Genomic DNA, 50,040 nt, shown 5'->3' on the forward strand with positions numbered 1-50,040 from the left:
CCCCAGTTCCCCCTCAGTACGGCTAGATTTCTTCTTCTCGCCATTCTAGCCGTACTAACCACCAAAACCACCGCATCACCCTCTCCCCCGCCAGCTCTCACGGCCCTTCCTCCCCCGATATAAACTTCATAACAAAATACAAAATGGCAGAACTGGGACACATTTATTTCCTTTGAGAGCCGCATAAATTTTAAAAAGTTAAAATGGCTTTTCAACAGGGCTTAGATAAGTGCGCCTTTTTCTGGAATACATGCTTGTTATCAAAAAAATTAGGATAATTCCCTTGATTTTAGACTAAAAAAGGAGCTGCACACTAACGATTTTTAATCGTTAATGCGACAGCCCCTTATATATAAGAATAATAGTATTAGTTGAGTGTTAGATGTACATCGAATCCGCCGAAGCTTTCCTTGAAATAAATAAATGTCAAAACACCTTTTTCATTGTACTCGGCTGAGTCCATGTCAAATTCTATACCCTGTTCACTCAAGTGATAAACAGCTCTCTCGACTGAATTACATCCTACGGCAATATGACCCATCTTACCGCGACCCTGCATCTTCATAACCTCGATGCCCTCGCCACAGAAGAATGACTTTGGACGTTCATCTTTGGCAAATCCGAAGATATTACAGAAAGCATTAGCTGTTGTTGTTGCAGCAGCTTCATTTTCTGAGTTAATTCCTATGTGCTTGATTCTGAATCCAAGCATATTTTTTACAGCTTCTTTAGTGAGTTCTGTTATCTCATCAAATTTTCCGGCGTCAACAAGTGCTGAGCTAACCATCCAACTACCGCCACATGCGATAATCCTGTCATAGGCAAGATACTCGTTGAGATTTCCGGCGTTGATGCCTCCGGTTGGCATGAATTTCATATTTACATATGGAGCAGCCATAGACTTTATGAGTTTGAGCCCCCCGATTGCCTCGGCAGGAAATACTTTTACTACATCAAGGCCAAGTGCAATTGCCTGCTCGATATCGCTTGGATTGGCACAGCCCGGTGTTACAGGGATTCCCTTGTCAACGCAGTACTTAACAACCTCAGGATTGAGACCTGGGCTTACGATAAACTTGGCACCTGCATTTACGGCTCGATCAACCTGCTCTGTTGTCAAAACAGTTCCGGCTCCTACAAACATCTGTGGGAATTCCTGGGACATAATCCTAATTGCTTCTTCGGCACATGCTGTTCTAAATGTAACCTCTGCGCAAGGAAGCCCTCCGGCACAAAGAGCCTCTGCAAGAGGTCTTGCATCTTCAATCTTATTGAGTGCAACAACTGGTACAATACCGATTTTAGATAGTTTTACTAAAGTTTCATTCATATTAATATCCATCCTTTCGGTTTTTCAAACGAAAAACTTTTATTCAACAAATATTATTATAAACCTTTTAAAAAATAAGTCAATAATGACATTGGAGAAACTGTGTTTTTCTAGTCACTTTACAAATCCGATTTCATGAAGTATAATGAAGGATGTTCACTACCGCGTTTTTCTGCGGAATATTTTACAAAGGAAATGATAAAATGTTTAAGTATATATATAGAACAATTGTGTTGCTGGTTGTTTTTGCAGTGGCACTGTTTATCTTTGGAAGTCAGCTCAAAAGCGAGATTCACAATGAGGGGGAGAAAGTCGTTGTGGGAAGCGAGAGCTTGCCATATATGACGCTTAATTCCCAGGGACAAGAGATGAATATACTATATGGTTACAATGGTCCGCTGGACAGCGATATTGTCAGAGAGTCTATTACGCCAATCGACAACAGTAGAACGATCAAGGTCAGCTTTAAGGGCGGTGATATAGGTATCGTGAAGCTCCAGTATGATGTGATAGACAAGAATACGGAAGAGGTTCTCTATACCAATACTCTCAATTCTATGCCAAAGGAAAATGTTCCGCTGGATATTTTACTTGACTATCATTTTATGACAAGTACAGAGTACATTCTTTCCTTTACTGCGGTCACCGATCAGGGAAGAAAAGTGCACTACTTTACAAGATTGAAGTACTATCAGGAAAACTCTAATTTGGCTGGAAAGGTCAAATTTGTCATGGATTTTCATGAGAATACTTTTTCCAAGGGAAAGCAGGAGGAAATTGCCAAGTATTTGGAGACCGATGGTAGTGTGGCGGATAATAATTTAGCTCATGTGACCATCAAGTCGGGAAGCGAGATTGTGACATGGGGGAAACTTTCGCCCAACAAACTTTCCAGCGTTGTTCCTACGATAAAAGAGTACAATATGGAGACGGCATGCGTGGAGTTATCGTATTTTGTGGAGGGCAATACCAATACAGGAAAGCAGAAGTTCCGCGTAAATGAATTCTATAGAATAAGATATGCACATGGCAAGGCTTATCTTCTGAACTTCGACAGAACTATGAATGCCATGTTTGATCCGAAGATGACCAAAGCTAACAGTGGGCTGTTAAAGATTGGTATAACTCCGGAGAGTGGAGCGGGTGTCATGGCATCGCCAAATACGAAGGAAGTATACTTCGTTCATGATGCCAATTTGTATTGCTATAGCATGGACAAAAAGGTCAATAAAATAAGAAAGATTTATTCGGCATTTAGCGAGAAAGTACAGTATGAATATATGCTTGAGAGTGTGCAAAATATAAGGCTTTTGGACGTTGATGATAATGGGGATTTGACATTTGTGGCATATGGATACTTCCCTCGTGGTCAGTATGAGGGGAAGGTTGCCATTATTCTCTATAAGTATGACAGAGAAGATGGAATTCTCAATGAGCTTATATATCTGCCGATTGATACAACATATCAGCAGCTAAATCAAGACTTTATGAACTATAGTTATATAAGTGAGAAGAATATCTATTACTTTGCCATAGGAAATAATGTTTACTCATATAATATTGAGGCAAGAAGACTTGTCAAAATAGTGGAAGGTGTGACTGACAAGGGATTTAAGGTGATTGAGGCAAACCATTGCTTTGTGTGGTCTTCAGATCCAAAGGCTGGATATGGTGACAATATAACTGTATTTGATCTCGATACTGAGAAGAAGACCATCATAGAGAAGAAGGGCAGTGAAGAATATATTCGCCTAATGGGAGTGATTAATGAGGATATTGTCTATGGTTATGTGAAAAAAGATGATATCTCGACTACGAAGGCCGGAACGCCTCTGATACCTTGTTATGAGATGGATATAGCCAACAAGGATGGCAAGGTATCTAAGTGCTATAACAAGGCCGGAAGATATATAACAGAAGTTAAGTCTGAGGGAAATGTTATGACACTTTATAGTGCCAAGAAGATTGGAAAGGGAAGATTTAAGACTGTTTCAGATGACAGTATCTTGAATCAGAACAAAGAAAAAGGTTCCGCATATTATATGAAGAGCGGAGCGTCATCTATGTCCCTGACAGAGTGGTATATAGGTTTTCCTGCGGGATTTGTATTTGAAAAAACACCGGACTATGAGGTGGCTGAGGATGTTACCATTACGGTGGGCAAGGCTGTTCACTTGGGAGAATCTTCATCTGAGAAGTATTATGTCTATGCATTTGGACGTATTACAGGGGCATATGAGAGCCCTGCAGAAGCTATCAAAGTTGCGGATTCTCAGATGGGAGTTGTGATATCTAATTCGCATCGTATTGTATGGGAGAGAAGTGGAAGTTTTCTCAAGAATTCCGTTGCCGGAATAGAGATGATTAAAGTCCAGAATAGAGTGTCAAATAGTGCGGCATGTGCAGCTATGGTTTTGAAGGCGAACCATTTTAACGTCAATCCTGAGAATATGACCGAGAGAAATAATACGATGTTACAGATGTTGAAAACATATATGAGCGAGCCTGTGGACCTTACAGGTCTCACATTGGAGCAGGCGCTATACTTTGTCAGCAACAGTAAATATGTGATTGCCGTTATTAATAATAATAGGCAAGTGGTTATTAGCGGTTATGATACCAAGACGGTGACATATTATGATCCTGTTGAGGGTAAAGTTAAGACAACATCAAGGGATGGCTTTGAAAAGAGTCTCAAAAATTCGGGCAGAGTAATGGTAAGTTACCTGTGATTTTTCCGCTTTCCCAGACAAATGTAAGGGCACTCTGGAATAATATGAAAAAAGTTCTTGCATTGTTTGGGAAAGTATGATATATTAGATAATGCTGAGTGTATTGGCCCCTTGGTCAAGCGGTTAAGACATCGCCCTTTCACGGCGGTAACACGGGTTCGATTCCCGTAGGGGTCATTTAGTGTAGAAATTTTGTTTTTGCACTTGCAATTTATTTTCAATTATGTTATAATTCGATTTGCACGGCGACATAGCCAAGTGGTAAGGCGTGGGTCTGCAACACCCTGATCACCAGTTCGAATCTGGTTGTCGCCTCTTAAGCCTTAGGTATTACCTAAGGCTTTTCATTGTATATTGACAATATTCGAAGGAGTTTTGTATGAGAGTTAACAGAGGATTATATGTGGCAGTATTCTTGCTTTTTGCAGCCTTTATGCTGTGGGCTCCGAGAGTGGAAGCTGCTTCACAGTACAAGATTAAGATTAATAAGCAAAAGAATACAGTAACAGTATATGAAAAAATGGATGGAAAATACAAAGCAGTAAAAGCTTTTATATGCTCCACTGGTGATAATACCCCTATCGGAACATTTTCCCTTCAAGAAAGATATAAGTGGCATGCATTGGTACAGTCTATGTACGGGCAGTACTGTGTGAGAATCACGGGACATATTCTATTTCATTCCGTGCCATATTCTAGGATGAATCCCGCAAAGATGTATGCGGCTGAGTTTAATAAGTTGGGGAAGAAGGCTAGTCACGGCTGTATTAGATTGACTGTTAAGGATTCGAGATGGATATATAAAAATTGTCCTCGAGGAACTAAGATAGTCATATATAATGGCAAGAAAGCGGGGCCACTGGGAAAACCTGCGATGGTAAAACTTCCTGTCAAGAAGAAGTATTCCTATGATCCGACTGACAAGTGGTATCCGAAGAATCCATATAATAATAAAAAGCCAACTATAAAGGGTGCTAAGAAGAAGACAATCCAGCAGGGAGATGCTGATTATGATATTTTGTCAGGCATCAAGGTAAAGAATAGTGTTGGAAAGAATGCCAAAAAATTATTGCAGGTGACAGTTAAGTATAGGCCTGATAAGAAGACACCGTATGAAGTGACCAATGCTGTTGATACGGATATAGTTGGATATTATAAGGTTACTTATAAGATAATAGATCAGCTTGGCAAGACTGCTAAAGTTACCGTGGTCCACCGAGTTGTTAAGTCTAAGAATGATGAAGATAGCGGGAATGTGGTTAGTCCGCCGGCACTATCGAGACTTGGCACCGGTATGGATATGCATTTAATGAATTTTGATATTTATAAAGAATATATAATGGAACCGGAAAGGAGCGGACTATTTATCTAATAAATAATAGTCATGTGAGATTTATGAAGAGTTATAATCCTAAGGAAATAGAAAAGAAATGGCAGAAAATCTGGGAGGACAACAAGGCATTTGCGGCTACTGAAGATTATTCAAAGCCAAAGTATTATGCGTTGGTAGAATTCCCATATCCATCGGGACAGGGACTTCATGTGGGGCATCCAAGACCATATACTGCATTGGACATTGTGGCGAGAAAGAGAAGAATGCAGGGATATAACGTGCTTTATCCTATGGGATGGGATGCATTTGGACTTCCTACAGAGAATTATGCTATTAAGAATAAGATTCATCCAAGAGAAGTTACAAAGAACAATGTAGCTAGGTTCAAGGCACAGCTTCAGGCTTTGGGATATTCCTTTGATTGGGATAGAGAGGTCAATACAACGGATCCTGAGTACTACAAGTGGACTCAGTGGATTTTCCTCAAGTTGTTTAAGAAGGGACTTGCATATAAGTCAGAGATGCCTATTAACTGGTGTACTTCATGTAAGTGTGGACTCGCCAACGAAGAGGTTGTCAACGGTGTCTGCGAGAGATGTGGAAGCGAAGTTGTGAGAAAGGTTAAGAGCCAGTGGATGCTCAAGATCACAAAGTACGCTGACAGATTGATTGATGATTTGGCAGATGTTGATTATATCGAGCGCGTTAAAGTTTCACAGAAGAACTGGATTGGTCGCTCACATGGTGCAGAAGTTGACTTCTCAATTAAAGATAAAGAAGAGAAGCTTAGAATATATACTACAAGACCTGATACACTGTTTGGTGTTACATATATGGTTGTATCACCTGAGCATCCTTATCTTGACAAGTATAAAGATGAGATTGCCAACTGGGATGAGATAGTAGCTTATCGCGAGGCGGCTGCCAGAAAGTCTGATTTTGAGAGAACTGAGCTTGCCAAGGATAAGACTGGTGTAGAGATTCAGGGGCTTACAGCCATTAACCCTGTAAATGATCAGGAGATTCCAATCTGGGTTTCTGATTATGTACTTATGAGCTATGGAACCGGTGCGATTATGGCCGTGCCTGCTCATGACGACCGCGACTGGGAATTTGCCAAGAAGTTTGACATTCCTATCGTAGAGGTTATCGAGGGAGGAAATGTGGAAGAGGCTGCATTTACAGATGTTCAGACAGGAACACTTGTAAACTCTGGTTTTATAACCGGTTTGTCAGTAGAAGAAGCCAAGAAAAAGATTACAGAGTGGCTTCAGGAGAAGAAGATTGGAGAGGCTAAGACAAACTTCAAGTTGCGTGACTGGGTATTTTCCAGACAGCGTTACTGGGGAGAACCTATTCCAATTGTAAAATGCGAGAAATGTGGATACGTGCCTGTTCCTGAAGAGGAACTTCCACTTCAGTTGCCGGAGGTTGACAACTACGAGCCAACGGATAACGGTGAGTCTCCACTTGCAAAGATTGAGGATTGGGTAAATACTACATGTCCATGTTGTGGAGGAAAAGCAGTTAGAGAGACTGATACGATGCCACAGTGGGCCGGATCATCATGGTATTTCTTAAGATATATCGATCCTACTAATAAAGAGGCACTTGCAAGCAAGGAAGCGCTTGAGTATTGGCTTCCTGTTGATTGGTATAACGGTGGTATGGAGCATACTACACTTCACTTGTTATATTCAAGATTTTGGCATAAGTTCCTCTTTGATGAGGGCGTTGTTCCAACTAAGGAGCCATATCAGAAGAGAACTAGTCATGGAATGATTCTCGGTGAGAACGGCGAGAAGATGAGTAAGTCACGTGGAAACGTAGTTAATCCGGACGATATCGTAAATGACTACGGTGCAGATACACTTCGTACATATGAGATGTTTATCGGAACATTTGACGCGGCAGCAGCTTGGTCAGAGGACGGAGTTAAGGGATGTAGACGTTTCCTTGAGAGAGTGTGGAAGCTTCAAGAGCTTGTTGTAGACGGGGATGAGTATACAAAGGATCTTGAAACAAAGATTCATCAGACAATCAAGAAGGTCAGCAATGACTTCGAGACCCTTAAGTACAATACAGCTATTGCTGCCATGATGGCACTTATCAATGACTTCTACAAGGCTGAGAAGATTACCAAGGCTGACTTCAAGACATTGATTACACTTCTCAATCCGGTTGCGCCACATATCACAGAAGAGCTGTGGGAGATATTTGGATTTGAGGGAAGAATCTATGAGACTAGCTGGCCAGAGTATGATGAAGCTAAGACAGTTGAGAAGGTTCAGGAAATCGCAGTGCAGATTAATGGTAAGGTTCGTGCAACAGTGGGACTTGCTATTGATGCTGACAAGGATACAGCACTTGCTGCCGGTAAGGAAGCTGCGGCTAGATGGATTGAGGGCAAAGATCTTGTCAAAGAAATCTATGTGCCTGGAAGAATTATCAATATTGTTGTAAAATAATTAATATAATTATACATGGATACCTGCTGTGACTTGGTTGCAGCAGGTATTTTCGGAGGTTTATATGCGATTAAGAAGAATAGAAAAGAGTTTGGCTAGAAGAGTAGCTGCCGTTGCTCTTAGTATGATGATAGCAACCAGTGCTATGAATGGGGAATGCACGGTTGATGCCAAGAAGAAGATGACGGTGGCAGATATAAAGGCTTCATATGTAGTGGCGGATGCTACCACAGGTGAGATTTTAGCTACTCACAAAGCCGGTAAGAAGGTATATCCCGCCAGCACAACTAAAGTTCTTACTATATGTACGATACTTGAGAGGATGAAGGCCAAGGGAATAAAGAAAAATGACTATGTGAAGATTACCAAGAAGATGATAAAAAGTGTTCCTTCGGGAAGTAAGTGTGCATACATTCGCAAGGGAAAAAAGTATACTTACAGGGACCTTATCGGACTTGTTATGGTAGTTTCTGCGGCAGATGCGGTTCAAGCACTTAACAAAGCACTTTACAAGAGTAACAAGGCATTTACGAAAGATATGAACCGTGTGGCAGCTAAGATAGGTATGTCTAAATCTCATTTTGACAATGGAATCGGGCTTGATAAGGGAAATGGCTACAATAATATATATACAACAGCCGATGATATGATGAAGCTTGAGATTTATGCCAGCAACAATCATCAGTTAATCAATACTATGGCAAAGAAGAAGCGAATCAAGGTTTATGATAAGTCGAGAAAAGCATGCCATGTATTTAGGAGCACCAATCTTTTTTATCGCGGTTTTAAATACAGCAAGAAAAGATATAAAGTAGTGGGAATGAAGACCGGATATACAAGTGTAGCCAAGCACACTCTTCTTACTAAGACAGAGGCGGTCCTTGCCGATAGAAGCTTGTTAGTTGCAGTGTTCAATATCGGAAAAAAAGAAAATGTATATAAGGATACAAAGCTTTTATTAGATATGTATTCGTGAAAATTGTCTTACGAACGACGTGAGTAAGACCAGCGATATGCGATTCCGATAAAAAATAGTCCGCAGGTGATGAGTAATCTGATCCTGCGGACTATTTAGTCTGTTTGGATGATGACAAACTCCATATAAATAGTATAATTGGGTATTGTAGTGTACTATGTTTAAGTATAGAATGCTTTAAGGAGGCAAATATGATAAGAAGAAGTAGAATAATATCTATGTTGCTAGCATTTGTTATGGTTTTATCCACCGTTTTTGCAGGATATGTGCCATCGGTAAGTGCTAAAACTAATTATGCACCAATTGAGTTTGCGACAGTATCATTTGTAGAAGATGATGCTATGCAAGTATCTCGTGATGCCAACAATAATTGTTTTTTTGTTGGGCAGACTGTTGAAATTGAGAATATATTGGATGAAGCGACAAATGTTGTGGATTTCGATGATGTTAATATTAAATGGGTTACATATGGGGCTGACAGTTATCAGGTTGTAGGAGAGGGAAAAAAGATTACAATCTTACCTGAATTGGCAGGAAAGGCGTTAACGGCAATGATAACACCAAAAGATGGCACTCCATATGGATATGGTATTTGTGCTGGTCTTAGTTCTACGTCAACTATATATGGTGTTGATGAAAGAAGTATTGTTGCTGCTATTGCTAATGTAGCGACACCAGTGAGAAATCAAGATTTAATAAGTGGAGAAATGGATGTTAAAGAATTTCATGTATATAAGACTGCAAGTCTTGCTAAGATTAAGACAACGCTAGGCGAGTACAACGGCAAGGAGATTTTAGATGCAGGTTTTAAGGTTAAGTGGCAAAAGTATAATGGGCAAGCATGGAATGATGTAGAGGGAGCTAATGGTCTGAGTTACACATTTGCTCTATCAGATTGGTTTGAAGTGTATAGAGTGGTTGTTGAATCAGATACACATTATGGTACTTCACCAGAGACGACAAGAATCGGAATATGTTCAGATGGATCATTGCTTTATGTGGATGCAGAGGGTTCATATTCTGTAGGTCAGCATCCGGATAGAGGACCACTAGATACTGATGAGGGGTATAACGGCTCAACAGTTTATGGTCCGGAAATTACATCAGCTACAATAGTTCCTGGTGAGTTTAGAGCTAGGGAGACAGTTAGGATTTCTGAGATAAAGGCAGGTGATTATGAGCTTGATCTTGCTGCGCATCCAGATGCTTTCAATGTAGTATGGCAGGTTTGGGATGAGAAAAATGGCTGGAGAGATGTAGCTGTAAATCCAGATACTTATTCAACTAGGTTCATATATGGCTTTTCAAAGGATGATATTGGAAAATACTACAGAGCTTTGATTGATGTTTATTATCCGGTTAATTCAAATCAGATAATATGGGGAAGGATATATGTAGATGCTGAAGGATCGGTAGTGGCTAGTAAAAGTGACGATATGGATTCTCCACGACTTGATGAAAATAATCCGACTATTAGTACTATAGAGGGGCGTAATGGTTCTATCGTCAAGGGACCTAGAGAACTTATCATATCGGGTAAACTTGATAAGGAAAACTTCTATCCTGGCGAGACGGTCACAATAACAGAGATTAGGACAGAGTCAAAAAGTATAGAAGTAAATGATACTAATGCGGACTATCAGTGGCAGAAGTATAATCCAGAAAGTAAAAGATGGGATGATATAGATGCTGCTACAGGATATACATACACACCAAGTAATAATGATGAGGGTTCATATATTCGTGTAAGAATCATAGGTAAAGGTGACTACTATGGAGAAGTATACGTAGATGCATCAGGATCATTCAGTCGCGATGACAACGCAAATGATCCAGTAAATAGACGAGTTGTATCAATACCTCCAGAAGATCCTGATAATAGAGATGGTTTGAGAGGAACGCCGGTTGAGAAAAAATCAGAGCCAATAGCAACGCCGACAGCAGCGCCAACAGTGGCACCTACAGAAACACCGACGGCAACTCCAACGGTGGCCCCTACAGAGGATCCTAATTCTGGGGCAACAGCTACACCGGATGCTACTGCAAGTTCAAGCAGTGTGGCTACCAGTGTTCCGACAGTAGCGCCAACAGGAAATCCTAATGGTCAGTCGGCAAAGGCTACATCATCACCTACTAAGACTCCTGGAAAGACTTACGTTCCTGGAAAGCGAATTTCTGAGGATTCCATAGAGCTATATATTCCTACAATTACAGGAAAGAAGAACATGGGATTCAATAAAAAATTCCAGATAAAACTTCTCAATACCAAGGGATGTAAGGTATATTGTCAATCAAGCAATAAGAAGATTGCAACAATTAATAAAAAGGGTCTGGTTAAGTCCAAGAAGAAAAAGGGCAAGGCTAAACTTATCATAAATGTTGAGAAGGGAAGCTTAAAAGTACAGTATATTATTAATGTATATGTTAAAAAGCGAGTTCCTAAGAACTACAGCTTAATTAGATTTGTAACTTCATATAAGGGACCTAGCGTTAGCTTGTACAAGCGAATCCCTATGGGCAAATCCTTCAAAGTTACATTGAAACATATTGCCAAGGGAGCTAAGCTTTCATTTGTATCGAGCAATAAGAAAGTTGCAACAGTCAATAAGAAGGGAAAAATCAAACCTAAGAAGGTTGGTAAGAGTATAATTACAATTACTGCTGAGGAAGAGGGAGTAATCTATAAGTATTATGTTGTTGCACGAGTTACAAAAAATGGAGTGGAATCTAAGACAGATTACCTCAAGGTAATTAAGTAGTAGAAAGTTGTTAGTTTTATATGATAAATTAGATCTAAAGGACTGTCGTATTGAGATGGTCTGAATAAAATAGGTGACCAACCGACTTGAGACGCAATGTTTTTTCATTGGAGTTTCTCGCTGGTTGGTCATTATTTGCAGATTTTGGTAAGGGGAGAAGAGAAAATGAAAAAAATAGTTATAATTATATCGGTAATTATCATTATCACGTTTGGCTTATTGCTAGTTGTAAAAAATCTAGAGTCCACTGTTACGGAATGTCCTGATAAAGTGGAGATGATGCAGTGGAACAAGGGCCGGGAGTACAACGGCATTTTGGAAACAAAGCTTGACGGGAAAGTAAATTATTCAGATGATGGTGCCACAGGTCCATTGGCATATTTTAATTCGCCATTAACGCTTGAGGATATGGTTTCTGCAAATTCAAAAATATATGCAGGCAAGCTTGCGGAAGGGACAGATAGAGAAAAAGATATTTTCTTGTATGATAATAGTCTGTATGCCTTGGAGAAGAGTAAGGATGAAAAGCAGGAAAATGGAGATTATGTATTCTATAATTTGTCAGCTTCTGCGGAGTATAAAATTGACAGAGTTTGGTTTCCTATGCCTGTAAAACTTGCTTTCGATGCAGATATATATCAGTTGCATCTTGACCATAATGATTGTCTTACCAAAGATTTATTTGCATATTCTTTTGAAGAATTGTGTGATTTTTATGGAAAGTTAGATGATAAAACAGTTTCAATTGATAAAGAAAATCAGATTATAAGGTGTGATGGTTGTAGTCAGGGTGATCAAAAGATAATTAAAGATTTCTTGACTATAGATTACGGTAAAAAAACTGTAATGACATACTTTAATAAAAAACAAGCTTATGTTTGGGAAACTGATAAGTTTTACAAGAAAGATATTTAATATTAACTAGGAATTGGAGTATTTATATGATTTCTATATGTGTTTATATTTTATTTGCTGCCATTATAGTTCTAGGAGGCAAATTTGCGGGTTTTAAAAAAGATCAATTTCATGAAGATTACTTAAGTATCGACGTGACCAAATGTATTTGTGGTGCAGCGGCAATTGGTGTAATACTACATCATATTTCCTTGGTTACCTCCTTTCAAAGCAATGGAATTATGTCGTTATTCGGCGACCAGGGGCCTAAACTTGTCGGAATATTTTTCTTTTGTTCAGGGTATGGTCTCATCAAAAGTATGAAGAAAAAGGAGAATTATTTCAAAGGCTTTATAAAGAATAGATTAATTCTTACAATAACAATTCCGTTTTATATCAATGTGATTATTTACGGGATTTGTTATGCCATAGCTGGAATTGAAAAGTCAGCCATTCAATGGATTACCAACTTCTTTGGGCTGACAATGATGAATGAATACGCTTGGTTTCCAATTGTAATAAGTGTGATGTATATAAGTTTTTATGTTGTGTTTAAAAAGGCAAGAAATATTGATGTGGCCATAATTATTATGGCGATAATTGTCATATTACAGATTGTCTTGTGGAGTGTAAATGGTCACTTCGCTTGGTGGGCAGGAGAAGACAATTGGTGGATGGATGAAGGCGCATTAGACCGTGCTGAGTGGTGGAAACAGATGAATGTAATGCTATACTCGGGCCAATGGTGGACTAACTCATTGGTCGGTATGATTATAGGATTTATATATGCCCAACATGAGGCCACCTTAAGCAAGTTCTTCAAAAAAATATACTGGCTAAAATTAATAGTATTGATTGCTTTATGGAGGATAGCTCACCTCGTATACACAATTACAGTATCAAAAGGTGGATATTACACCGAGTTTAATGGAAATGGTCCGGGGATAAAAGATAAACTGGTGACAACGGGAATACAGAGCGCTGATGTGATTTGCTTTTTATTTGTTGTGGCAGTGGTCTTGATGAAAATTAAACCTGGTAATTTTGTGCTTAGATTTATGGGGAAATTTTCTCTTCATACATATCTTATGAACTTGATAATTATTCAGATGTTTACATATATGGTAGAGGGATTTGACGGATCTGGGATGGGTGTTAAAGACAGTAAATATGTGCTATTTATTGTTATTATTCTCGTTGGATCCGTGGTTGCCGGAGTGATAGAATCTTATATATGTGAGGGTGTAAAGAAATTGATAAGGAGATAAAAATGAAAAAAATAATACCAGTAATAATAGTTGTAGTTATAGCATCAGTTGTACTTATATACAATTTTGCTTCACATAGACAATCTGGATCCAAGTATGCATCTGAGGGGCCTGTGACTGAGACAAGTAGTCTTGAAAGAAAAGAATACAAGGATCCTGTAAAGATCAAGGATATTTCACAGACTAAACAAATAAAGGTCTGCTCGGTAGATATGAAAGGAGATCCGGAGTACTATTCGCCTGACAAAAGTGAAGAGGGTGTAAATTTTTTGACGGATCTTAGTTTTAAAGAAATAGCAGAGAGTAATGTAGAAGGCTATGTGGGACCCTATAAATACGTGGCAAAAGGAAATGTAGAAAGAAAAGATGGAATGGTATTCTTTGTTGACAACAACTATTACCATATTTTAAAGGTAATGGGTGGGGCATATTCATGTGAGCTATTGGCTTCTGAGTTCAAGTATAAGGATGGATTTGTCAGAATATTTACGCCTATGAGTGGAGAGTTAAATTGGGCTGGAATGTATCCATTTCTAGGGCTTAAAGTCGATGCATTGCCTTGGATTAATCTTTATTCGACGGAAGAAATTTTAGAGTTTTATGGTAGATTGTCTCCTAAAATGTGCAAGGTAAATGAAGAAGAACAGACTGTGTTGCTAAATGGCTATTATTTTTATACAGATGAAGATGCAAATAGTGTTGTGGATTTAGTAAAAGATGTTGCGTTGATTGACTGCAAGAATAAGCGCATTTACTTAGCGATGCCAAAGAATAAGATAAATGTATTCGAGAGAAGAGCACATTATACTCTTGATAATCCGGATGGAAAACCTATGAATGATGATTCTTTGAAAGTGATGAAGTCGGAGAAGAAGAGTATATGGTGTAAGGATTTTAGTATGAGTGAGGATGGAATGTGGGAATGCGAGAAGAAAAAATATGGTTTTATGACAACAATAACATACGTAGATGAGAAAGATCCGTTTAACAAAAAACCACAGTTTATTCTTCTATCCAAAAGTGATTCCATAAGTCCAACTTATGAGGAATGTGAGAATAGTTACGCTTTAGGCAAGGCGACAGATGATTATGTTGTTGTATCTAAGGATAGTACAATATACAGATAAAGAAGTCGTATTGTCAGAGGGATTATGCCCTTAAATCAAAGTTGTATCTAGAAATGTTGCCCACTGGAGCGTCTTTCTCGATAAAATCTTTGACAATATCAATTTGCTTCTCCTTATCCAAAAATTCAGAAGTGAATGCATAACCTTGGTTATTAATAGCATCTTTGAGCATTTCAATATTGCGTTCTAACAGAGCTTTTGCTGAATTGTTATCAACATAAAACTTTGTTGCAATATTGGTATGCTCTTTTGTTATATGTATATCAAGCTGCCCGAGGGAGTCCATTTCAAGGTGAAGTAAAACTTTGAGATTGTCTGGAGATTGCTTGATAGAATTCTTTTTGGTCATCACATAGAGATCTCCATGGGCGTTATTTTCAGACAGTTTTAGTGGCAATTGCAAGTAGGCAAATTGCTCGTTTAACTGTTGCATAAATTGAATATTACTTTGCATATCAGAGGTGTTTAATACAACTTTGTCGCCAGATCCTTGGGCAGCAAATAGTTTTCCAAGATTTCCCAAACTATCCAATTGGGCATTAATTCTTGTATATAGTTGCTCTATGCTACCTTCTTCCTTTAGACCGGCTGGAGATAAAGTCCAACCAGTTAGGAATTGTCCCTTTAGTATTTTTTTCAAAGCAGGTGAGTCTATAATTGCTTTTAGTTGCTCATTAGAGCTAGCATCGATAAGCCCGCGAATATTTGTCAAAACTTCTCTTGCGGTCATAGAACCATCTCGTAGCCCCTTGGTTATTTCTTGACTGAGCCCTTGAGATTCTAATGTATCGGCCAAATCTGCCCTTTCTGTTTCAGACAGAATAAAGCCCGCTTGTTCTCTTATAAAACTTGTTGTTTGCTGTTCGTCGCCTCTTAGGCTTGACATTGCCCTGTCAGTGATATCAGTAAAAAGTTGCTTCACTCGGTTAAAAGGGGAGTTGCCGGTTTCCTTGTTGGATAGAGCGACTTCATCTTCGGATCCCATGAGTGGTTCTTCGCTATCTAATAAAGCTTGTTCTAGGGTTTCTGCCTCATCTGGATTTGTGGCGGATAGAACATTTTCATCGGAGATAAGTGTTTGTGTTTCTGTTAGCGCCATAGAGTCAGTGACTTTACTTGTGGCGAGGTTGAATTCCTCAAGAGATGGGAGCGAATCTAGAGCAATATCGATTGTATCTGTTAACGCGCGTCTTGCCATATCGGGATCAGAGCTTGCAAGATCAGATATCATGGAATTGACGGAATCTGCTAGTGTGTCCATGCGATTTACGAGCTGATGAGTTTGGTTGGCATATTGGTCGAATTGAGTGACACTTGCCTTGTCCATAGGAAAACCAAGACGATTGGCAGTGATGACTGAATTGACATCTGCATCCGGATATCGGGCACATAGTTGAAGATTGTTCATGATATTCTCGCGACTGATAGATTGCTGGTTGTTAAGAAGGCTTTTTACTACATCGAAGTTTCTGACGGTCTTTGGAAGACCAGCTTCTTCAAGAGCCTGCTCAATAGTGTCATCCATTCCAAGTAGGTAGGCATCACTCATTGATTTCATATAAATAGTTCCTGCATCAGAGCCTGTTATTATAAAAGCGGCTTTTTGCCCAATTGAATACCTTGAGGCATCGCCCAGTTTGCCAGTAAAAGAAGAACCATCATCCATAGTGATGGTTATCTCATTTCCATGGACATCACTAACAACACCCCGAAGCGTATCACCGTCTCGGAATGACAGAGTTGTATTGCCGGTGCGAACAGTTCGTCTAGTAGCAGTTGTGCTTAATCCACTATTCCCGCCACCGTTGTTTTGAATGTTGTTGCTCATTATTGCCATGGACCATGCCTCCTATGTTTAGAATTATATTTATTTTAGCACATATTTGTGGAAAATAAAAGACTATTAGTGGGTGGGGCATGCCTATATGAAAAAACAGGGTTTGGCATGCCCGCGGAGCGACTTGCTCCGTTCCCAAGCTAGCCACGGGGCATGCCTATATGAAAAAGCTTGATTTGGCATGCCCGCGGAGCGACTTGCTTTGTTCCCAAGTGAGCTACGGGGCATGCCTATATGAAAAAGCTTGATTTGGCATGCCCCCAGAGGGATTTGCTCCGTTCCCAAGTGAGCCACGGGGCATGCCTATGTGAAAAAAGAGGGTTTGGCATGCCCCCGGAGCGTCTTGCTCCGTTCCCAAGCTAGCCACGGGGCATGCCTATATGAAAAAGCGAGATTTGGCATGCCCCTGAAGCGACTTGCTTTGTTCCCAAGTGAGCTACGGGGCATGCCTATATGAAAAATCAGGATTTGGCATGCCCCCGAAGCGACTTGCTCCGTTCCCAAGCTAGCTACGGGGCATGCCTATGTGAAAAAAGAGGGTTTGGCATGCCCCCAGAGGGATTTGCTCCACTCCCAAGTGAGCTACGGGGCATGCCTATGTGAAAAAGAAGGGTTTGGCATGCCCGCGGAGCGTCTTGCTCCGTTCCCAAGCTAGCCACGGGGCATGCCTATATGAAAAAGCGAGATTTGGCATGCCCCTGAAGCGACTTGCTCTGCTCTCAAGTGAGCCACGGGGCATGCCTATATAAAAAAGTTTGATTTGGCATGCCCCTGAAGCGTCTTGCTCCGTTCCCAAGCGAGCTACGGGGCATGCCTATGTGAAAAAAGAGGGTTTGGCATGCCCCCAGAGGGATTTGCTCCACTCCCAAGTGAGCTACGGGGCATGCCTATATGAAAAAGAAGGGTTTGGCATGCCCGCGGAGCGACTTGCTCTGCTCTCAAGTGAGCCACGGGGCATGCCTATGTGAAAAAAGAGGGTTTGGCATGCCCCCAGAGGGACTTGCTCCGTTCCCAAGCGAGCTACGGGGCATGCCTATGTGAAAAAGCGAGATTTGGCATGCCCCCAGAGGGATTTGCTCCACTCCCAAGTGAGCTACGGGGCATGCCTATATGAAAAATCAGGATTTGGCATGCCCCGAGAGGGGGAAAGCCAAAAAACATCTTGACATGCCCCTAAAAAAAAGCTATACTTAACATGTGTGCCTATGCGCAGTATAAAGTTAATATTTCCGCGCAGCCGGGGAGTTAGCGGTGCCCTGTATCTGCAATCCGCTATAGCAGAGGTGTTGTCTTGCCTCGGGTTATCTGATAAAGAGCTGCCCTCTATAAGTGGCGTTGACGTTTGGGTCTTGCGCAACAAAAACTTGTGAACCGTGTCAGGTCAGGAATGAAGCAGCACTAAGCAATAATTTTTGTGTGTCGCGAGGTTGCCTGAATCGAGTTAACTGTAGAGGTAACGTCTTATGACGGTAATTCAAAGCGAGATGCGCGGATTTATATATATGTAGTATGATGTTATAAGTAGGGATTAATGAAGAAATGGTGGTATATCTATGACTAAGCGAGAGATTGCTTCAAAGTGTCTACAAATCCGTGATATGATTAATAGTAATCAATATCTAAAGGCGATGGAGGAAATTGAGCATCTAGATTTTTCACTCATTCCATCAATTAGAGATATCTATGATTATGCAGATATATTTATGAAGGCCGAGAGGCTTGATATTGCAAAAGAATTATATTATACAGTTTATCGTCGCAGGTCTACTCGTCAGTCTTTGCGACGCCTTCTTATGCTTGTAATAAGGATGGATGATTTAGAAGAAGCTAGAGAGCTTCTTTTGGCATATGAGATTATTTGTGGTGAATCTGTTGATACATATGAGATGAAGTATCGTCTTGCAAAAGCTGAAGGAAGGTCTAGAACATATCTGATTGAAATATTAGAGGAATTAAATAGCCAAGAATATACTGAAGAATGGGGATATCAGCTTGCAACTCTCTATGAGATGGAGGGGATGCGTGAGAAGTGTATTGATGAATGTGAAAAGCTCAAGCTTTGGTTTGGTTATGGAAATATCATTGATAAGGCTGACGAACTTCGTGAACGCTGTATGAGTCCATATTGGGAGAAACCGGAGGAAAGAGATATTCCGGAACCAATTCGTCCGGATTATAGCAGTTTATATACAAATGTCACACCGGTTGCTACAGTTAAAGTCAAAGAAATCACAGGTAATGAGATGGATGAACCAGAAGAGCCTGTGAAGAAAGATGTTATATATGATGACTCCATAATTGGAGATATTTCTCGTTCGCTTGCTCAGAGAGAACTTGAAGCGGAGAGAAGGATAAAAGAAGAATCTTCAGAGGAGCCGGAAGAAGTCGCAGAAGAAGTGACAGAGGAGCCGGAAGAAGCTACAGAAGAAGTAGTAGAGGAGCCGGAAGAAGAGGCTACAGAAGAAGTGACAGAGGAGCCGGAAGAAGAAGCTACAGAAGAAGTGACAGAGGAGCCGGAAGAAGAAGCTATAGAAGAAGTAGAAGAAGTAGCAGAAGAACCGGAAGAAGTGGCAGAGGAACCAGTCGAGGAACCTGCTGATGAGCAGAATATTTTCGCGACAGATAGCGAGAATCCTTTTGAATTCGACCTTCCTGAAGAGAAGAAGTCGGATGTTATAGTAGATGAGAGCGTTGCCATAGAGGAAGAGGAGCCTGAAGAGAAGAAAAAACCTAAGAAAGGTTTCTTGTCCAAGTTTGTCAATCTCTTTAAAGTTGATTTGGATGAGGAGGACGACGAAGAGGACTCAGAAGAAGATATAGAGGACACCAGACGAGTGGAGACACTTGAAGATGTGGCAATAGAGTCAGAAGAACAGCCAACAGAAGAACCGGAGGAAGAGGATACTCCTGTCGAGGATGCAAAGCCAGAGGTGAATGGCGTAGAGATGCATAAGACAGGAAAAGTTCCGGTGATTGAGAATGAGATTGAGGCTGAAAGGATGCCGGTTAGACACAATCCGGTTGTGTTTGGCGAAAATAACGAAGCTGGCAGGATGAAAACTATCGATGACAACAAGAGTCAGCGAGAGCTTGATACATACAAGCAACAGTCCACAGCTGAGATTGATGTGCAAGCCATACTTGCAGGTGAGGTTCAGGGAGTTATGGACAGCGCCAAGAAGAGTCAGAAGAAGAGAAAGGATAACATCGAATCTCTTGATGACACTCTTAGCAAAATTGGTAATACCGGTAAAGTTGAGTCATTGGATGCCACTCTTGATCTTGAGAAAAAGATGAGAGAGAAGGGGCTTAGAATGGAAGCTCCAAAGCCTGCGGTGCCTGAAAATGTTCCGGAGGAGATTTCTGAGAATGGCATTATATATAGGACTCTTAAGAATACAATTTATAAGTTTAGAAGTGAAGATAAGACGATTCACTTTGCACTAGCCGGTGGCGGTGAGGGTATCTCTCTTGCAGTTGCCAAGAGACTTTTCAAGGAAATGCGAAAGCTTAACTACTTTACGGAAGCTAAGTATCTTGGAAAGGTGGATGGTGAGAAGATTGATACAATTGACCTCATGGAGTGGGCTGAGAAGTTCATTGGAGGATGTATGTATATCAACAATGCACCGTCTATGTCAGTGCAAGGTATCGCGAATCTCATTAAGATGATGGACAGCTACAACCGTCAGATTGTGGTTATACTTGCAGGAGACGATAAGGAAATCGAAGATTTTCTTGTTACCAACAAGGAACTTGAGACGAGAATAACATACAAGGTAAAGTTATAAGGTGTCTGTTATGAGTAAAGATATATGGAAACCCGGCAATATGCTCTATCCAATTCCCGTGGTTATGGTGAGTTGTGGTAGTGAAAATGCCAGAAATAATATAATTACGGTAGCATGGGCGGGGACGATTTGTTCTGATCCTGCGATGGTGTCGATATCGGTTAGACCGGAGAGACATTCCTATAATATTATTCGCGAGAGTGGGGAATTTGTAATAAATCTCGTGACAAAGGATCTTGCATATGCTACGGATTGGTGTGGCGTCAAGAGTGGACGCGATGTGGATAAGTTTGAGAAGCTGAATTTGACAGCTGGAAAGGCCAATGCTCTCGAGTATGCGCCGATTATAGTTGAGAGTCCGGTGAATATTGAGTGCAAGGTCAAGGATGTTTTGGAACTTGGGTCACACCATATGTTTGTTGCAGAGGTTAAAAGTGTTCAAGTAAGTGGGGAACATATGAATGAGACCGGCAAGTTTGAGTTTAACAAACTCGGGCCTGTTGCCTATTCTCATGGAGAGTACTTTGAACTTGGCGAGAAACTTGGTAAATTCGGGTATTCTGTGAAGAAAAAATAATATTATATTTTTGTTCCATTCCCGAAATAGTTGTGATATACTATCTAGTAGAGGGTTTTTAGAAAATAGTTTAGTGTTTGGAGAGAAAATAACTATGAAACAATACATGATTAAAGGTGGACAGCCACTTAGAGGAGAAGTTCAGATTGGCGGGGCTAAGAATGCAGCATTGGGGATTATCGTTGCAGCAATCATGGCGGATGAACCTGTCGTAATTGACAATCTTCCACAAGTGGATGATGTCAAAGTCCTGCTGGACGCTCTCGATGGCATAGGTGCAAAGGTAGAGCACCTAGATGAGAACACAGTTAGAATCGATGGCTCTACAGTGAGCGATGTAATTGTTGATGACGAATATATAAGAAAGATTAGAGGGTCTTATTATCTTGTTGGGGCCCTTCTTGGAAAATACAAAAAAGCAGTAGTAGCTCTTCCGGGTGGATGCCAGATTGGAAGTCGTCCAATCGACCAGCACATCAAGGGCTTTGAGCAGTTGGGTGCTAAGGTTACTATTCACAATGGTATGATAGATGCGATTGCAGAGAATCTCGAGGGAAGTCATATTTATCTTGACTGTCCAAGTGTTGGAGCTACAATCAACATTATGATGGTTGCAGCGCTTTCAAATGGCAAGACTATTATCGAAAATCCTGCGAAGGAGCCACACATCGTAGATGTGGCCAACTTCCTCAACAGTATGGGAGCTAATATCAAGGGAGCTGGTACGGATGCTATCCGAATTCGTGGAGTTGAGAAGCTTCACGGAAGTGAGTATTCGATTATTCCAGATCAGATTGAGGCCGGAACATTTATGTTAGCGGCAGCTGCAACTGGTGGGGATGTATATATTAAGAATGTAATTCCTAAGCACTTGGAGGCTATAACAGCTAAGCTTACTGAGATTGGTGCTAAGGTTAGAGAATATGACGATTATGTACATGTAGTTGCGGACAAGAGACTTGGATATGCCAATGTCAAGACAATGCCATATCCGGGATTTCCTACGGATATGCAGCCACAGATGACAACTCTTCTCGCATTATCAGAGGGAGTTAGTATTGTCACAGAGACTATTTTCGAGACAAGATTTAAGTATATTGCAGAGCTCAGAAGGATGGGGGCAAACTTCAATGTGGAGGGTAATGCAGCTATCGTTACCGGTGTAGAGAAGCTCACGGGTGCCGACGTTGTTGCGCCAGACTTGAGAGCGGGAGCGGCTCTTGTAATTGCCGGTCTTGCAGCTGAGGGAATAACTGTCATTGATCAGATTCATTATATCGAGAGAGGATATGAGAAGTTTGATGAGAAGCTCAGAAACTTGGGTGCTATCATCGAAGTCGGTGATTCTGATGATGAGAGAGAGCTTCAAAAGTTTAGATTTAAAGTAGGTTGAAGCAAATATAATTAGAAAGTAATAACGAAGAACATATGCAATCCCCACCTAATTTCAGGTGGGGCTTGTACTTAATATTAGGAGGATTTACGATGCAGGGAAATGCTAGATTGGTACTTGAAGAGGTAGGTAAGGTTATTAAGGGAAAGGATGAAGCCATCGAACTCGTTATGTCATCTATCTTGGCAAGAGGTCACATCCTTATCGAGGATATTCCCGGAGTAGGTAAGACCACACTTGCGGTAGCTTTTTCACGTGCAATGGAGTTGACAGAGCGAAGATTGCAGTTTACACCAGATGTTTTGCCTAGTGATGTTGTGGGATTTAACATGCTTGATGTAGACGGAGAAATGGTCTACAAGCCGGGAGCAATACTGTGTAATCTTTTGCTAGCAGATGAGATTAACCGTACATCGACCAAGACTCAGTCAGCGCTCTTGGAGGTAATGGAAGAGGGGCAGGTTACAGTAGATGGTGTGACAAGACAGCTTCCAAATCCTTTTATCGTTGTGGCGACACAGAATCCTGTGGGTTCCGCGGGAACACAGATGCTTCCTGAGTCACAGCTTGATAGATTTATGATTCGAATTTCTATGGGTTATCCGACTATGGAAGAGGAGATGCGCCTTATACAGGAGCGTCAGGATGTGAATCCTCTCGACTATATTCAAGAAATCATATCCAAAGAAGAGCTTATAACTATGCAGGAGCAGGTTCGTTCTGTATATGTGGATGAGCGAATTCTCAAGTATTTGTCAGAGATTGTGGACAAAACTAGAAATCATGCTATGCTTTCACTGGGAGTAAGCCCTCGTGGAACATTGGCTTTTGTAGATATGTCAAAGGGACATGCATTCTTGCAGGGAAGAGATCACGTGCTTCCTGAGGATATAAAGAAAGTAGCTAAGTCTGTACTTTCACACAGACTTTTGCTCAATGGTAAGGCTAGAATGAATCATGTAACAGAGGATGACATAGTTGAGGAAATCTTGGATAAGGTTCAGGCACCTAGATTGTAAGATTTGATGAATATATACGGATAGGAGTTTATCATGACGCTGGGAACGATTATGTATGTCGTCACGCTGTTGATATCGGCGGCGATATTTCTTATAGATCTTTCATATGGAACAGTTGCGATTATGGGAACATTGCTTGTTCTCCCTATTGTCATGCTTATTTTTCTTATTATTCTTAGAGTTAATACCAAAGTTACAGTAGAATGTAAAAACCCACTTGCAGAAAAAAATACCATGGATGAACATGCCAAAGTCACCATAATTATGAATGTTGAAAATAGATGCAAATTTCTTCCGATTCAGAAGGGAATAGCAAGTGTTAGCTATTTTAATAAGTTCACAGGTGAGAAGGGAAAGCTAAAGGTTAGATTTTCTGTAGATGCGGGAAAGACCAGAAGTAGGCGTATTGTCATTGATGCATTGCACTGTGGAACGGTGGCAGTATCAGTTGATAGAGTAAAAATATATGACTATTTTAGCATCTTTGCAATGACAGTTGGCAAGAAATTCGAAAAGCAATATGTGCTTGTTATGCCTCCTGTCAAGGATATGTATATCGATAAAGATAAGTGGTATCAGAGAAATAACTTGGAAAGTGATAGATTCTCTCTTTACAAGAAGGGTGATGATCCATCTGAGATTTTCAATGTCCGAGATTTTGAGGATGGCGATAGCTTCCATAGAATTCATTGGAAACTCAGTAGTAAAGTTGGACACTATATGGTAAAAGAGGGAAGTTTGCCACTATCAAAACTGGTAACAATATTTATTGATTTATGTGTCAAGAATGAGCAAGAGTCTGATTTGCTTGTTCAGGGACTGTATTCTATTGCCATGAGATTCTTGGAAAATGCTGTTCCAATCGAGTTTATATGGTATGATTACGAGATTGATATTATCAAAGAGTTTAAGATTGAGTCGGAGGAAGAGTTGTTCTGGACATTTGAGGAACTCTTTAAGAGCCTTGTGTCTGAAGATCCGGAGGAATTGTCATCAGCCCTTGCGGATTGGGACAATGGAAGGGCTAAGGATACAGCTATGTATGTAACTGTAGTTGATCATGATGAGCATGAGTTAGACCATCTTACATTGGGTGAGATTGAAGTTATTGACATGAGAGAGGAGCATTAGTTCACTATGAAGAAGAGTAGAATTAAAAACTTCATAATGGATGCTAGCCAGGTATTGCTGCTTTTTGTGGGTATATACTCGGCTATTATGTGTGCCATGGGTAGTGTTTCTGTGCCATTTAATAATAAAGCGGTGATGATAACACTTTTGGTATTATGTATTCTCTTCCATATTTTATTTACTATGCTGGAGACATTTAAGGGCGGAAAAATGTACGGTGTCATAGGCATAGTTGTCTTTGCTATTCTAGCTATTATAAGGTATTTGGGCGAGTTTAAGAAGGGCGTTTTTAACATATTAAATACCTATACCAAAGAGTTTATGAATTACACTCAGTCTTCTCAAAAACTCATTCCTGTTAAGAGTTTTGAGGGCGTTGAAGCGGATATAAATTACTGTGATACTCTTGTAATTATAATTGTATTTGCGCTTATTACAGCGATTATAAGTAGTAATTTTTATAGAAAGAGAAAAGCTGGGCTATACTTATTGCTTACCGGAGCATTTTTCTTGGGGCCAATATGTGTTGGAAAAGTGGGAGAGTTTAAGTATGTTATTATGTATCTTATGACCACTTTTGCAGTTATAGGATCAAGAAGGTTGAAGGATGATATAACGGACAAGCGCCTGCGTCAGAAGATTTCTCTGATTCTAGCGGGACTGGGGCTTGGAATAGGTTTGATTGTCTATATCATTGTGCCTCCTGATAGATATGAGAGACATACGGCAGATATTACCGAAGTAAAGAATACACTTATTTCCCTTGGAAGTATGGATGCAGATGAAATATTCGTATTTTTCAAGTCTATGATGAAGGGGGATGCGCTGTCATATGGACGAGTTGGTGATACAGCAAGTATAAATTATACAGGCGAGAAGCTCATGGTGTTGTCAGGTGAGTTTCAACGAGATCACGGTATGTATCTAAAGGGATATGTTGGTGGAGAGTTTATTGACAACAGATGGCGTCAGGTTACCACGAACAGAGAGCAATATGATAAGGATCTCAAGAGTCTAAAGGATGACGGACTCAGCGTGGATGATTGGCAGGTTGCGCTGAGAAACCAGATTGGTGACAGTCAGACTACGGGAAATCCCAATCTATGGCGAGAGGGAACTCTCAAGATCAAGAATTTGGGGTTTGGTAGAGGTGATTATGTTGCACCGTATTATCCGAGTACGGGATTTGTTACGGAGCAAGGTAAGATTAAGCCTCATGAGCCAGGATTAGTATATAGTGAAAAATATTTAGCGGAAATATGTTCTACATTCCGCGGAGAATTATGGGCAAATCAGTATAATGTTGCCAATGAGGTATTTTGGAAGTCTGTAGAGAGCAATAAAAATAGACTCCAGGATTTTGTCAACAAGTATTATCTGACGGTGCCTACGAGCATGGATAATACTGTTAAGAATTACAAAGATTATATGGTCAAGCAGAACCAGTTGCTTGATAAGTACAAGGCTGGTTTTGCATCCATGTATCAAGTGATCACGGCTACCAAGGAATATGTTATGAGTCGAACAGACTATACCTTGTCTCCCGGTAAGACACCTTCAGATGTGGATTTTGTTGAGTATTTTCTCGACAAGAACAAAAAGGGGTACTGTGAACACTATGCAACAGCCACAGCGCTTTTGCTCAGAAGCGTGGGGATACCGACAAGATATGTCGAGGGAGCTTTTGTGTCCAAGGAGCAGATCAGCGATGCCGTAAATTCATCGGATGAGGTGGATGTAAAGGACAATGACCTTCATGCTTGGATAGAAGTTTATCATCCAAATTATGGATTTATCCCAGTTGAGACAACGCCGGGACGTGGCGAAGAGGAGAGTATTCAGTCGGGCGGATCATTTGACGACGGCTTGCCTAATCCTGATGCAAATTCAGGTAAAGACAAAAAGGACAACAAGGAAAAGAAGAATAAAAAAGACAAAGAAGAAGAAAAGACAGAGATGAGTGCTGCAACGGCAACTCCAAGGCCTGAAGAAAATATGGAATTTGAGAATATCGACACCAAGAACTATAATCATGATGATGGTGAGGATCACTCTCAGGAGATGGACAATGGTACCGGTGAAGATGGTCAGAATATTTCTAATAGTGAAAATGTTCCGAAAACTTTGCCTCTCTTTGTAAAAATCATCATCTTGGTAGTTGGAATTTTATTAGCTTTTGCGTTTGCTATGGAGATTCAGAGGCGCGTGAGATTTGCCATGTACAAGGCTAAACTCTCAAGGAGCAGAGGCAGAGAGAAGATTCTTGTGCATTATAGGCATCTTGAAAAGGTGTTTAGAGCAGATGGAATACGATATAAAGGCCAAAGCATGGCAGACTATGCTCAGGAAATTGCAAGTCACTACGACTGTAGAATAGATGACGTATATGAGATGGTTCGAATGACTTTTGAAGCTAGTTTTAGTCAGAATGACTTTGACAAGTCGAGGGTCAAGGAGTACAAGAGAATGGTGAGAACCATGAGAAATAGGATTTATGCCGGAAGAAAAGGTTTTGCAAAGCTTTATCTCATGTACATTTTAGACATCTAGAATATTAGGCTTGTATAGTTAGCTTTATTGTGATAAAATGTAGGTACTATCTGAGAAAATAGAGAATTCACATGTGGATTTATGGCAAGAATGGAGTGATTTCATGAAGGATTTTTTTGATAGTGAAGACTTGGATGAATTGTTGAAATCTTTATCCGAGGAAGAAGAACGTTATACAGAAGATGTTCCGGATGATGAAGTTGCTGCGTCTAATCGCCGTTTTGAGGAAATCATCCTCAAGCACAGGAATCCAAACTAGAACATTCTTTGGAATTGAAGGTAGCAGGAAAACTATTGATTTTGTTTTTAGGAAAGAAAGGTTAGGAAGATATGCAGGTACCAGAAGACCCCATTATCTTGCTGAGTTATGCCAATACTCAGCTCAGAGATCAGTATACATCGCTTGAGGAGTTTTGCGAGATGAACGATGTTGACAAGGAATTTGTAATTGAGAAGCTTGGAAGCTTGGATTATCATTATGATGAGATTACAAACCAGTTTAAGTAGAGTGATGTTTGATCTATGAACGATTGATTAATAAAGAGTCTCTGCAGGAGGCTCTTGTTTATTTGGAAACGCATTTTGCTGGTCTTACTCACGTCGTTCGTAAGACAATTTTGTGAAACGCATTTTGCTGGTCTTACTCACGTCGTTCGTAAGACAATTTTTATAGGAGTATATAGACGTATGAACAAAGAAGATATTCGCCTAGTGCATGACATCTCTACAGAGGATTACAATGCCCTGCGCGACAGTGTAGATTTTATTCTGCTCAAAGAAGAGAGAGCTAAGAGGGCTCTGGAAAATTCACTTTACAAGGTTTTTTTGGAATATGAGGGGAAGAAAATCGGCATGGCTAGAGTTGTGGGCGATGGCGGTTATGTGTATTTTATCTGTGATGTCATCGTGCATCCGGATTATCAGTCCCAGGGCCTTGGACGGATGATAATTGAAAATGTTCTGGAGTGGCTTCGAAGTCAGCTGGAAGAAGAGGGAGATACCATAATGGTTAATCTCATGTCAGCTTACGGCAAGGAAGAGTTTTATGGAAAGCTAGGATTCAGCAGAAGACCATTTGGCAATCATGGAGCGGGGATGTCCCAGTGGTTAAAACTTGATTAGAGAAGGTGAGATAATGTTTAAAACAGATAATTATATAGGATATAGCAAGGTTGATACGAAGGGGAAACTCAAGATTCATGAGCTTGTCAATCTGTTTCAAGATTGCTCTATGAAGCACACAGACAGCAGAGGAATGAAGTGCATGGATCTCAAGAGTCAGCATCATGCATGGTTTGTCTACTCCTGGCATATCATCATAGAGGATCGTCCTATGGTGGGAGATGATGTGGTTGTCGCCACCTGGCCATATGCTTTTACAGGCCTTTATGGCATGCGTAACTTTACCATGGAAAACCAAGAGGGAAAGGTTATAGCATATGCGGACACATATTGGATTTACTTCGATTCTTCGACCAATTCAGTGTCATGTCCAAGTCCGGAGGAGATTGCAAAGTTTGATATAGATGAGCGATATCCGATGGAGAAATCCAGTCGCAAGGTCAAGATGCCCAAGGAAATGGATGAGGTGGATTCCATCAAGATAAGAGAGCCGCTTTTAGATACCAATGAGCATGTTAATAATGCAGAGTATATCAAGATTGCCGCAGGTTATATTCCTGTCGGTCTTGAGATAAGAGAGTTAAATGTAGAATATGTAAATCCGGCCAAACTGGGACATACTGTCAGAATATTTTACAAGGAAGTGGAAGGAAAACACTTTGTAAAGCTTGTAAATATGGACGGCGAGACATATGTTAATGTAAAATTCACCCCAGTCGGGTGAGGAAATGAGGAGAACCAAATTGAGCGAATTATCAATTGGAATAGAGAGTAAAGTGATAGGAAAAAGCGGGCGTTACTATATCATGAGTAAATCCCCTAACGGAGTATATCTCGGGACCTATGAGTACCCGGATCTGAAGATTTTGCTTCCGAATAATCAGGTACCAAAGGGAGCTGAAAAGGGGGATATTCTAGAGGCATATATTTATAAGGATTCGGAAGATAGATTGATTGCCACTCTAGAGCGTCCAATGATTGAGATGAATAAGATTGCAACCCTCCGAGTAAAGGATGTTACGAAGATTGGAGCATTTCTTGAATGGGGATTAGCCAAGGATTTGTTCCTGCCATTTAAGGAGCAAACGTACAGGGTTAAGCCGGGAGATGATGTTATAGTAAAGCTCTATGTTGACAAATCGGCGCGTCTCTGTGCTACCATGAAAATCTACAATGATTTGGGAAAGAAGGCTGATGCCAAGGTTGGCGACAGAGTGAAAGGCCGTATATATGAGATTACTGAATCCTATGGAGTTTTTGTGGCGGTGGAAGATAAGTACTCGGCTCTTATTCCTCACAATGAAATGACGAAGGATATTATTCCGGGAAAGGTCTATGAATTTCGCGTAAAGGAAGTTAGGGATGGAGGCAAGATGGCGCTCAGCATGAGAGAGAAAGCAGTTGTGCAGATGGGGATGGACTCAGAGATGATTCTTGCTAAGCTGGAGGCAGCAGGAGGATTTCTGCCTTTTCATGACAAGACACCACCGGCTATTATCAAGCGGGAGTTTTCTCTCAGTAAGAATGCCTTCAAGCGAGCAATAGGAAGACTTCTGAAGGAGAAAAAGATTATAATTAGGGAAGATGGAATTGAATTAATTAGATAAAGCAAAGGATTTTTGGATACTAGGAGTTCCAAAAATCCTTTATTTTTTTTGATATAGTTTTTTCGGTGACTACTTCAAATGGGAACCATTCCTTGGGAAATAATGAAGTATACTCATTTCTCAGAAATCGTTCATCTAGGAGAAGAATCACACCCCTATCTTTAATTGTTCTAATCACTCGACCACCGGCTTGGAAAACCTTGTTGATTCCCGGATACAGATAGGCATAGTCGAATCCGTTTTTCCCTTTGGAAGTGAAGTATTCTTTGAAGTAATTTCTCTCATCGCTGACCATGGGGAGTCCTGTTCCGACGATGGCAGTGCCTATGAGCCTATCTTCTTTTAGGTCTATTCCCTCGGAAAATATTCCGCCCATGACGCAAAATCCCACAAGAGTTTTATCCTCATTGGTCTCGTCGAAGCTTTGGAGAAATTCTTCTCTCATATCCTCCGACATATGCCCTTCTTGGATGAGCACTCTGGCATCCCCAAGCTTTGAATAATCTATTTCATTAATAACAGAATCCATGAAACTATATGAAGGGAAAAATATCATATAATTTCCTGTTTTAGAACTCACAAATTTTTCTATGTAATCAGCTATTCTACGGTATTCACTGACACCTCTTCGAGTGTATTTGCTGGTTACATTATTGGCTATAAGAATCTGTCTTTGTTCTGTTTTAAAAGACGATTTGGCATAAACTGCATAGTCATCATCGCATATAGACAGCTGCTCCATATAATAATTCATAGGCAGAAGTGTGGCCGAGAAAAAAGCACATCCTCTGGCATAAGCCAAGGCATCGGCGAGTTTGTCAGAGGGATCCATACACTGCAATTTAATCATGAATTTGCCTGCTTCGGTGAACTTCGTATACATTCGGCTCTTGTCATCGTAGTCCTCATACATATTTACGAAGTGCCTGACAGAGAAGTAAAAATCCAGAATCATATCTCGTGCAGGTAGTTCAGTTAATTCTTTGACCATTATTTCATAGGCATTTATAAGTCTTAGGAGACTTAAGTTTAGGGCCTGTGCGCTTGTCAGAGGTTGAAATCCATCACACTCTGTCTTCAACTTGTGAAGCTGTGAATTTGCGGAGGTGAGAGCTGATATGAAATTCTTGATGCCAAAGATTGCCTCCCTGGAGTGGGGCATCTTAGATTCCTCTTTCATGATTTTTCTGACTTCCAGAAAATCTTCCTTAATCAGGACAGCGCTATACATCTCTCTGGCTCTTGGGACCAAATTATGTGCCTCATCCACCAAAAAAGCATAGGAGTCCTTCTTTCCCTCCGAGAAGAAACGACGTAAGCTGACATTGGGGTCAAAGGCATAATTATAGTCCATTATAACTGCATCGGCGTAGAGAGTGGCATCGAGAGTCAGCTCAAATGGACAGACCTCGTGTTTGGCGGCATAGCTATATATAGTCTCCCTGTCTAGATTATCCTCGTGAGTGAGAATGTCATATAGGGCTTCATTTATCCTGTCAAAGTGTCCCTTGGCCCTTGGACAGGTATCCGGATTACAGCTTGGCCGCTCTTCGAGTATACAACTTTTTTCTTTGGCAGTTATAGTGACAACCTTGAACTTTAGCGCTCTTTCCGAGGCTCCTGATAGAGTGTCAAAACATTGACTTGCCACCGTTCTGGTGATGGTCTTAGCAGTCAGGTAAAATATTTTGTCAACGAGACCTTCGCCCATGGCTTTTACGGATGGGAATATGGTAGTTATGGTCTTTCCCACTCCTGTTGGAGCCTGGATAAATATTTTTTTGTTGTGTTCTATGGTCTTGTAGACATAACCTGCTAATTCTCGCTGGCCCTCTCTATAGGGAAAAGGGAATTCTAGCTTGTCAATGGTTTTATTGCGAAGAATCGTCCAATCATATTCATAGACTGCCCATTTTTCGTATTCGGCCATGAGTTCGTCGAACCATTTTTCTATCTGACCGAAGGTAAAATGTTCCTTAAAGCGTCTGACATACTCGGTTTCTAGGTGGCAGTAGGTTATCTGAACCCTAATTTTGTCTAGGTTTTCCTTTGTTGCAATCATATAGGCATAGCACATGGCCTGAGCCCTGTGAACCGGCTTTGGCGCCTCCATGGCATCTAGGTCGTCATAAACTCCCTTAATCTCATCCACCAGGACGCCCTCGTCATCTCGCAGGATTCCATCAGCTCGCCCTTCCACCTTTAGCTTAAAATCAGGATTTCCCTGGTTGCTTTTGTATTTTTTGAACACAAATAAGGGCACCTCTGCTTCATAGCCGATGCCCATTTGTCTTTGTATTTTTTTGTGAATCTTTGATCCCAGTTGCATCGCTTCCAGGTTCGCCTTGGATGTTCCAAGACCGCCGGACTGCAAATCTCCGGTTCGATATACGAACTCCACGAGATTCCTGACTGAGATGCGAAGTTCAGCTTTATTCATGTATTATTACTCTTTTCCGTCCCAGCAATATGTACAAAGTCTGTCTGTTGGGATTCCCACAGATTCAAGCATGTCATCAAGTCTGTTGAATCGAAGGGAAGTGAAGTTGAGCTCTTTTCGAATCTCTTCTACCATCTGCTCATACTTCTCTGAATCAGGATCTGTGTACTGCTGAAGGACTTCATCTGACAAATCTTCCGTGCCTTCAAGTCTGGCGATAACTCGTCTTGTGATGAGCTCCATCTCTGAAGTAGATCTCGAGAAGTTGAGATACTTACATCCATACAAGAGCGGTGGACAAGCAGGGCGAATGTGAACTTCCTTGGCGCCACTCTGGTAGAGGAATTCAGTTGTCTCGCGAAGCTGTGTTCCTCTTACGATGGAGTCATCTATGAGAAGAAGACTCTTGTCTTTTATAAGATCATGAACAGCGATCAACTTCATCTTGGCGATGAGATTACGCTTGCTCTGAATAGTTGGCATAAATGAACGAGGCCAAGTTGGTGTATACTTGATAAATGGTCTCGAAAATGGAATTCCCGATGCGTTGGAATATCCGATGGCGTGAGCTGTTCCTGAATCAGGTACACCTGCAACGATATCAGGTTTAACGTTGTCGCGCTTTGCGAGGCTTGCACCACAGTTGTATCGCATCTTTTCCACGCTGATTCCCTCATATGAACTTGAAGGATATCCATAGTACACCCAGAGGAATGTACAAATCTTCATGTTTTCATTTTCGCTTACAAGGGTCTTGACACTGTTCTCGTCTACTACTACGATCTCTCCGGGACCGAGCTCCTTGTAGTCTACATAACCGAGGTTCTGATATGCAAATGACTCAAATGAGATGCAAAATCCCTCGTCTTTCTTGCCGATAGTAACAGGTGTTCTACCATACTTATCTCTTGCAGCATAGATTCCCTTAGGAGTCATGACCATCAAAGTAAGTGATCCATCGATAAGCTCGAGAGCATAGTGGATTCCGTCTATTAGATTTTCTTTTTGATTGATGATAGCTGCAACTAGCTCAGTTGGGTTGATATCTCCGCCGCTCATCTCCAAGAAGTGTGAGCTTCCCGAGTTAAAGATAGTATTTACAATTTCATCTGTATTGTTAATCTTGCTAACTGTAGTAATTGCGTAGGTTCCATGATGTGATCTGACGATGAGAGGCTGTGGTTCGTAATCTGAAATACACCCGATACCATAATATCCCTTCATTGTCTGAACATCTTTATCAAACTTAGTTCTAAACGGAGCATTTTCGATGTTGTGAATTGCACGATCAAATCCATCATCGCCATAAACTGCCATACCGCCTCGTCTTGTGCCCAAGTGTGAATGATAATCCGTTCCAAAAAATAAATCAAAAATGCAGTCTTCCTTTGCTGCAACTCCAAAAAATCCGCCCATTTTCAGATCTCCTTAATTAATTGTCGGTACACCGTGGCGCCTACACTTCGCGTCGATAGTGTATCTCTTGTTATTTGTTTTTCCATAAACTATTGTAACAAGCATAAGGCAAAGTTACAAGAGTAAAATGTAACAAAATCTAATATTATTTGAAAAAATATTGTGGCAAAATTCTAAGGTCACATAATTGGCATATTATGACAGCTCCGCCTTGCTGTACTCAAGCCTGGTAAGATACGCTGTGACTAGGCATACAGCTGCAGTCAATCCAAGCCCGAGAAGTGGATTCTTCAAAGTTGATGTTAGATAGTTTGGCAAGTATCCCAAGATATGAAGCCCCATGGCAATAAAAAGGTAGTGCCGTCTCTGAACATTTTTATATGAAACATATACGAGTACACCAAGTGCTGCCTGCAAAAACAGTGTGATTAGGAAGAAGGATCCCGTGATAAAATGTTCCGACACGGGCATCTTAGCCAAATCCAAAACCACGTTTTTCTCAGCTGCCAACTTCGCTCCACTGTGACCAAGTTTTTTGAGGTATTCCTCCAGACCGATGGAATTTACCATTGTGGCCAAGACTACATTGCCCATGAGAAGCGAGCTTCCATATGCTACGGTCTCAAATGCACCGTGGCCAAAGGCGGCAAATAGAGCATTTTGCTTGCCTGGTCTCTTAATCTTGTCAAGTGTTTTGAAACAGAAAAGCTTGCCTAGTTCTTCCACGATACCAGCTATAATCGCACCGTATATACCGTAGAAAACCGGATGGATAGGTGTTTGGTCAGCTCCCTTTTCCAGGAGAGAGCTAAGGCCCGGCACATGGAATAGAATCATGTTAACCAAGGCTGAGGCAAACATGGCAAAGAGGATATAGAATCCCATTCCCACGAAGAAAGAAGAAACCTTTCCTCCAAGCTTTGTCTTCATCACTGCAAGTAGTATGAATGGAACAGCAACACAGAACAGTGCTATAATAACCATAGAACTGATGGTTGAGCGCTCAAACGTAGGAGCCACGGCTGCTGCGAGAAATGTATTAGATCCAATCAATGTACTCAATATGATCTCCTTTCTAATCCAAAAATAATGCTACAAAGAGTAGTATAACACAGAATTTTCAAGTATACAAGACAATCTCTTGTAACGGTTCCAGACTTATGGTAAAATAAAGATTAAGACTGTTATAGCTAATATTATAGGAGGTTTTGAATATGAAACATGTGACATATACCCCAAGTGGAGTTTGTTCAGTAAAGATTGATTACGATTTGGACGAAGATGGAAAGATTTACAACGTTGAATTTGTGAGAGGATGCAACGGTAATCTCAAGGCGATTGGAAAACTATTAGAGGGAACAGATGCAAAGCAGGCTGCAGATATCCTCAGAGGCAATGATTGCAACGGAAGAGGAACATCTTGCGCAGACCAGTTAGCTAAGTCAATAGACGAAGCTTTGGCATAAGCAGAAAAGGAAAATCATGTACCTTTATGATAAGTTAGAGAGCTATTCTAAGAGCGATATAGTGCCGATGCACATGCCGGGACACAAGAGAAATTCCCGTATTTCCATGGCAGATCCCTATAGTATCGATATTACTGAGATTCATGGATTTGATAATCTGTCGAATCCTCAGAATATTTTCAAAGATATGCAGGAGATGATTGCAGAGAAGTATGGAACAGATCAATCAAGGATTCTCGTAAATGGCAGCACAGGTGGTATTCTTGCGGCTATTGCAGCCATTGCAAAGCATGGGGACAATATACTTATAGCGAGGAATTGTCACAAGTCGGTATTTAATGCAGTTAGACTGCTTGATTTAAAGCCAATATACTTGATTCCGGATATGGCAGATGAGGATTATGGTATAGTGGGCAAGATAAATCCTGACAGAGTCAGTGAGTGCCTAGAAAGTTGCAATCCCAAGCCTTCTGCATGTGTGATTACAAGTCCTACTTATGAGGGGATTGTATCGGACATAGAGGCTATTGCTGCAATTCTTCATCGGGAGGGCATTCCTTTGATTGTAGACAGTGCTCATGGGGCCCACTTCAACTGGAGCAATATGTTTCCGGAGACGGCCATGAATCTTGGCAGTGATATAACGATTGAGAGCCTTCACAAGACACTTCCATGCCTCACACAAACTGCCCTTATTCACTACAAGGGAGACAGTGGTTTGGTGGATTTTGACAAGTTGGAGTCAATGATATATACATTTCAGACTTCAAGTCCATCCTACGTACTGATGTCCAGCGTCGACATAGGAATGGAATATATGATGGGGTTAAAAGAAGATGATTACAAGGCATATATGAGCAGTTTAGACGACATCAGTAGAACCGCGAATAAATGCAGGTTTTTGCACATATGGGATAAAGAAGATAAGGATCCCGGCAAGATTATTCTGACTATCAATTCTGAAGAATATAGTGGTGCATGGCTTGAGTCGTGCCTCAGAGAAATGTTCGGAATAGAGGCCGAGATGAGCGCAGAGAAGTATGTGATACTTATGACGAGCATTTGCGACACTGAGAAAAACTTCGATAGGCTTAAACTTGCAATAACTGAGATAGACAAGTTGTGCGGCAAATCGGGTGAAGGTACGAACTGTAAAAAAGGGAATAAAAGTCGAAGAAACCTTGACTCTACAGTTGAAGAAACCACAATTGTAGAATATAAAAATAGTCTGGGAATGATAGCAGAACAAGATGTCATTCCTTATCCACCAGGCATCCCTCTGGTGCTTGCGGGGGAGATTATCAGTGAAGAACATATAGCGGCTATTGAAGATGCAATCAGATATAGCCATGAAGTAATAAATGTAATAGAAGACAGGTATATAAGAGTTAAGAGATGATAAGAGATATGAGCAGAATATTTGTAATTATGGGTAAGAGCGCGTCCGGAAAAGATTCCCTATATCAGATGATAGTGGACAAGCATCCGGAGCTTAGAAAGGTTGTTACTTATACTACCAGGCCTATTAGAGCCGGGGAGAGATACGGGAGAGAATATTTTTTCGTATCAGAAGAAGAGATGCGAGACTTAGATGGTCAGGATAAAATCATAGAATGCCGAAGATATGATACTATCCATGGTGAGTGGTACTACTTCACAGTCAATGATGGTCAGATAGATCTGAATGGCGGGGATGACTATATACTAATTACCACCCTTGAGGGCTATAACAAGCTTGCTAGGGCTTTTGGTAGGGAGAATGTAGTTCCACTGTACATAGAGGTCGATGATCTGACTAGACTTGAGCGGGCGATAGAGAGAGAAAAGAAGCAGACCAATCCATGTGTGTCCGAGATATGCAGAAGGTTCTTGGCTGATGCGGAAGATTTTTCTGAGGAAAATCTAAGGGAAGCTGGAGTCAAGGGCAGTGTTGTCAATAATGATTTTGATGAAGCTTATGCTGAAATAGAGAAGATTATTGCCAACTAAAGATTTGATATATAATCCAAAAAATGGTATACTATAAGTTATAGAAGAAGTTGTGAAAAGTGGAATCCGTGCAGGATTTGTAGGGAAGAGGTGATCAAGGTGGATATAAAAATTGACAATATTCAACAGACTGGTCCCACTGCTATGCCCAAGCAAGTGCAGAATACCGGAGATGACTTTAAGTTCACTTTGATGAGCAACATTGAAGAGGAAGGGCTTCAGGCCAGGTTGAGTGTTTTGATGGAAGATATTACCATGCAGGGCAAGAGACTCGGCAAGCATATGGATGTCCGTGATATGAAGCATTATCGCGGGCTGATTCAGGAATTTATGAACGAAATAGTCAATAGATCACATGAGTTTAGCAGAGAGAACTTTCTCGATAAGCGCGGCAGACACCGGGTTTATGGTATGATTAAGAGGGTTAATGCGGCACTGGATGAGTTGGCCCAGGAGCTTATGAAGGACGAGAAGGATCATCTGGCGATTCTCGGTAGAATTGATGAGATTAGAGGCATGTTGTTAGACATTGTTACTTAGGAGGGATTTACTATGGGACTTTTTTTATTTTCGGATATAATGGGACACGATGACATCAAAGAGCATTTGCAGCTGGCCATCCAAGGTGACAAACCATTTCACGCATACATTTTTCAGGGAGAAGTTGGATGTGGCAAGGAGACTATGGCGAGGAGTTTTGCCGCGGGACTTCAGTGTGTAAGTGAGGGTGAGATTCATCCATGTGGAGAATGTCCATCTTGTAAGCAAGTTGGTTCAGGAAATCATCCGGATGTCATATGGGTCAATAGGGAGTTGTCGAGCATCGGAGTAGACGAGGTGCGAGAGAAGATTGTAGATACTATGGATATCAAACCATTTTCGGGTCCATATAAGATATATATAATATCAGAGGCGGATAGAATGACAGAGGCGGCTCAAAATGCGCTTTTGAAGACTATAGAGGAACCGCCTGAGTACGGTGTTGTGATTATGTTGACCAACAACATCAATGCATTGTTGCCAACTATTCAGTCAAGGTGTATTTGTCTTGAATTCAAGCCGTTGTCCACTGCGACTATCGAGAATTATCTCATCGATAAGTATGATATAGTGGATTACCATGCTAGGACATGTGCCATCTTTGCTCAGGGAAATCTTGGAAAAGCCATCAGATTTGTGGAGTCCCAGGATTTTGAAGTGAGAAAAGACAAGACACTTCATTTGCTGAGAAATGTTCAGAACATGGATGTGGCGGATATGATGGATGTGATAAGGGAGATCGGAGAGGAAAAAGAGAATTTCAAAGATTATATCGATCTCATGATTCTATGGTATAGAGATGTGCTTATTTTCAAGGCGACCAATGATATCAATCAATTGGTATTCCAAAGCGAGTACAGTGCCATATCGAGAGAATCGAGCAACAGAAATTATGAGAAAATCGAAGAGATTCTTCAGGCGTTTGATAAAGCAAAGATGCGACTTAAGGCAAATGTAAACTTTGAAGTTGCCATGGAGCTTATGCTTTTGACCTTGAAGCAATGATATAATCGGGGTGGATTTAGGCGAATATCGCTAGTAAGTGAAAGAGAGGAAATTACCGTGAAAACCATTATTGGAGTTAGTTTTCATCAGGCTGGGAAGATATACTACTTTGATCCCACAGGATATGAAGATATACAGAGAGGGACACAGGTTGTAGTGGAAACTGCAAAGGGTGTCGAACTTGGAAAGGTGGTACTGCCACCGACTGAGATGGAGGATGATAATATAGTTGCTCCGCTAAAAGAAATAATGCGCATAGCAACTGATGAGGATATTAAGAAGAGCGAGTCTAATAAAGCCAAAGCTGATGAAGCATATAAGATTTGTCTAGAGAAAATCGCCAAGCATGAGTTGGAGATGAAGCTGGTTATGGCAGAGTATACGCTCGATCAGAAGAAGCTTTTGTTCTACTTTACGGCAGACGGTCGAATTGACTTTAGAGAGCTTGTCAAGGACTTGGCAGCAGTATTTAGAGTAAGAATAGAATTGAGACAGATTGGTGTCAGAGATGAGACTAAGCTCATAGGTGGAGTTGGTATCTGCGGAAGGCCACTTTGCTGTCATAGCTACTTAACTGAGTTTATCCCAGTTTCCATAAAAATGGCCAAAGAGCAGAATCTATCCCTCAACCCAACTAAGATTTCCGGAGTTTGTGGAAGGCTCATGTGTTGCCTAAAGAATGAAGAAGAGGCATATGAGGAGCTCAACAAGACTTTGCCAAGCGTTGGTAATACTGTTTCGACTAGAGATGGTCTCAGAGGTGAGGTTCAGAGTGTAAGCGTTCTCAGACAGAGAGTTAAGGTTATAGTTACACTAGATAATGACGAGAAGGAGATACGAGAGTATCATGTCTCTGATTTGAAATTTAAGAGAGATAGTGGCAAAGACGTAGATTTTGGCAGTGTTGAGAGAGAAGGATTCGCCGATGATGACGAATTGGGTTCTGAGATAGAAGAACTCGAACAGCTTGAACAGCTTGAGCAACTTGAGAAGGAAGACGGAGTTGCCGATAAGAAGCAGAGCAAGAAGAATAACAAAGGTAAGAATAATCAGGGAGCTAAGCAGCGCCCAGGTAACAAGAAGAATAATAAGACAAATGGGAACCATTCCAAACAAAGTGGGAAGCAAAATGGCAAGCAGAACTTTGGAAACAAGGGCAACAAGGGAAACAAGGGAAATGGTGACTATAAGTCCAAAGGCGGAAAGAATGGAAAGAAGAATAATGGCAAACAGTAGTATTCTCAGGGATGGAGAGAGATTAGACGATTTGCAGTGTGACGAATTGCAGATAATTCAAAATCCAAGATACTTTTGCTTCGGCATGGATGCTGTTCTCTTATCATCTTTTGCCAAGGCACCCAGAGGTGGAAAGGTTGTAGATTTGTGTACCGGTAATGGCATTATTCCGCTGCTTCTAAGCGCAAAGACTGAAGCTCTGTCCATCTATGGTATAGAGATTCAGGAGGAAATCGCGGATATGGCCAGAAGAAGTGTGGATTTCAATGGCCTTAATGAGAGAATTAATATTGTAAATGGAAATATCAAAGAAGCTCTTCAATTAACAGGAGGGGCTTCTTTTGATGTCGTGACGGTAAATCCGCCATATATGATAAGAAACCACGGCAAAGCCAATGACGAGGGACCAAAGGCGATAGCCAGACACGAGATTCACTGCACCCTAGAGGATGTAACGGAGGTTGGAGCTAAGCTTCTCAAGGAAAAAGGACATTTTTACATGGTTCACAGACCATTTCGCTTGGCAGAGATTATGTGCTCCATGAAGGAAGTTCGGTTGGAACCGAAGAGAATGCGTATGGTGTACCCTTATGTGGATGATGAACCCAATATGGTTCTGATTGAGGGGGTCAAGGGCGCTAATCCGGGAATGGTAGTGGAAAAACCATTGATAGTATATAAAGAAGTTAATGTATATACAGAAGAATTGCTGAAGATGTACGGTATGACAGGAGAATAAAGGAGAAAAGATGGGTAAATTGTATTTATGCGCAACTCCGATAGGAAATTTGGAGGACATAACATTAAGAGTATTAAGAATTCTCAAGGAAGTTGATATTGTTGCGGCGGAAGACACACGCCAGACAATCAAGCTTTTGAATCACTATGATATCAAAACAAGCCTGACAAGTTATCATGAGCACAACAAGAACGCCAAGACGCCTGTGCTTGTAAAGGAGATGCTTGAAGGAAAGAATATTGCCCTTGTGACGGATGCAGGAACACCGGCTATATCTGACCCCGGAGCTGATCTCGCTCTGGCAGCTTATGAGGCCGGAATTGAAGTGACTTCTCTACCGGGCGCGGCAGCAGTTATAACGGCATTGACGCTCTCGGGGCTGTCCACTAGGAGGTTTGCCTTTGAGGGATTTCTCCCTGTAGATAAGAAGGAGAGAAAGGTAGTTCTTGAAAATCTCAGGAACTCTCTGTATACAACTGTATTTTATGAGGCGCCTCACAGACTTTTGAAGACTTTGGAGTTGCTTAGGGAATATGTGGGTGAGGAGAGAAAATTATCCGTCTGCCGTGAGCTCACCAAAAAGCATGAGACCGTCAACCATTTCACTGTGGGGGAGGCAATAGCTCACTTTACAGCAAATCCGCCAAGAGGCGAATTTGTCCTTGTGGTCGACGGTGAGAATCCGGAGAAACTAAAGCAAGATGAGCAGAGACAGTGGGAAGATATAAGTCTTGAGGATCATATGGCCTTATATGAGAACAAGGGGATTAGCAGAAAGGAAGCTATGAAGCTTGTGGCCAATGACCGCGGTATCAGCAAGAATCAGATTTATAAGGAACTTTTGAAGGACAAATAAAAAAAGCCCTTAGGGCTATAAAAAAAGGAAAGGCAGGAGTCTAGGGGGGCTCCTGCCACACTAAAGGGATATATGATTAAAATTAAAACCAACTAGCAAATTTAATAAGCTTTTGTACATACAAAAACTTCATATGACAATGATAACATAAAAAAAACACTCAGTCAATAAGAAAAGAGTTTTTTCTAAAAGAAAAAATTTCCTTCTATCAAAATATCGCTGGAGCGAGAAAATATATATGTATATATATATAATTTGTCAAGCACTTTTTTCTTTAATATCTATATCAAATTACTCTTGACAGTTGAATATAAGGGGAGTAAACTTAAATATAGATGTGCAAAGAAAGGAAGATTTATTATGGAGAAGATTAATCTAGATTGGGCAAATATCGGTTTTGGTTATCATCAGACAGCCAAGAGATATGTTGCCAATTACAAAGACGGAGCATGGGATGAAGGTGGATTGACAGATGATGCCAACATTACCATGAGCGAGTGTGCATGTGTGTTGCAGTATGCACAGACATGTTTCGAGGGTCTTAAAGCTTATACTGCGGAGAACGGAAGCATTGTTGCATTTCGTCCTGATCTCAACGCTGAGCGTATGGCAAATACAGCAGCGAGACTTGAGATGCCAGTATTCCCTAAGGAAAGATTCCTTGAGGCAGTCGATCAAGTTGTTTTGGCCAATGAGGCATATGTTCCACCATATGGTTCTGGAGCGACATTGTATCTCAGACCATTTATGTTTGGTATCGGACCTGTAATCGGTGTTGCACCTGCGACTGAGTATCAGTTCAGAACATTTGCGACTCCTGTAGGACCATATTTCAAGGGTGGCGCTAAGCCTATTGTTATTAGAGTAAGTGACCTTGACAGAGCAGCTCCACGCGGAACTGGTGATATCAAGGCGGGACTCAACTATGCTATGAGTTTGAGAAATATTGTAGAGGCACATGATGCCGGTTATGCAGAGAATATGTATCTTGATCCTCAGTCTAGAACAAAAGTTGAGGAGACTGGTGGTGCGAACTTTATCTTTGTAACTAAGGATGGAAAGGTTGTAACACCTAAGTCTAATAGTATTCTTCCATCTATTACTAGACGTTCTTTGGTAGCACTTGCCAAGGATTATCTCGGTCTTGAAGTAGAGGAGAGAGAAGTATATCTTGATGAGGTTCCAGACTTTGCTGAGTGCGGACTTTGCGGAACAGCTGCTGTTATCTCACCGGTTGGAAAGATTGATGATCACGGTAAAGAGATTTGCTTCCCTAGTGGTATGGAGAAGATGGGTGAGATTACTCAGAAGCTCTATGACACGCTTACAGGAATGCAGATGGGTCGTATTGAGGCACCTGAGGGATGGATCCGCGTAATCAAAGAGTGATATTAATTTGAAACAAAGAACATAATGATAAAAAGGGCTGTGACTATCCAGGTTACAGCCTTTATTTCGCGCATTTTTCCGGTAAAAACTCTGATGAGAACTGATGAGAAAAAGCCGAAGGCCACACCATAGCTGATATTGCAGGTAAATGGCATCATGACAATGGTTAGGAATGCAGGAAGTGATTCTTCGGGATTTTCCCAATCGATGGATTTGACGCATGACATCATAAGAATTCCAACATATATAAGAGAAGATGCCATGGCACAACTTGGGATGAGTTTGGATAGGGGTGAGAAGAAAAGGGCTATGAAAAATAGTCCTGCAGTAACTACGGATGTAAATCCGGTTTTCCCGCCTTCTGCAACTCCCGTCGAAGCTTCCACAAATGTTGTGATAGTAGATGTGCCAAGCCCTGCACCGACAGTAGTGGCAAGAGCGTCGGACATAAGAGCTTTTCTGAAGTTTGGTACGTGTCCGTCTTTTGTTAGCAGATTTCCTCTGGCGCAGGCGCCGTAGAGAGTTCCCATGGTATCAAAAAGGTCAACCATGCAAAATGCAAGCTCTGATGTAATGAAAACGGCGATTAAAGTGAACATGGAATTTTGGGATAAGTAGGCCGAAAAGTCAAAGCCCTCAGTAAATACCTTGCCAAGTGCTTCATTTCCGAAGGCTTCAAAGGACTTAAAAGGATTGAGTTGAAGGTCGGCAAAGTAGTTGTCATAGAATCCCGGGATTGTAAATCCCAGTAGATAATAGACTAGGGTTCCACCCACAATACCCCATAAAACAGTTCCCTTAACTTTTTTAATAGCAAGAACAGAGATGATTACCAGTGAAATAAGTGAAACAAGTCTTGGCATGACTTCGGCCCAGGTAGCTTTACCATTTAGAATATCAAAGGAAGCCATGGATACAAAAGTAGATTCGTTCATGACGATAAGCCCCGAATCCTGAAATCCGAGGAATGCTATGAATAGTCCTATACCGGCGGGCATGGAAATTCGAACTGCATGTGGAATAGCTTCGAATATTTTTTCTCTTATGCCGGTTGCGGTTATAATTATAAATATAATTCCATTGATAAATATGACGAGAAGGGCATTGGCATAACTAAAACCCAACCCAAAGCAAACAGAATATACAAAAAAAGCATTGAGTCCCATACCGGATGCCTGAGCAAGGGGGAGGTTGGCCATTATCCCTATGGCAAGCGTGCCAAATACAGCGGAAAGTGCTGTGGCAACATATATTGCATCATAGGAAACAGTTCCGAGTTGCGCAAACATCTGTGAGTTTACAATAAGTATATAAGACATAGCCATAAATGTGGTTATACCTGCTATTATCTCAGTTTTAATAGTTGAATTGCGCTCATATATCTTAAAAAAATTGACTATTCTATTCATAACAAATCACATCCTCCGTAATATAAATGTCTGTATTTCTATAGTGGTTTTATTAGTGTGTTCTATATCTATATTATACACCAAATCAGAGGATAAATCAAAAACAAGCGCGACTTCTGTCGCGCTTGTCTATATATTATAAAATACCTTCTTATTTTACAATCAACTTAACTTTGAATGAAACTGATGCAGATGTGAGTTTATCAGTTTCAGCAGCTGTTAGTTTGATTTTAAGATTATACTTGCCTTTTTTAAGCTTTTTCTTAAGAACGATATCACCTTTCTTGTTGATAGATATCTTCTTGTTTTTCTTACTTGTAATCTTATATGTAAGCTTACCACTAGCTCCTGATACTCTAAGCCACATTGATTTTTTTATCTTTTGGTTCTTCTTCAAAGACTTTGCTTTAACTTTAATCTTTTTCTTGGCTGACACTGTGATTGTCTGTGTTCCCTTTTTGACTGATGAATCCGGCGCAAGATACTTTGTTGGCGGATTTGTCGCAGGTACGGCAGTAACTACAGGTGTTGCACTTGCTGAAGGAGCATCTGTTACACTTGGTGCTACAGAAGGCTTTGTTGTAGAAACAGGTGACTCTGTACCGATAGGGGCTTCTGTTTCAACAGGTGCTTTTGTTTCAACAGGGGCCACAGTAGGATCAGGTGATGAAACGGGTGGCTCTGTTCCGATTGGTGGCATAGTTTCCACAGAACTTCCTGCAGCTACAGTAAATGGTATATCATCTACACGAAGAACACTAGAATCACCAATCAAGGTGAAATTCTTGTTTTTTCCATTTACAAGTACTGATGATACATTTCCGAACCAGTGGAAGTCATCGGTAGTTTCATCGTATTTGATATTAGCATACAAAACTAGTTTATAAGTCGATCCCTTTTGTAGCTTGATGCCGCTTTGAGGCTCCTCTGAATCATAAACAATATCGTCACCATCATAGATTCTAAAGCTTGGAACGAGTAGGTATCCCTCAGTTGATGTAGCTGTGATATTGTCAGTTACAACGTCATTCTCGGCATATTCGGTTTTAGCATTAAATGAAACAACTCCGACGTCCAAAGTATCGTTATACTCTGAAACCTTGTCTGTTGCAGCTGTATACTTAACTATTTTTGATACGCAGAATGTGTTGGAATCATCGATAATACTCCAATAAGCTTTTTTACCATTATAGTAAACGTTTGTTTCATCGTCCCATAAAAACCAATAGTATTCTTCGTCGGTCTCTGGTATTGAGGCCATCAACTGAACTTTATACTTTTTGTTTTTTTCAAAAACAAAATTCAAACTTGATTCTAAGATATCGTCATTTCCCGGATTAGTATGGTAAACTAATTTTGTTTTGTCATCATCTACGAATTCGTAAACAGAGTAATCCCAGTCTAAGTCGTTGATCTTGGATGAAGAACATTTGAAATCATCGGGATCAAATCCTTTTCCCAAATCCCACTGATCAGGTCCGTTGATAACAACATCTCCGATAGAGAGGTCCTCGATGCACCCAAATGTGAATCTATCTATATGATTTACATATTTAAGTTTTTGATAGATTTCTACTGCAGAGCCATCGTTGATTTTTCTGTTTGTAACTTGCACATTAGCAAGCTTTGTTTTGCCAACAGTTCCAAACCACTCGTCATTATCGGTATCCATATATATCCATATATATACACCGTATTCCTTGGTTTTGTCTAGGGTAACTGCTTTTTCCAAAGAGTCTACATTCGAATTAAAGATCTGATGCTTGTCACCGTCAGTTAAGGCATATGACACGTCGAACTTGTTGTACTCTTTGGCTGAAGCGGTAAAGGTTGGAGTAAACTTCTCTCCGTCTTTCCACTCCGTTTGACCTAAAATCTTTATCTCTTCCATATCAATGTCTGTGGCATTGACAACAGGTGCTTTGGGCAATACAACCGAAGTAATCAGAAGTACCATTGCAACCAAAAGTGATAAGATTTTCTTTGATTCTTTTTTCACTATAAAATTCCTCCATTCATATTTTTTAGCATAATGCTGTGTTATATACGTAAATTGGGCATCCAACTCTACGTATCACATCAAAGTACATCATAATCTTACAACATGTAATGAGATATGCAATCATCCGTATGGATGAAAAAGTTAAAAATTATTAGCACTCTCACTTGACGAGTGCTAATTTATGTGTTATAACATAATCAGAAAGAAAAATATTCCGATTAAGGGAGGGATAAGTATGAATATTACGAAATTTACACAAAAATCAATCGAAATCATGAATTCTTTGGAGAAGATTGCTTATGATTACGGGGCTCAAGAGATATGCCAAGAACATCTGTTATATGCCATGTTGACGGTAGAAGATAGTCTTGCAGCCAAGTTGATTGAGAGGATGGATATAAGTAGCGAGGTCTTCAAAGCTCAGGTTGAGGGATTGGTTAAGAAAAGACCAAAAGTCTCTGGCGGTCAGGTTTACGTGGGGCAGGAACTCAATAAGGTTCTCGTATATGCAGAGAATGAAGCTAAAGCTCTTGGGGATGAGTATGTGTCAGTAGAGCATTTGTTCCTAAGTCTTATAAGCAAAGCCAATAAAGAAGTTGGGGGCCTTCTGAAGGAGTTTGGTATTGACAGAAATAGACTTCTTGAGGCGCTCTCAAAGATAAGAGGAAATCAGAGAATTACGACAGATAATCCGGATGCCATCTATGATACTCTTAACAAATACGGATATGATTTGGTGGAGAGAGCTAAGAAGCAGCAACTAGACCCTGTCATAGGTAGAGATGAAGAAATCAGAAATATGATAAGGATTCTATCGAGGAAAACCAAGAATAATCCTGTGTTGATCGGTGAGCCCGGTGTTGGTAAGACGGCAGTTGTCGAAGGTCTGGCTCAGAGGATTGTAAAGGGAGATGTGCCGGATGCGCTGAAGGACAAGCAAGTATTTTCGCTTGATATGGGCGCTCTTGTAGCGGGTGCTAAGTACAGAGGTGAATTCGAGGAGAGATTGAAAGCGGTCCTAGAAGAAATAAAGGAAAGTGACGGCAAGATAATTCTCTTTATAGATGAGCTTCATACTATTATAGGTGCAGGTAAGACAGATGGTGCGATGGATGCGGGTAATCTGCTGAAACCTATGCTCGCCAGAGGAGAATTGCACTGTATAGGTGCTACTACTCTTGATGAATATAGGATGTATATAGAAAAAGATGCGGCATTGGAGCGTCGTTTCCAACCCGTTCTTGTGGATGAACCAACAGTGGAAGATACAATCTCTATTCTGCGTGGCTTGAAGGAGAGATATGAGATTTTCCACGGAGTTAAGATAATGGATAATGCGCTAGTTAGTGCTGCGGTTCTCTCAGATAGATATATATCGGACCGTTTTTTACCGGATAAGGCAATTGACCTTGTAGATGAGGCCTGTGCGCTTATTAAGACAGAACTTGATTCTCTGCCAACGGAGCTAGATGATATTCAGCGTCATATAATGCAGCTTGAAATCGAAGAGGCGGCACTGAAGAAAGAAGATGATAATCTTAGCAAGGATCGTCTCGCCGATATACAGGCTGAACTTGCGGAACTCCGAGAGAAGTTTGCAGGGGCAAAGCTCCAGTGGGATAGTGAGAAGGAAAGTGTGGACAAGATTCACAAGTTAAAGGCCCAGATTGAGGAAATCAATAATCAGATAGAGGTGGCTCAGAATAGTTATAATCTAGAGAAAGCAGCAGAGTTACAGTACAGTGAGCTGCCAAGGCTACAGGCTGAGTTAAAGGAAGCTGAGGAAAAGGCAGCTTCAAAGGATGATTCCATGATTCATGAGAGCGTATCTGAGGAAGAGATAGCGAAGATTGTATCCAGATGGACCGGAATCTCTGTGACAAAGCTGACGGAGAGTGAGCGAAACAAAACACTTCATCTGGACGATGCTTTACATAGGAGAGTTGTTGGACAGGATGAGGGAGTTACTAAGGTGACAGAAGCTATTATCAGGTCGAAGGCCGGAATCAAGGATCCAAGCAAACCTATCGGATCATTTTTATTCTTGGGACCTACGGGCGTCGGTAAGACAGAGCTGGCCAAGAGCTTGGCGGAAAATCTCTTCGACGACGAGCAGAATATCGTGCGAATTGATATGAGTGAATATATGGAGAAACATTCTGTGTCTAGGTTGATAGGAGCGCCTCCGGGATATGTGGGCTACGAAGAAGGCGGACAGTTGACTGAAGCTGTTAGGAGAAAACCTTATTCGGTTATATTGTTCGACGAAATCGAAAAAGCTCATCCGGATGTGTTCAATATATTCCTCCAGATTCTCGATGATGGTCGAGTGACTGATTCCAAGGGAAGAACGGTGGATTTTAAGAATACAATTCTCATAATGACATCAAATCTTGGAGCAGAGTTTTTGATTGATGGAATCGATGATGAGGGAAATATTAGTCCCGAGGCGGAAGATGCTGTCAGAGAGAAGCTAAAGCTCAGTTTTAAGCCGGAATTTCTCAACAGACTTGATGAAGTGATAATGTTCAAACCGCTTACGGCGGGGGATGTTAGAAACATCATAGATCTTTTGGTTGACGATCTTAACAAGAGAATTGCCAATAAGGAGATTAAGATTGAGTTGACGGAAAAAGCCAAGGATATGATAGTTAAGAATGCTTATGAGCCATCATATGGTGCGAGACCGCTAAAGAGGTACGTTCAGAAGCATGTTGAGACCAGCCTTGCAAAGAAAATATTGAGAGACGAGTTGCATGCCGGAGATACAGTTATTATGGATGAAAAAGATTTGGAATAATTGTAAATTTGTATTGACTAACCGTTGTATTCTCGAATATAATGGAATTCAAAGTAGTGCATAATTTATGCAAAATTTGAAGTATTATTTCACAGCGAAAGGAGAAAGATTATGGCAAAATATGTATGTAGTGTATGCGGATATGTTCATGAGGGCGATCAGCCACCAGAAAAGTGTCCACAGTGTGGAGTTCCTGCAGAGAAGTTTAATAAGCAGGAAGAGGGCGAGATGGCTTGGGCAGCAGAGCATGTAGTTGGTGTTGCACAGGGAGCTAGTGAAGATATTCTCGCTGATCTTAGAGCAAATTTTGAGGGTGAGTGTTCAGAAGTTGGAATGTATCTTGCTATGGCAAGAGTTGCACATAGAGAAGGTTATCCTGAGATTGGTTTGTATTGGGAGAAGGCAGCTTGGGAAGAGGCAGAGCATGCAGCTAAGTTTGCAGAGCTTCTCGGAGAAGTTGTTACTGATTCAACCAAGAAAAACCTTGAGATGCGTGTGGCTGCAGAGAATGGAGCGACAGCAGGAAAGGCAGACCTAGCTAAGCGCGCTAAGGCGGCTAATCTCGATGCTATTCATGATACAGTTCATGAGATGGCAAGAGATGAGGCTAGACATGGAAAAGCTTTCCAGGGACTTCTTGAGAGATACTTTGGATAAGATATTGCGTTTCAAATAAAAAATCGCCGGTGAGAAGCCGGCGATTTTTTTTCGGTCACATAATTATTGCAGGGGGCTGTCGCATTAACGATTAAAAATCGTTAGTGTGCAGCTCCTTTTTTAGTCTAAAATCAAGGGAATTATCCTAATTTTTTTTGATAACAAGCATGTATTCCAGAAAA

The 50,040-nt window shown here is 40.9% G+C and carries 36 protein-coding genes, 2 tRNA genes, 1 other RNA gene and 1 pseudogene; 33 read left to right on the forward strand and 7 right to left on the reverse strand.

The window, feature by feature from the left end; genetic code table 11:
* Positions 1-367: 367 nt before the first annotated feature.
* Positions 368-1,330, reverse strand: a complete 963-nt coding sequence (gene eda / locus L877_RS0106325) for a bifunctional 4-hydroxy-2-oxoglutarate aldolase/2-dehydro-3-deoxy-phosphogluconate aldolase (protein WP_026835359.1) — start codon at positions 1,328-1,330, stop codon at positions 368-370.
* Positions 1,331-1,533: 203 nt separating this feature from the next.
* Here eda and L877_RS0106330 point away from each other — a divergent pair, with 203 nt between their 5' ends.
* The 10 genes from L877_RS0106330 to L877_RS0106375 all read left to right on the forward strand — a co-directional run bounded on the left by L877_RS0106330 (position 1,534) and on the right by L877_RS0106375 (position 14,887).
* The gene (locus L877_RS0106330; RefSeq protein ID WP_026835360.1) at positions 1,534-4,062 is read left to right on the forward strand and encodes a cysteine peptidase family C39 domain-containing protein; all 2,529 of its coding nucleotides are present in this window, start codon (positions 1,534-1,536) and stop codon (positions 4,060-4,062) included.
* Positions 4,063-4,167: 105 nt separating this feature from the next.
* Positions 4,168-4,239: transfer RNA gene (locus tag L877_RS0106335), tRNA-Glu, on the forward strand.
* Positions 4,240-4,306: 67 nt separating this feature from the next.
* Positions 4,307-4,377: transfer RNA gene (locus L877_RS0106340), tRNA-Cys, on the forward strand.
* Positions 4,378-4,441: 64 nt separating this feature from the next.
* Positions 4,442-5,434, forward strand: coding sequence for a L,D-transpeptidase (locus L877_RS12450; protein WP_051437717.1), 993 nt, complete (start codon positions 4,442-4,444; stop codon positions 5,432-5,434).
* Positions 5,435-5,457: 23 nt separating this feature from the next.
* On the forward strand, positions 5,458-7,863 hold the full coding sequence (gene leuS, locus L877_RS0106350) for a leucine--tRNA ligase (protein WP_034785266.1): 2,406 nt from the start codon (positions 5,458-5,460) through the stop codon (positions 7,861-7,863).
* 64 nt (positions 7,864-7,927) lie between these two features.
* Entirely contained in the window at positions 7,928-8,839 is a 912-nt protein-coding gene (locus tag L877_RS0106355; RefSeq protein WP_026835362.1) for a D-alanyl-D-alanine carboxypeptidase family protein, read from the forward strand.
* A gap of 191 nt (positions 8,840-9,030) precedes the next feature.
* Complete coding sequence (locus L877_RS12455) at positions 9,031-11,598, forward strand: hypothetical protein (protein WP_034785267.1); 2,568 nt, start codon at positions 9,031-9,033, stop codon at positions 11,596-11,598.
* Between the two features lie 165 nt (positions 11,599-11,763).
* Positions 11,764-12,513: a hypothetical protein gene (locus tag L877_RS0106365; RefSeq protein WP_026835363.1), complete on the forward strand. Its 750-nt coding sequence runs from the start codon at positions 11,764-11,766 to the stop codon at positions 12,511-12,513.
* A 26-nt stretch (positions 12,514-12,539) separates the two neighbouring features.
* Positions 12,540-13,760, forward strand: a complete 1,221-nt coding sequence (locus tag L877_RS0106370; RefSeq protein ID WP_026835364.1) for an acyltransferase family protein — start codon at positions 12,540-12,542, stop codon at positions 13,758-13,760.
* 2 nt (positions 13,761-13,762) lie between these two features.
* The gene (locus L877_RS0106375; protein WP_026835365.1) at positions 13,763-14,887 is read left to right on the forward strand and encodes a hypothetical protein; all 1,125 of its coding nucleotides are present in this window, start codon (positions 13,763-13,765) and stop codon (positions 14,885-14,887) included.
* 22 nt (positions 14,888-14,909) lie between these two features.
* Here L877_RS0106375 and L877_RS0106380 read toward each other — a convergent pair whose 3' ends face one another.
* Positions 14,910-16,724 carry a flagellar hook-length control protein FliK gene (locus L877_RS0106380; protein WP_026835366.1) on the reverse strand — a complete coding sequence of 605 codons (1,815 nt, stop codon included), beginning with the start codon at positions 16,722-16,724 and terminating at the stop codon, positions 14,910-14,912.
* A 1,229-nt stretch (positions 16,725-17,953) separates the two neighbouring features.
* On the opposite strand from L877_RS0106380, the gene ffs reads away from it, so the two are divergent.
* The 12 genes from ffs (at position 17,954) to L877_RS0106435 (ending at position 29,914) form a co-directional block, all read left to right on the forward strand.
* Positions 17,954-18,216: signal recognition particle sRNA large type (ffs, locus tag L877_RS13885), an RNA gene on the forward strand.
* 61 nt (positions 18,217-18,277) lie between these two features.
* Positions 18,278-20,515 carry a hypothetical protein gene (locus L877_RS0106385; protein ID WP_026835367.1) on the forward strand — a complete coding sequence of 746 codons (2,238 nt, stop codon included), beginning with the start codon at positions 18,278-18,280 and terminating at the stop codon, positions 20,513-20,515.
* 10 nt (positions 20,516-20,525) lie between these two features.
* Positions 20,526-21,092 carry a flavin reductase family protein gene (locus L877_RS0106390; protein WP_026835368.1) on the forward strand — a complete coding sequence of 189 codons (567 nt, stop codon included), beginning with the start codon at positions 20,526-20,528 and terminating at the stop codon, positions 21,090-21,092.
* 94 nt (positions 21,093-21,186) lie between these two features.
* Positions 21,187-22,485: a UDP-N-acetylglucosamine 1-carboxyvinyltransferase gene (locus L877_RS0106395; protein ID WP_026835369.1), complete on the forward strand. Its 1,299-nt coding sequence runs from the start codon at positions 21,187-21,189 to the stop codon at positions 22,483-22,485.
* 92 nt (positions 22,486-22,577) lie between these two features.
* Positions 22,578-23,504, forward strand: coding sequence for an AAA family ATPase (locus L877_RS0106400; RefSeq protein ID WP_026835370.1), 927 nt, complete (start codon positions 22,578-22,580; stop codon positions 23,502-23,504).
* A gap of 33 nt (positions 23,505-23,537) precedes the next feature.
* Positions 23,538-24,635 (forward strand): DUF58 domain-containing protein, encoded by a 1,098-nt coding sequence (locus tag L877_RS0106405; RefSeq protein WP_026835371.1) that lies wholly within the window; start codon positions 23,538-23,540, stop codon positions 24,633-24,635.
* Between the two features lie 6 nt (positions 24,636-24,641).
* Positions 24,642-27,185 carry a transglutaminase-like domain-containing protein gene (locus tag L877_RS0106410; protein ID WP_026835372.1) on the forward strand — a complete coding sequence of 848 codons (2,544 nt, stop codon included), beginning with the start codon at positions 24,642-24,644 and terminating at the stop codon, positions 27,183-27,185.
* Positions 27,186-27,288: 103 nt separating this feature from the next.
* Positions 27,289-27,444, forward strand: a complete 156-nt coding sequence (locus L877_RS14110) for a hypothetical protein (RefSeq protein ID WP_156923003.1) — start codon at positions 27,289-27,291, stop codon at positions 27,442-27,444.
* A 71-nt stretch (positions 27,445-27,515) separates the two neighbouring features.
* Entirely contained in the window at positions 27,516-27,692 is a 177-nt protein-coding gene (locus tag L877_RS0106420) for a DUF4250 domain-containing protein (protein WP_026835373.1), read from the forward strand.
* 180 nt (positions 27,693-27,872) lie between these two features.
* Positions 27,873-28,307, forward strand: coding sequence for a GNAT family N-acetyltransferase (locus L877_RS0106425; RefSeq protein WP_026835374.1), 435 nt, complete (start codon positions 27,873-27,875; stop codon positions 28,305-28,307).
* Between the two features lie 13 nt (positions 28,308-28,320).
* Positions 28,321-29,031 carry an acyl-[acyl-carrier-protein] thioesterase gene (locus L877_RS0106430; protein ID WP_026835375.1) on the forward strand — a complete coding sequence of 237 codons (711 nt, stop codon included), beginning with the start codon at positions 28,321-28,323 and terminating at the stop codon, positions 29,029-29,031.
* Between the two features lie 19 nt (positions 29,032-29,050).
* A complete protein-coding gene (locus L877_RS0106435) occupies positions 29,051-29,914 on the forward strand; it encodes a CvfB family protein (protein WP_242837130.1) in 864 nt (287 codons plus the stop codon).
* Positions 29,915-29,933: 19 nt separating this feature from the next.
* Here L877_RS0106435 and L877_RS0106440 read toward each other — a convergent pair whose 3' ends face one another.
* From L877_RS0106440 to L877_RS0106450, 3 genes are all read right to left on the reverse strand, one after another.
* Positions 29,934-32,354 carry an ATP-dependent DNA helicase gene (locus L877_RS0106440; protein ID WP_026835377.1) on the reverse strand — a complete coding sequence of 807 codons (2,421 nt, stop codon included), beginning with the start codon at positions 32,352-32,354 and terminating at the stop codon, positions 29,934-29,936.
* 6 nt (positions 32,355-32,360) lie between these two features.
* Positions 32,361-33,770 carry an amidophosphoribosyltransferase gene (locus L877_RS0106445; protein WP_026835378.1) on the reverse strand — a complete coding sequence of 470 codons (1,410 nt, stop codon included), beginning with the start codon at positions 33,768-33,770 and terminating at the stop codon, positions 32,361-32,363.
* Between the two features lie 195 nt (positions 33,771-33,965).
* Positions 33,966-34,832: a YhfC family glutamic-type intramembrane protease gene (locus L877_RS0106450; RefSeq protein ID WP_026835379.1), complete on the reverse strand. Its 867-nt coding sequence runs from the start codon at positions 34,830-34,832 to the stop codon at positions 33,966-33,968.
* A gap of 152 nt (positions 34,833-34,984) precedes the next feature.
* On the opposite strand from L877_RS0106450, the gene L877_RS0106455 reads away from it, so the two are divergent.
* The 9 genes and pseudogenes from L877_RS0106455 (at position 34,985) to L877_RS0106495 (ending at position 42,990) form a co-directional block, all read left to right on the forward strand.
* Complete coding sequence (locus L877_RS0106455; protein WP_026835380.1) at positions 34,985-35,236, forward strand: TIGR03905 family TSCPD domain-containing protein; 252 nt, start codon at positions 34,985-34,987, stop codon at positions 35,234-35,236.
* A 16-nt stretch (positions 35,237-35,252) separates the two neighbouring features.
* Positions 35,253-36,635 (forward strand): aminotransferase class I/II-fold pyridoxal phosphate-dependent enzyme, encoded by a 1,383-nt coding sequence (locus L877_RS12460; protein ID WP_051437719.1) that lies wholly within the window; start codon positions 35,253-35,255, stop codon positions 36,633-36,635.
* A gap of 8 nt (positions 36,636-36,643) precedes the next feature.
* Positions 36,644-37,225: a guanylate kinase gene (locus L877_RS0106465; RefSeq protein WP_026835381.1), complete on the forward strand. Its 582-nt coding sequence runs from the start codon at positions 36,644-36,646 to the stop codon at positions 37,223-37,225.
* A 99-nt stretch (positions 37,226-37,324) separates the two neighbouring features.
* Positions 37,325-37,765: a YaaR family protein gene (locus L877_RS0106470; RefSeq protein WP_026835382.1), complete on the forward strand. Its 441-nt coding sequence runs from the start codon at positions 37,325-37,327 to the stop codon at positions 37,763-37,765.
* A gap of 12 nt (positions 37,766-37,777) precedes the next feature.
* Complete coding sequence (holB, locus tag L877_RS0106475; RefSeq protein WP_026835383.1) at positions 37,778-38,770, forward strand: DNA polymerase III subunit delta'; 993 nt, start codon at positions 37,778-37,780, stop codon at positions 38,768-38,770.
* Between the two features lie 57 nt (positions 38,771-38,827).
* Positions 38,828-39,655 (forward strand): annotated as a pseudogene (locus L877_RS12465) (PSP1 domain-containing protein); the annotation flags it as partial.
* Between the two features lie 322 nt (positions 39,656-39,977).
* Positions 39,978-40,745, forward strand: a complete 768-nt coding sequence (locus L877_RS0106485) for a tRNA1(Val) (adenine(37)-N6)-methyltransferase (RefSeq protein WP_242837131.1) — start codon at positions 39,978-39,980, stop codon at positions 40,743-40,745.
* Positions 40,746-40,755: 10 nt separating this feature from the next.
* Positions 40,756-41,601 carry a 16S rRNA (cytidine(1402)-2'-O)-methyltransferase gene (gene rsmI, locus L877_RS0106490; protein WP_026835385.1) on the forward strand — a complete coding sequence of 282 codons (846 nt, stop codon included), beginning with the start codon at positions 40,756-40,758 and terminating at the stop codon, positions 41,599-41,601.
* A 360-nt stretch (positions 41,602-41,961) separates the two neighbouring features.
* On the forward strand, positions 41,962-42,990 hold the full coding sequence (locus tag L877_RS0106495; protein ID WP_026835386.1) for a branched-chain amino acid aminotransferase: 1,029 nt from the start codon (positions 41,962-41,964) through the stop codon (positions 42,988-42,990).
* 2 nt (positions 42,991-42,992) lie between these two features.
* Here the strand turns inward: L877_RS0106495 and L877_RS0106500 are convergent, their stop codons facing one another.
* Together L877_RS0106500 and L877_RS0106505 are read right to left on the reverse strand one after the other, a co-directional pair.
* The gene (locus L877_RS0106500; protein WP_026835387.1) at positions 42,993-44,399 is read right to left on the reverse strand and encodes an NCS2 family permease; all 1,407 of its coding nucleotides are present in this window, start codon (positions 44,397-44,399) and stop codon (positions 42,993-42,995) included.
* Between the two features lie 151 nt (positions 44,400-44,550).
* Positions 44,551-46,398 (reverse strand): hypothetical protein, encoded by a 1,848-nt coding sequence (locus L877_RS0106505; protein ID WP_026835388.1) that lies wholly within the window; start codon positions 46,396-46,398, stop codon positions 44,551-44,553.
* A 238-nt stretch (positions 46,399-46,636) separates the two neighbouring features.
* Here L877_RS0106505 and clpB point away from each other — a divergent pair, with 238 nt between their 5' ends.
* Complete coding sequence (clpB, locus tag L877_RS0106510; protein WP_026835389.1) at positions 46,637-49,201, forward strand: ATP-dependent chaperone ClpB; 2,565 nt, start codon at positions 46,637-46,639, stop codon at positions 49,199-49,201.
* A gap of 111 nt (positions 49,202-49,312) precedes the next feature.
* The gene (locus L877_RS0106515; protein WP_026835390.1) at positions 49,313-49,858 is read left to right on the forward strand and encodes an NADH peroxidase; all 546 of its coding nucleotides are present in this window, start codon (positions 49,313-49,315) and stop codon (positions 49,856-49,858) included.
* Positions 49,859-50,040: the final 182 nt, after the last annotated feature.

The sequence above is a fragment of the Eubacterium xylanophilum ATCC 35991 genome, from assembly GCF_000518685.1.
Classification (GTDB): Bacteria; Bacillota; Clostridia; order Lachnospirales; family Lachnospiraceae; genus Eubacterium_F; species Eubacterium_F xylanophilum.

Excerpts from the sequence above, each read along its gene's own strand:
- eda (WP_026835359.1), bottom strand. The coding sequence starts at position 1,330 with ATGAATGAAACTTTAGTAAAACTATCTAAAATCGGTATTGTACCAGTT.
- L877_RS0106500 (WP_026835387.1), bottom strand. The coding sequence starts at position 44,399 with ATGAATAGAATAGTCAATTTTTTTAAGATATATGAGCGCAATTCAACT.
- leuS (WP_034785266.1), top strand. The coding sequence starts at position 5,458 with ATGAAGAGTTATAATCCTAAGGAAATAGAAAAGAAATGGCAGAAAATC.
- rsmI (WP_026835385.1), top strand. The coding sequence starts at position 40,756 with ATGGGTAAATTGTATTTATGCGCAACTCCGATAGGAAATTTGGAGGAC.
- L877_RS14110 (WP_156923003.1), top strand. The coding sequence starts at position 27,289 with ATGAAGGATTTTTTTGATAGTGAAGACTTGGATGAATTGTTGAAATCT.
- L877_RS0106430 (WP_026835375.1), top strand. The coding sequence starts at position 28,321 with ATGTTTAAAACAGATAATTATATAGGATATAGCAAGGTTGATACGAAG.
- L877_RS0106515 (WP_026835390.1), top strand. The coding sequence starts at position 49,313 with ATGGCAAAATATGTATGTAGTGTATGCGGATATGTTCATGAGGGCGAT.
- L877_RS12460 (WP_051437719.1), top strand. The coding sequence starts at position 35,253 with ATGTACCTTTATGATAAGTTAGAGAGCTATTCTAAGAGCGATATAGTG.
- L877_RS0106380 (WP_026835366.1), bottom strand. The coding sequence starts at position 16,724 with ATGGCAATAATGAGCAACAACATTCAAAACAACGGTGGCGGGAATAGT.
- L877_RS0106375 (WP_026835365.1), top strand. The coding sequence starts at position 13,763 with ATGAAAAAAATAATACCAGTAATAATAGTTGTAGTTATAGCATCAGTT.
- L877_RS0106420 (WP_026835373.1), top strand. The coding sequence starts at position 27,516 with ATGCAGGTACCAGAAGACCCCATTATCTTGCTGAGTTATGCCAATACT.
- L877_RS0106410 (WP_026835372.1), top strand. The coding sequence starts at position 24,642 with ATGAAGAAGAGTAGAATTAAAAACTTCATAATGGATGCTAGCCAGGTA.
- L877_RS0106355 (WP_026835362.1), top strand. The coding sequence starts at position 7,928 with ATGCGATTAAGAAGAATAGAAAAGAGTTTGGCTAGAAGAGTAGCTGCC.
- L877_RS0106405 (WP_026835371.1), top strand. The coding sequence starts at position 23,538 with ATGACGCTGGGAACGATTATGTATGTCGTCACGCTGTTGATATCGGCG.
- L877_RS12450 (WP_051437717.1), top strand. The coding sequence starts at position 4,442 with ATGAGAGTTAACAGAGGATTATATGTGGCAGTATTCTTGCTTTTTGCA.
- L877_RS0106425 (WP_026835374.1), top strand. The coding sequence starts at position 27,873 with ATGAACAAAGAAGATATTCGCCTAGTGCATGACATCTCTACAGAGGAT.
- clpB (WP_026835389.1), top strand. The coding sequence starts at position 46,637 with ATGAATATTACGAAATTTACACAAAAATCAATCGAAATCATGAATTCT.
- L877_RS0106440 (WP_026835377.1), bottom strand. The coding sequence starts at position 32,354 with ATGAATAAAGCTGAACTTCGCATCTCAGTCAGGAATCTCGTGGAGTTC.
- L877_RS12455 (WP_034785267.1), top strand. The coding sequence starts at position 9,031 with ATGATAAGAAGAAGTAGAATAATATCTATGTTGCTAGCATTTGTTATG.
- L877_RS0106465 (WP_026835381.1), top strand. The coding sequence starts at position 36,644 with ATGAGCAGAATATTTGTAATTATGGGTAAGAGCGCGTCCGGAAAAGAT.
- L877_RS0106395 (WP_026835369.1), top strand. The coding sequence starts at position 21,187 with ATGAAACAATACATGATTAAAGGTGGACAGCCACTTAGAGGAGAAGTT.
- L877_RS0106445 (WP_026835378.1), bottom strand. The coding sequence starts at position 33,770 with ATGGGCGGATTTTTTGGAGTTGCAGCAAAGGAAGACTGCATTTTTGAT.
- L877_RS0106385 (WP_026835367.1), top strand. The coding sequence starts at position 18,278 with ATGACTAAGCGAGAGATTGCTTCAAAGTGTCTACAAATCCGTGATATG.
- L877_RS0106495 (WP_026835386.1), top strand. The coding sequence starts at position 41,962 with ATGGAGAAGATTAATCTAGATTGGGCAAATATCGGTTTTGGTTATCAT.
- holB (WP_026835383.1), top strand. The coding sequence starts at position 37,778 with ATGGGACTTTTTTTATTTTCGGATATAATGGGACACGATGACATCAAA.
- L877_RS0106485 (WP_242837131.1), top strand. The coding sequence starts at position 39,978 with ATGGAAAGAAGAATAATGGCAAACAGTAGTATTCTCAGGGATGGAGAG.
- L877_RS0106330 (WP_026835360.1), top strand. The coding sequence starts at position 1,534 with ATGTTTAAGTATATATATAGAACAATTGTGTTGCTGGTTGTTTTTGCA.
- L877_RS0106455 (WP_026835380.1), top strand. The coding sequence starts at position 34,985 with ATGAAACATGTGACATATACCCCAAGTGGAGTTTGTTCAGTAAAGATT.
- L877_RS0106365 (WP_026835363.1), top strand. The coding sequence starts at position 11,764 with ATGAAAAAAATAGTTATAATTATATCGGTAATTATCATTATCACGTTT.
- L877_RS0106400 (WP_026835370.1), top strand. The coding sequence starts at position 22,578 with ATGCAGGGAAATGCTAGATTGGTACTTGAAGAGGTAGGTAAGGTTATT.
- L877_RS0106370 (WP_026835364.1), top strand. The coding sequence starts at position 12,540 with ATGATTTCTATATGTGTTTATATTTTATTTGCTGCCATTATAGTTCTA.
- L877_RS0106390 (WP_026835368.1), top strand. The coding sequence starts at position 20,526 with ATGAGTAAAGATATATGGAAACCCGGCAATATGCTCTATCCAATTCCC.